Consider the following 56,651-nt stretch of genomic DNA (forward strand, 5'->3'; position numbering starts at 1 on the left):
TCAAAGATCCGGGGAAGTGGCCTCAGCGCCGTTCCCGTGTGCTGCGAAGCTTCCTTCGTAGCGAGCCGCCCATTATAGCCGGCTTTTCCGCTTCGTCAACACCTTTTTTCAAGGCCGTCTCACCGGAGTGGACGTTGTTGCCGATGCTGCTTCGTCGTTGGACCCGAAGGCCTTTCGTCGTTGCGAGCCGCCTATTATGCCGGACTTTCCGAGTCCGTCAACACCTTCGTTCGATCAACTCGTTCGCCGGTGATGGCGTTGCTGATCGCGTGCCGTTTCCGAGGAAGCGATGCGTTGCAGCAAGGGGGCGAATTCTAGAGATCCTGCAGATTTCGTCAAGGCTTTTTTTTATGGTGATGACAGAAGCGCCGCGACTTCAGGCATGACGTACGCTCGAAGATCACTGCGGCGTTGCCCGCGCGTTGCGCGGTCAACGCCGCAACGGCTATCAATGCACGGATGCAACAAGGAGAGACGGCAATGAACATGCAGGTGCGGCAAGCATGGTGGCGCGACCTTTCAGTGCCGGCCGTGGTCGCCGGCTTCATCACCGTGCTGGTCGGCTTCGCCAGTTCCGCAGTGATCGTGTTCCAGGCCGCCCAGGCTGTCGGTGCCGACCAGGCACAGATCGCCTCATGGATGTGGGCACTGGGACTGGGCATGGGTGTCACCTGCATCGGGCTGTCGCTGCGCTATCGCGTGCCGGTGGTGACCGCATGGTCGACACCGGGCGCGGCGATGCTGGTGGTCGGTGCTGGTGGCGACTCGCTCGCTGAAGCCACCGGCGCATTCCTGCTCGCTGCGGTGCTTGGCATGCTGGCAGGCTTCTCCGGGGTGTTCGCACGATTGATGCAGCGGGTGCCGATGGCGCTGGCCGCCGGCATGCTGGCCGGCGTGCTGCTGCGCTTCGGTCTGGACGTGTTCGTGGCCATGAATTCCCAACTGGTACTGGCACTGGCAATGTTCGCCACCTGGCTGGCGGGACGCCGCTTGTTCCCGCGCTATGCGGTCATCGCCACACTACTGGTCGGCATCGCGGTCGCAGCCAGCCGTGACCTGCTGCACGCACAGCAGGTGCAGCTGCAGCTGGCGGTGCCGCAATGGGTGACCCCGTCCCTGTCCTGGACTGCGGTAGCCGGCATCGCCCTGCCCCTGTTCGTGGTCACCATGGCCTCGCAGAACATCCCCGGTGTGGCAGTGATGCGTGCCTCCGGCTATGACGCGCCGGTGTCGCCGCTGATCGGCTGGATCGGCGTGGTCAATACATTGCTGGCGCCGTTCGGTGCCTACGCACTGAACCTGGCCGCGATCACGGCCGCGATCTGCATGGGCCGTGATGCGCACGAGGATCCGGCACGGCGCTACACCGCCGCCATGGCCGCTGGGGCTTTCTATATTGTCATCGGGCTGTTCGGTGCCACCGTGGCCGCCCTGTTCGCGGCTTTCCCAAAGGAGCTGGTGGCCTGCGTGGCCGGTATCGCGTTGTTCGGCACCATCGCCAACAGCCTGGCCAGTGCGCTGGCAGTAGAACAGGACCGCGAGGCGGCACTGGTCACCTTCCTGGTCACCGCCTCCGGCGTCTCACTGGCCGGCATCGGTTCGGCGTTCTGGGGCCTGGTGGCCGGTGCGCTGTGCCTGCTGGTGCTGCGGCCGCGTCAGGGCCGCTGACCTGTCCTACCCCGCCAGTGCGGCGCCGACGGTGCTCAACACCACCGAGATGACGATGGCGGCCAGTGTGGCGACCACGCTGGTGCCGCCGCGTGCGGTCAGCTCGCTGCGCAGCCGTGCGTCATCGCCGCCGCTGACGGCACGGGCTTGGGCGATCAGGCGTTGGCAGTGTGCCAGGTACCAGGTGTTGCCAAAGGTGCCGGTGGTGACGCTGAGCGCGATGGTGATGACCAGCGACACGCCTTCGGGCACATCCAGCAAGGTCTCCACCACGCTGATCAGCAGCAGCAGGCCGACCCACATTGCCGCCAGGCGGTACATCCTGCGGTACATCATCCAGATCGGGCCGAGCAGGAAGGCCGGCCAGTGCCAGGTTCCACTGGCGGTGGCAATGCCCTGATCCAGTCGCCAGCGCTGGCGATAGATCGGGAAGTTGCCGCCGACCACGCTGGCGTACAAGGCCATCTCGCCCTCCAGCCCCGCGGCGGCAGCCGTATCCGGTGCAGCGGCGGGGGCTCGATACGGATCGGACGGATCGCCGACACTTGGCGCAACGACCTCAACCGGTGGGGCTGTGTCGATATCCGGAGCCGGCGCCATCTCGATGGGCGTTGAATCCTGTTCCAGCTCCGCCAAGGGGCGCCACGCGGGCATGCCTTCGCGCCACAGCAGCGTGCGTGCCGTCACCGTGCCGTCCTGCTGCAGGCGACGCAGGGCGGCCAGGTCCACCGGTCCTTCGCTCTGCCTGCTGTTGGCGTACCACCACTGTGCGTCCTGCATGAAAACATCCTTGCTGCGTTGATTCGTTACCGGGTTACCGGTGTCCACGGTGCCGCGGACAATGTCTGTGACAGCACATGGCTGCCACCCGGCGGCAGGGTCACCACGTCGGGTCCGGCGTTGGCCGCTTCCAGGCAGACGTAGTCGCGCCAGCCCTCACCCACATCTGCCATCTTCGCTGCAGCCTCGGCACCGGGATTCCACGCCACCAGCGAGCGGCTTCCTTCCGTACGGATGTCGATGCGGCGTTTCAGCACCGGATCACGCAGGACATAGTGACCCTTGGCCTGCGTGTAGATGCGGTCGCTGCGCCCGGGATCACGGGGATCGCGCAACGTCCAGGCGCCCTGCTGCCGACGCGGCGTCGCATAGTTCTCGAACTTGTCCAGATAGTCCAGTCCGTCCACGCCGTCCACGTCCACCGCGCTGGCATCACCCACGCGGAAATAGTTGTGCAGCGCCTGGGTGATGCTGGCAGGGGAACTGCCGACGTTCTCGGTGATCAGTCGCTGGGTCAACTGGCGGCCTACGCGCACAGTCATCCTCAATCGCAGGTCCAGGCTCTGCAGCACCGGGGGTGCCAGCGTGAGCTCGATGCTGCCGTCGTCCAGGCGACGGGCCTGTTGCAGTTCCCACGGCACGGTACGGACGAAACCGTGGGCGGGCACGTCGTTGCCCTGGCCTTGGCGGCCGAAGTACGGCCAGCAGACGGGGCTGCCTCCGCGGATCGGCATGGGCAGTTCGGCGCGCCGGGGGGACAGCCACATCAGATCCGGCTGGCCCTTGGGCACGAAGGAAAGCAGCTGGCCGCCAAACACACTGATGGCCGCGCTGGCGTCGCCGGTTTCCACCAGCCAGGCATCGAGCCCCTGGTACTGCCCGCTGCGTACACCCTGGATCTGCTGCACGTGGGATCGACTCCGTATGGCCGGCGATTGCACGGCACTGTAGTTGCTGGGAAGCATGAAACGCGTGGGCACCGGTGCAGTGCGCGGCGCGTTCTGCAGAGTGCGAAGGATACGCTGTCCCGCGCGCCCATCTGCGTTGGCCCAGCCCAGGCGCTGCTGCTCGACCTGGATGGCGCGACGCGTGTCCGTACCGATCATGCCGTCGGCGCTTCCGATGTCGTGGCCGCGGGCCAGCAACAGGGTCTGCAGCTGGCGGCGCTCATCGCGGCCGATACCGGGATCATCGGTCGGCCAGGCCGTGGCCAGGCCCGTGCCGCCACGCAGCTGGTCGGCCAGCGTGGCGATCGCCAGCGCGTAGCTTTCGGCAGCGTTGTAGCTGTAGATCGCGTCGTAGTTGCGGAACACCAGCAACGCAGGGCCCTTGCCGCCCGCCGGCAGCAGCAGGGCCGCGCGCGCGTCGGCAGGCAGGTTGGCCGGGGCCAACGCGCTGCCATCCAATGCGGTCACACCTTGCGCACGCCAGTCGGCCAGCGCCCGACGCTGGGTGCGCCCGGCCTGGCTGGCGTCGAAACCGGGCGGGATACGCACTTCCATGCCCCACGGCTCTCCGCTGCGCCAGCCGGCGCGCTTGAGGTAATTGGCGGTGGAGGCCAGCGCATCGGGAATGCTGCCGACCAGATCGCGGCGGCCATCGCCATCACCGTCCACGGCGATGCGTGCATAGGTGCTGGGCATGAACTGCGTATGCCCGAAGGCGCCGGCCCAGGAACCGGTGAGCCCCTGTGCCTGCAGGTCGCCGCGGTCGATCAACTTGAGCAGGGCCAGCAGCTCACCACGGAAGAAGGGCTGGCGGCGGCCGGCACAGGACAGCGTGGCCAGCGACTGCAGCAGCGGGCGCTTGCCGAACACACGGCCGTAGTCGCTCTCCACGCCCCAGACCGCGACGATGGTGGCCGGATCGACGCCGTACTGGGCCGACACCCGATCAAGCAGGGCCCGATGCTGCTGCAGCAGGACGCGCCCATCGTCCACGCGCTGGCGATCGACCAGCGCGGCCAGGTAGTCCCAGATCGGCGTGGTGAATTCCGGCTGCGCGTCGAGCAGGCCGAGCACGCTGGGATCGGGGGTGAGCCCGGCGATAATCCCATTGAAGCGGTCGGCACTGATGCCCTGGCTGGCGGCTGTCGATTGCAGGACGGCCAGGCAGCGGCTGAAAGCGGCATCGCTGCTGGCCGCAGGCGCTGCTGTCGAAGCGGGTGCCGCGGCGAGCACGGCCGCCAGGCCGAGCGTGGTCAGAATGGGCATGGCGTCCTCCGTGTTGCCGTTGCAGGGCCATCTTAGGCGCAGCGTAGGCGAACCTGAAGCAGCGCGGGCTGGCGGCGGCTAAAGGGCGCGAAGCAGGCGCAGGCCATAGGCCGGGCTTTCAGCATCCCAGCGCCGCACGACCTGCAGGCCCGCTGGCAGCAGCAACGCTTCGAAGCTGTCGTCGGTGTACTTGTGGCTGTATTCGACGCGGATCGGCTCGTCGGCCTGGAAGTGGAAGGTGCGGCCATCCAGACGGACGTCCTGTGCGCGCTGGCTGACCAGATCGGTTTCGATGCGCAGCCGCGCGATGCTGTAGCGGGCGCGGTGGCGGAAGCCGTCCAGATCGAAGTCGCTGCCGATCTCGCGGTTCAGGCGCGCCAGCAGGTTGAGGGTGAATGCAGCAGTGATGCCCTGCACATCGTTGTAGGCGGCTTCGATCAATGCCGGGTCCTTGTGCAGATCGATGCCGACCAGGGCCAGGCCATCGCGGCCCATGGTCTGGCGCATCGCGCGCAGCAGTGCGACGGCATCCTCTTCGACGAAATTGCCCAACGTGGAGCCCGGGAAGAACAACAGGCGCCGCGCAGGCTCGCGTTCCGGTGCCGGGACGGCGACCGCGCGGGTGAAGTCGGCACAGACCGGCAGCATCTCGACGTCCGGCAGCGCCGGGGCCAGATGGTCGATGCTGGACAGCAGCGCGGCGCGCGAGATCTCGATGGGGGTGTAGGCCACGGGGTCCTGCAGTGCCGCCAGCAGCAGCGCGGTCTTGCGGCCACTGCCGCTGCCCAGCTCCACCACATGAGCATGAGGACCGACGCTGCGGGCGATGTCCGGCAGCACCCGCGCCAGCAGCGCCAGCTCGGTACGCGTGGGGTAGTACTCGCAGGTCTGCGTGATCTGCTCGAACAGGCGTGAGCCGCGTGCATCGTAGAAATACTTGGATGGCAGCTGGCGCGGTGTGCGCGACAACCCGGCCACCACGTCGGTGAGGATCTGCTGGCGGCCGGGGGTGAGGTCGGTCAACGCCTGCAGCGCGTCGTGCACGGTGCTCATGTGAGGTCCCTGGCCAGGCGCAGTCCGGAGAACTGCCAGCGCGCCGGCGGCATGAAGAAATTGCGATAGCTGGCGCGCACATGGCCCCGTGGCGTGACGCAGCTGCCGCCGCGCAGCACCCATTGGCCGCACATGAACTTGCCGTTGTACTCACCGAGGTTGCCCGCGAAAGGGCGGTAGCCGGGATAGGCGCCATACGCGCTGTGAGTCCACTCCCAGACATCACCGAACAGCTGGCGCAGGCCGCTGCCCTGCCCCGCCTGCGGGTGCAGGTGATCGTCATCGGCAAAGTGGCCCCGCACCGCCTGAGACGCGGCGGCGGCCTCCCACTCGAACTCGCTGGGCAGGCGTGCCCCGGCCCAGCGGGCACAGGCATCGGCCTCGAAGTAGCTGAGATGGCAGACCGGCGCGTGCGGATCCAGCTCGCGCCAACCGCCCAGGGTGTATTCGCGCTGCAGGGTGTCATCCCAGTACAGCGGGTGCTGCCAGTCCTCGGCTTCACGCAACGCCCAGCCTTCACTGAGCCACCAGCGCGGTTCGCGGTAGCCGCCGGCATCGATGAAAGCACGGTACTCGGCATTGCTGACGGGACGTTCGGCCAGAGCATGTGCCGGCAGCAGCACGCGGTGCGGCGGCGATTCGTTGTCGTAGGCAAACGCAGCGTGCTGCGGCCAGGCTGCAGCGCCGACGGTAACGATGCGCTCGGGTGATTCGATCCAGCCCTGTGCACTGGCAGCGCCAGGGGGGGTGGGCAGGTCCTCGCGGTAGGCCGGCTGCAGCGGATTGCACCAGAACGCGTGCTTGATGTCGGTCAACAACAACTCCTGATGCTGTTGTTCGTGCTGCAGGCCCAGCTGCAGGTTGTGCAGCGCGTGTGGGTCCAGGTCACCTGCCGATAGCCGCGACTGCACCTGTGCATCGACCTGCTGGCGATAGTCATGCACCTGCTGCAGCGAGGGCCGTGAGAGGAGGCCGCGCTGCGGCCGGGCATGGGCGGGGCCGATACTCTTGTAGTAGCTGTTGAACAGGTAGTCCCATGCAGGGTCATGTGCAGGCGCAGCCGGGAAGCCGGCCAGCACGAAGCGTTCGAAGAACCAGGTGGTGTGGGCCAGGTGCCACTTGCTGGGGCTGGCATCGGCCATGCTCTGCAGCATGGCGTCCTCGGCGCTGAGCGGGCCGGCCAGTTGCATGCTGCGCGCACGCACGCGTGCGAACTGGTGGGCGAGATCGTGCTGCGGGGCAGCGACGGCGGCGGGTACGCTGTCCATGCCGACAGCATCGGTGCCGGCGGGTGAGTGCGATGTCATGGTCCGGCGTCACTTCGTTCACATGGATGGGCCTGCCGCATTCAAGAAGCCGCCCCGAACGCCGCTAACGGCAATGCTGCGGCCGCGTCGTCACCGCGCTGGAATTCCTGATTGCCCCTGCATCCGCTCCGCCAGCCTGCGCACTACCTGTTCGTGCTGCCCGCCGTGCTGGTTGCCGTGGTGCTGTGGGCGGCGTTGGGCAACGAAGACGTGGCCAGTCCGGCCCAACGCGTTCTGCCCTGGCTGCTGGCCTGCCTCGGTGCCGGCCTGGCCCTTCTCTACCACCAGGTGCGTGCGCTCTGCCTGCTGTTGGTGGTGGCAGTCATGTTCGCGATGCTGCACCAGGATGTCGGCGGCTACCTGCGCAGCGGCCATGTCAGCGCGCTGACACCGCTGCGCTTCCATGCCATCTCGGCGTGGCTGCCGTTGCTGTTCGCCGGCCTGTCATTGTGGCCGGAGCGTGGGCGGCGCAGGCACGACCTGCTGTTGCGCTCCGTCGCCAGCAGTACGGCATTGCTGACCTTCCTGCTGCTGGCCGCGCAGCAGCCGCGCGGCATGCATGATCTGCTGTCGAACCGTCATTGGGCGTGGATCCCGGCCGACTGGAACGCGCTGGCGCAGCTGCCGGCGCTGCTGTTCCTGCTGGCCACGGCGGCGCTGGGTTGGCAGGCATGGCGGCATCCGCGGCCGCTGCACACGGCTATGCTGCTGGCGCTGCTGTGCCTGTGGTGGATGCTGCCGAGGGTCTTCCTGCAGCCGGTGCTGCTGCCTGCGCTGGCCAGTGCGGCCCTGCTGCTGATGCTGGGCGCGATGCTGCAGGAGTCGTTCCACATGGCGTTCCGCGACGAACTGACCGGCTTGCCGGGGCGCCGCGCCTTCAATGAGACCCTGCAACGGGCGCGCGGCACCTACAGCATCGCGATGGTGGACGTGGACCACTTCAAATCGTTCAACGACACCCACGGCCACGACACCGGCGACGACGTGCTGCGCCTGGTGGCCTCGCGGCTGGCGCGGGTCGGTGATGGTGGACGTGCGTTCCGCTACGGCGGCGAGGAGTTCGCGGTGGTGTTCCTGGGCCAGCCGGCCGACGCCTGCATGGATGCCGTGGAAGCCTTGCGGCAGAGCATCGAGGACACCCGCATGCAGCTGCGCGACCGCAGCACCCGCAGCCGCGACGATGACGCCGGGCGTCAGCAACGCGGGCGCGGCGGCAGCGGCCCGGTGGTGCAGGTGACGGTGAGCATCGGCCTGGCCGACAGCCTTGTGGACCTGCGCCCGGCAGCGGTGGTCAAGGCCGCCGACCGGGCGCTGTACGCAGCCAAGGACGGCGGCCGCAACCAGATCCGGGCGAACGCCGGACAGCGGGCTGAGGCTCAGACTGCGTCGAGGTAGTACCAGCGACCGTCGATGCGCAGGAAGCGGCTGTGTTCGGTCATCTTCACCGCGCTGCCGCCGCCTACCCGGTAGCGGGCGGTGAACCTCACCTCGGCGCTGTCAGCGCCGGTGACGGTGTGCTCATGGACGGTCAGGCCCAGCCAGTGCGTACGCTGCCCGGGCGCGTCATCCAGCGACAACTCGACCGGACACGTGTCCGGATGCCAGCTCTGGCGCAGGTAGCCTGCCAGGCCCCGCACGTACGCGCTGTAGCGCGAACGCATGAGGCGTTCGGCGTCGGGGACGGTGTCGCCGGCATGGAAACGGCCACAGCAGGCGGCGTACTCCGCGGGAAGCCCGCAGGGACAGGGATCGGCAGGTTTTCGGCTCATGCGCGCATTGTCGCGCGGGGCGCCGCCAGCATCCATCGGCGAAGGGCGTATGCTGTCGCGCCCCCACCTTGATTGATCGCCGTGCTGGAACTGGTTCCCCCCGAGTTGTGGTGGCTGGTGGTGATCGCCTTCATCGCCGGTCTTGTGGATGCCGCCGTCGGTGGCGGTGGCCTGGTGCAGCTGCCGGGACTGTTCACGGTGCTGCCGCAGCAGACACCGGCGATGCTGTTCGGCACCAACAAGTTCAGTTCGATGTTCGGTACCGGTGCGGCTGCCTGGCGTTACGCGCGCAACGTGCGTTTCCCGTGGAAGCCGGTACTGTTCGCGGCTGGTACCGCCTTCATCTTCTCCTTCGCCGGGGCCACTGCGGTAAGCCTGCTGCCCAAGGACGCGGTGCGCCCGCTGGTGCTGGTCCTGCTGATCGCGATGCTGGCCTACACGCTGTGGAAGAAGGACTTCGGCGCGTTGCACCGGCCACAGGAGATCGGCCGCCGCGAGCTGGTGATCGCACTGGCGATCGGTGCGGCGATCGGCTTCTACGATGGCTTCTTCGGGCCGGGCACCGGCAGCTTCCTGATCTTCCTGTTCGTTCGCTTTTTCGGCCTGGACTTCCTGCGTGCGTCGGCGGCGTCGAAGGTGGTGAACCTGGCCACCAACGTGGCGGCGATCTCGTTCTTCGTGCCGACAGGCAACATCCTGTGGCTGTTCGCGCTGCCGATGGCCGCAGCCAACATCATCGGTTCGGTGGTGGGCACGCGCCTGGCGTTGAAGGGCGGCACGCCGTTCATCCGCAAGCTGTTCGTGGGGCTGGTGGTGGTGCTGATCGCGCGGATGGCGTGGGACACGTTCCGCGGTTCGTGAATGCGGTTGCCGGCCAGCGGCCGGCACAGCCGGGTCGTGAACCCCGCCCATGGGTGGTGCCGGCCGCTGGCCGGCATTCCCCATTCGATCGGCCGGGTCAGGCCTCGGCTTCTTCCGGTTCGTTGGCCTGCTGGCGACTGCGCTCGGGCAGCTTCAGGCGCTTGCCTTCTTCGTCGTACTCGATCAGCAACACCCCGGAGTCGTGTCGGCCGCTGATTTCGACGAAGCAGGCGCCGCCGATGAACGGTTCAAGCGTCATCACCGACTTCAGCGGGGTGGCGACCACCATCTGGAAGCCGAAGTTGTCGAAGATGTTCATCGCCAGCGCGGTGAACTCGTTGTCGGCCTTGTCGAAGGCCTCGTCGAGCACGACCGCCGCGTAGCTGGGCAGCTGGCTGTCGGCGCCGCCGAGCTGGTAGCGCAGCGCTGCCGCCAGGCAGGTGGTGGCCAGTTTCTGGCGCTGGCCACCGGACTTGCCCGCGCCACTACGGTAGATCTCGACCTGCTGGCGCGTTTCCGCATCCAGCTCGACGCCGATGAACTCCACGTGCATGCGCACGTCCAGCACCAGCTCGCGCCAGCGCTTGTCCTCGCCTTCCTGCGAGCCCAGTCGGTTGACCAGCTGGCGCAGCACGGTGAACTGCGATTCGGCCAGTTCACGCTGCTCGGTCTGTTGCTGCGACAGCACCTCGCGCAGCTGCAGGTGGAACTCGGCGACTTCCGGCAGGCGGCGGTCGCTCAGTTCGATGGTCAGCAGCGTGCCACGGTTGAACGGCACCTGCTCCAGGCTGGCATTCACTTCATCCAGGCGCTGTCCGATCGACTTCCGGGCTTCGGCGCTGTGGCGCTGCAGGGCCAGCAGGTTGTTCTTGCTCTGGTTCTGCAGCAGATCGAAGAAGCGCTCTTCGTGCTGCGGCAGGCCATCGCGTTCCAGGCGTTCGAGGCGGGCGAGGAAGTCCTCGGCCGAGGCCACCGAGACGGTGAAGTCACCCGACTCCTCCGGCCACTGCTGGATGAAGCGGCGGAAGCAGCCGATCAGCTGGTTCTCGATGCGGTTGAGGTCCTGCTGCGAGGACGACAGCTGCTCGTTCAGCGCGTTGCTGACCTGGCGCATGTGCGCTTCGAGCGTTTCCAGGCTGAGCGGACCCTGCTCCTGCAGGCGCTCGGCAAGCCCGGCCTCCTGCTCCTGGGCCAGGCTCGGCAGCACCAGTGCACGGCTCTGCTGGCGGGCGCGATCGAGACGGTCGCGCTCCTTGACCAGCTGGCCGCGTTCGACGCGAACGTCCTCATAGGTGCGGCGTGCCTGTTCGATATCCGCACGCACGGCGTCGATCTGCTTGGCCAGCCTGGCGAGATCGGCGTTGCCTTCGCGCAGGTCGCGCAGGGTGGCTTCGATATCGCTCAGGCGCTGCTGCGGAGCGGCGATGTCGATCTCGTTCCAGCTGATGCTGACCAGCTCGTGGCAGGCCAGGCGGCGTTCGTTGTCGCGGTCACGTTGCCCGCGCAGGCGCGCGATGTCGGTCTCGCAGCTGGCGATGCGCTTGGCCAGTTCCTGGGCTTCGCGCTCGAAGGCACCGACCTTGTCGTGGTTGTTGAAGCCGAGGATCCAGCGGCGGCGGTCGCCCACTGCACTGCGGTCGTCCTTCTCGAAACGGTCACCTGGATGCTTGACCTGGCCTTCGCGGGTGATGCCGCGGTCGACGTTGCGCAGTTGCTTGGCATCCACGCATTCGTAGTCGAAGCGCTTGCCCAGCTCCCGGCGCAGCCAGCTTTCGAACACATGCTCGCGCAGTTCAAGCTTGTGCAGCAGCGATTTCGCCGAGGGTTCGCGCGCGAACGCATCATCGTTGCGGCGCACGCGGTAGTAGGTGAAGCGCATGCCCAGGTGAGTGCGGTTCACCCACTCGGCAACATCGTTGTAGTGCTTGTCGTCGACCAGCAGCGACAGCGCGAAACCGCCCAGCACGCGCTCGATGGCACCCTGCCAGCCCTGCTCTTCCGCGCGGACCTGGATCAGTTCACCTACGAACGGCAACGCTGCCTCGGCGATGCCGGTCTCTTCGGCCAGGCGCGCACGCAGCTTCTGCATCGGCGCCGGGATGTTGGACGGTGTGCGCTGCATCGCTTCGAGTTCGGCACGGACTTCGCCGAAACGGCGCTCGTCATCGCGCTTGCCGCCCAGGCGGTCACTGATCGCGTCGTCCAGTGCCGAGGAGGCACGCTGGCGGTCCTGCAGCTCGTTCTGTGCGCGCTCGACCAGTTCGGCGAAGCCATGGGCGTCGTCCGGCAGTTCGGCCCCCAGTTGCTGCGCCGCCTGGCGTGCCTGCTCGCGCTTGGCCTGGCGGCGGTCACGCTCAGCTTCGGCACGGCCCTGCTCGCGTTCCAGTTCCTCGATGCGCTCACCGCCCTGCTGGCGGCGCTGCAGCTCCAGTTCGGCCAGGCGCTCGGTGTGATTGTCCAGTGCGGCACGGCGCTGGGCTTCTTCGCCAAGCAGGCCGCGGTCACGCACGTCCATCTCGCGCAGGCGCGCTTCGATCAGCGCCTGGCGGCGGCTCTCGCGGAAGCTGTCGACGCCAAGTTTCAAGGCTTCGTCGTCACCGCGCCGGCGGTGCATTTCCTTCAGGTCGTTGTAGTAGGCGCGCGCCGGCAGCAGGGTTTCCACCTGGCGGCGGGCGGTGACCACCGCCTGGTGTGCGCCATCAAGCTCGGCGAAATCGCTGACCAGGCGCTCGGCGGCGTCGAAGGTCTTCGGCGTGTCGAGCATGAAGTCGCGCAGGAAGACGTTGAGGTCTCCCAGGTTCTTCGCCGACTGCGTCTTGTGCAGCAGGCGCAGCGCCATCTCGTTGTCGATGCCGAGCAGGTCGCGGAAGCGCTCGGCGTAGCCGGAGAAGGTGTCGAAGTGGTGCAGGTCGGACAGCTTCTGCTTGAGCTTGCGCAGGTCCAGGTCGAAGCCGCCGAGATCCTTGGCGATGTCGAACGGGCGCTCGGCGATCATGTAGTGCTTGCGCACATCGCCGGCCGAGGTGCCGTTGCCGGAGATCCAGAGCAGGCGCACCAGGCTGACCACGCGGCCATCGCCGGCGCGGTATTCCAGCACCAGTGCGGTCCAGGTGGCGCCTTTGCGCAGGTACTGGGTGGCGATTTCGCCGGTGCCGCTGTCCTGCTGGTCAGCCCACGCGCCACGCACGTAGGACACCAGGTTGCGGTCGCGGCCGCTGCGCTCGGCTTCACGCGCAGCGGCGTTGAAGTCGACGATGGCCGGCGGCGTCAGCAGCGCGGACATGGCATCGAGCAGGGTCGACTTGCCCGAGCCGGAGCGGCCGACAAACAGGAAGCCGCGCTCGGCGATCGGCACTTCGGTCAGGCCGTTGAAGGTGCCCCAGTTGTGCACCTGCAGGCGGCGCATGCGGAACTGCTGCAGGCGCGGGTCCGGCAGGCCTTCGTTGAACAGTGCGGGAGTGTGCTTGGAGATAGCCATGCGATGGTCGGGTCTCTCAGGCCTCGGCGGCCGGGGTTTCGCGCAGCTGGCGGTACACCGCCGAAAGCTGGGACACGTCTTCGGCGGAGAACAGCAGCTTCAGCGCCGGCGAGACTTCGTGGCGGTCATCCTGGCCGCTGAGGCGGGTCAGGATGTGGTTGTCCTTCATCTTCTGCACCGCCGAGGCAACGCGGCGGTTGAAGCCGGCGCGGTCGGTGGACAGGTTCTTTTCATAGATGGCCAGCGCTTCGGCCATCTCGGCGTCGGCGACCACCGCGCGGTTGCCGCGTGCATCGGCCTCGGCCAGCTGCTGGCGCAGGTACAGCAGCAGCACCGAGTCGATGAAGGTCAGGGGCGAGGTGCGCAGCAGCACCGGCGCATCAACGTCTTCGGTATCGGCCTGGCGGGTGAACGCCACGCCGCTGTCGCGGTCGAGCACCAGTTCCAGGAACAGGTCCGCCAGCGATGAGCGGATGGCCGCTTCGCTGCGGATCAGCGCGGGCCACAGCTTGGCGTGGCGCAGCTGGTCGATGCTGGGGCCGATCAGCAGCTGGCACAGCGCGCGGCGCGCATCCAGCGGCAGGCGCCCGGTGTCGCCGAGGTAGTACACGTCGTTGCCACGGCGGGGCTGCGCCATGGTCGCCGCCGGCTCGGCCTCGTAGGCGTCTTCCGCCACGTCGGCCTGCGGTGCTTCGATGGGATCTTCATGCCAGCTCATGGCGTCTCTCCTGGGTGAACCAAACCAGCGGGATGCGGGCGCGGCGGATCTGGCCGTCGCCACCGCGCCATTGCGCAAGCTCCTGCTCGCCGGCGACCACGTTGCCGAAACGCGTGCCCAGCGACAGGTAGCCGATGACGCTGCCGAGGCCCTGCGGCGCTTCGCGCTGCGACAGGGCCTGGGCGATGCTGAGCCGCGGCTGTGCATCGAGCAGGTCGTGCAGGTCGCGGCGCAGGGTGCGGAAGTCGATTTCGGACGAAGCGACCAGATCGCCGACGCTTTCCAGACTGATCGCGGCCGCGTCGTTGTACTCGACGTTGCCATCGACCTGGGCACTGCGCGGATCGTGCAGCTTCCATTGCGACCACGAACGCAGGCGGCTGGTGGTCAGCTGCAGGTCGCGGCCGATGCCGCGTTGTGCGGGGAACTCGTCACGCAGCGCCAGCGCTTCGGACTGCGCCTGCTTGAGCAGCTGGTTGAGGCGGCGCTGCTCCAGATAGCCACGGCTCTGTACGAAGCCGCGCAGGCTGCGCGCGAAGTGCTGCAGCACGTCGTGCACCTGGCCACCGCGCTCGAGCATGGTGCTGGTGAAGCCGCGCAGGAAGTTGCGCTCGTTGCGGTCCAGGCGCCGGGCAAAGCCACGCGCCAGCACCGCTTCCAGCGCGGCATCGAGCTGGGCGCTCTGCTCGGCGTCATTGAGCAGACGCCAGAAGGCCTGGAAGCTGCGCCCTGCATCACTCTCGCCGATCACGTCCACGCCTTCGAACAGCTGCGACAGCACGTCGCCGCGCTCGCCTTCATCGTCGATGATGCGTTCGCGGAACTCGCGGTTGAGCTGCTCGAAGTCATCGCGCACGCGCCGGAAATCCTCGGTCAGCTCGTCGGCCAGGCCGATGATCTGGCGCGCACGTTCCAGGGCGCGCTTGCCATCCAGCGCGGTGACGCGGCCGGCGCCGACGCGGGCGATCTCGGCGTCGATGCGGTCGCGCTCGTCGCGCAGCGCCGAGAGGCGGGCATCGGGGTCGGACTCGGTCTGCGCGGCCAGCTGCGAGAGCTGTTCGATGACCAGTGCCAGGCGGCTCTCGGTGGCGGCCACGCGAGCCTGCTCGAGGCCGTCGGCGAAGCGGATCGCCTGTAGCGCTGCGGTCGACAGCTCGTACTGTTCCTGGTCGGCGCCTTCGGGCAGGCGGCGCTCCAACCAGCCTTGGGCCAGCCAGTGCGCGATGTAGGCCTGCGCGGTCCGCGGCAGCTCGCGCGAGAGTTCATCGCCGGCCAGCTGGTCCAGCGCGCGCTGCAGGCGCTCGTTGAGCACCGACGAAGGCAACGTGCGCTCGCCGTCCATCAGCAGGCCCTGCAACAGGCCGATGATTTCCGGGGCATGGTCGGCGGCAAGCAGCTTCCACTGGGGCTGTTCGCGCAGGTGACGGTAACGGGCAATGCGTTCGCGATGCTTCATGCAGCGAAAAGAGTCATGAGGTCTGGTGGGGACAAGCAGCCACCCACGGCGGCTGCGTGGGCAGCCGTGGGCATGCCGGCCACCAGGGGCCGGCGCGGTGCGGGCAAGCGGCTCAGCGCTTGCCGCCCACTTCGATGAAGCGCAGGAACTCGGCGCGGGTGCGCGCGTCGTCGCGGAAGCTGCCCAGCATCTTGGAGGTGACCATGCTGACGCCGCGCTTGTGGATGCCACGGGTGGTCATGCATTCGTGGGCGCCTTCGACGACCACGCCGACGCCGATCGGCTGCAGCACGTCCTGGATGCACTGGGCGATCTGCGCGGTCATCTTCTCCTGCACCTGGAAACGGCGGGCGTAGGCTTCGACGACGCGGGCCAGCTTGCTGATGCCCACCACCTTGCCGGCCGGCAGGTAGCCGACATGCACGCGGCCGATGATCGGCGCCATGTGGTGTTCGCAGTGGCTTTCGTACTCGATGTCACGCAGGACGATCAGTTCGTCGTAGCCGGCCACTTCCTCGAAGGTCCGCTCCATGTAGGCGCGCGGGTCGTCGCGGTAACCGCTGAACCAGTCGCCATAGGCTTCGGCGACACGGCGGGGCGTATCCAGCAGGCCTTCACGGGACGGGTCCTCACCGGCCCAGCGCAGCAGGGTGCGCACGGCATCCTCGGCCTGGTCCTGGGTCACGTCGCCCTGCGGGGCGGCCTTTTCGTTGTTCTTGCTCATTGCGTACAGCGTCCCGAACGGGGGGCGAGCATCGTACCCGACCGGGGGGTGGGTCGTCCTGTTGGGACGGTTCATCGGGGGTCTTGTTGGTGCGTCGTTGCTATCGATTTGGAGTGGGAGAGGGGGATGCGCAGGACACGCCGTAAACCCGTCCATGGGGGCTCGATGGCGCCATCCATGGCGCCAACGGTCCTGCGCAGCCCCCTCTCCCCCTCCCTGACGGTTTCCTGCGGGCGCGGCCGGACCGCCCGAAAGCGGGGTCAAAAGCTTGGGTTCATGGCTTCGGAAACAGCGCGCCGCTGCTTTGGCCACTGCCCTGGTGGGTGCGGACCGTTGGTCCGCACTGCTTCTGCTCTTGCTTCTAAGAGCCAACCCACCGCGCTCGCGGGGTGATGGGAAGGCAGCGGGGGCCGGGCGGGGCAGGACCGTCCGCGGCATGGATGCCGCGGCCGAGCCCCCAAGGGTGAGGGCGCCTTGCTTGCGAGGCATGCCTCGCAAGCGCCCGAACGCACAGCCGCCAGCGGCTGGGCCGGACCCCGGAGGGGGTTCACGGCGTGTCCTGCACCGTCCGCCCCCCCTGCCCCACCCGACACCAGGCAGGCGCAACGCTTTCCTCACTACACCCCCCATTCAGAAAAACCTATTGATAGGAATGAAATTAGTAGTATCCTATCTATCTCTTATGGACCGACCTCTCGACGAGCGCACCGTGCTGCAGATGCAGCTCAGCTCCGGCCTGCTGTACGCAGGGCGGCAGTGGCAGCGCCTGGCCGACAGTCGGCTCGGCAGCTACGGCATCTCCACCGCCTGCACCATGCCCCTGCTGATGATCGGCCGCTCCGGCGGTGGCATCCGCCAAGTGGCGCTAGCCCAGCAGCTGGGCATGGAGGGTCCTTCCCTGGTGCGCCTGCTGGACAAGCTGTGCGCCAGCGACCTGGTCCGCCGCGAGAGCGACGCCAGCGACCGCCGCGCCAACCTGCTGTGGCTGACCGACGCGGGCCATGCGCTGGTCAGCGAGCTGGAAGACCAGTTGATCGGCCTGCGCCAGGACGTGTTCGGCGAGCTTTCCATGGATGAACTGCACGCCGTGCTGAAGGCATGGCGCCTGCTGGCCGAGGCCGCCGACCGCATCACGTAAGACCGCTGCCCCCGAACACCGCCGCTGCCGTGCACACGCCAGCGGCTTTTGCCCGTTGCCGTTGTTCTGTTGTCCCTCCCCTCCCCCACCTCGCCCCCGCCCCTTCCGATGCCCGGTGAATTCAGTCTCCATGGAGTGTTCGTCCCGACCCTGCTCGGGTTGATGTTGTTGGCCTACCTGGTCAACAGCGGCCTGCACGCGCTGCTGCAGCGTGCCGGCGCCTATCGCCATGTATGGCACCCGGCGCTGTTCAACCTGGCGCTGTACGGGATCGTGCTTGGCCTGCTGTTCCACCTCCTGCGTTGGATGCAATCGTGAACAAGATCGTGAAGAAGACCCTGCCCATACTGCTGACCAGCGCAGCCGTGATCGTCGCCCTGCTGGTGCTGCGCCAGCTGTGGGTCTATTACATGGATGAGCCGTGGACCCGCGACGCCCATGTCGGTGCCGACGTGGTGCAGGTGGCACCGGACGTGTCCGGGCTGGTGGAAACGGTGAACGTGGCCGACAACCAGGCGGTGAAGAAGGGCGACGTGCTGTTCGTGATCGACCGCGCGCGTTACCGCATCGCGCTGGAACAGGCCAAGGCCAGCTTGGCCGAGCGCCAGGCCTCGGTGGCGCAGCTGCGCCGCGAAATCGGCCGTGACCGCAGCCTGCAGGATCTGGTCGCCGCCGAGGACGCCGAAGTGCGCCGCGCCAAGCTGCAGGCTGCACAGGCTGCGCTGGGCACCGCACAGGCGGCGGTCGACCTGGCCGAGCTCAACCTGGGCCGCACCGAGGTGCGCGCACCGGCCGATGGCCGGGTCAACGACCGCACCATGCGCGTGGGCGACTACGTGGTGGCCGGCAAGCCGGTGCTGGCGCTGCTGGACACCGGCTCGTTCCGCATCGACGGCTACTTCGAGGAAACCCGGCTGCGCGGCGTGGCCCCGGGGCAGCGCGTGGACATCCGCCTGATGGGCGAATCGGCGCCGCTGCGCGGCCATGTCGAGAGCATCGCCGCCGGCATCGAGGATCGCTACCGCAGCAACGGCAGCACCCTGCTGCCGAACGTGACCCCGGCCTTCGACTGGGTGCGCCTGGCGCAGCGCATTCCGGTGCGCATCGCGATCGACGAAGTGCCAAAGGGCGTTGAGCTGATTGCCGGCCGTACCGCCACGGTGACCGTACAGACCAACAGCACGAAGCATGCAGACAAGGTCGGCACCGCGCCGACACAGGCGGGCCTGTGAACGCCACCCTGCCCCGTCTCGGCCTGATCGTCGCGCTGGCCAGCCTGGCCGCGTGCAGGACCGTCGGCCCGGACTACGCGCTGCCGGAAGGCTCGGCGTTCAAGCGCCCGGAGGCCAATGCGGCCTTCATCGATACGCAGAACCCGCAGGTGGCCGCCAACCAGGCGCTGCCCGACCGCTGGTGGTCGTTGTACAACGACCCGGTGCTGGACGGGCTGATCACCCAGGCGCTGCGTGACAACGTGGAACTGAAGGCCGCCGATGCGCACCTGCGCCGCGCCGCCGCCGTGTACGAACAGGCGCTGGACGCTGGCGGCTTCGAGTACGAGGCCGAGGCCGGCGTCAGCCGCGCGCAGCTGTCGGCCGAATCGTTCCTGCAGGAGCACGAGCTGCCGGTGATCAACCTGGCCGATGGCAAGTTCGCGGTCAGCTACCAGTTCGACCTGTTCGGCAAGCTCAAGCGCGGCGCCGAAGCGGCGCGTGCCGACGAGCAGTCGGTGGCGGCGGCACGCGATCTGGCCCAGGTCAGTGTGGTCGCCCAGGTGGCCGACAGCTACCTGGAAATCTGCCATGCCAACCACGAACTGCACGTGGCCGAGCATTCGCTGCAGCTGCAACAGCGCAGCCGCACCGTTACCGAGCGCCTGATCGCGGCTGGCCGTGGCACGCCGCCGGAGCTGGCCCGCGCCAATGCCCAGGTGGCGCTGCTGGAAGCTGCACTGCCGCCGCTGCATGCGCAGCGCTCGGCGGCCGCCTATTCGCTTGCCGCCCTGCTCGGGCAGACCCCGGGCCAGCTGCCGGCTGGCGTGATCGACTGTGCACACGCCCCCGGCCTGGCGCAGCCGCTGCCGGTCGGTGATGGCCGTGCGCTGCTGCAGCGCCGCCCGGACGTGCGCCAGGCCGAACGCAAGCTGGCCTCGGCCACCGCGCGCATTGGCGTGGCCACCGCCGAACTGTATCCGGACATCCGCCTGGGTGCCTCGGTGGGTGCCGCCGGCCTGCTGGAAGACTTCGGCACGCCGATGACCCAGCAATGGTCGATCGGCCCGCTGATTTCGTGGACGTTGCCGTCGTCGGGCACGCACGCGCGCATCCACGCTGCCGAAGCGGGCGCCGATGCGGCCCTGGCCGAGTTCGACCACACCGTTCTGCAAGCGCTGCGCGAGACCCAGACCGCGCTGGACCGCTATGCGCAGGACCTGCGCCGGCTGCAGTCGCTGCGCATCGCGCAGGAACAGGCCGCACTGGCTGCCGAGCAGAACCGCCGGCTGTACCAGGGTGGCCGCACGCCGTACCTGTCCAGCCTGGATGCCGACCGCAGCCTGGCCACCAGCGATGCCACCCTGGCCGCCGCCGAAGCGCAGGTCTCACGCGACCAGATCCATCTGTTCCTGGTGCTGGGCGGCGGCTGGCAAGCCAGCACCGCTGCGGCCGGCACCCCGACCGCAGCGAAGTAAGCCATGAACGCGCTGACCGACCGCCAGGCCTGGCTGTTCTCGATCAAGACCTACCTGGCCGCGGTGGCCGCGCTGTACATCGCCATGGCCGGCAACCTGTCGCGCCCGTACTGGGCGATGGGCACCGTGTACATCGTCAGCCAGCCGCTGCTGGGCCCCACCCGCGCCAAGGGCGTGTACCGCATCGTCGGCACCCTGGTGGCCGGCCTGGCCACCCTGCTGGTGCTGCCGGCACTGGTGGAAACTCCGCTGGTCCTGAGCGCGGCAATGTCGATCTGGCTGGCCGGCTGCCTGTTCATGGCCCTGCTCAACCGCGGCCCGCGCGGCTACGCGTTCCTGCTGGCCGGCTACACCACCGCCTTCATCGGCTTCCCCGCAGTGACCTCGCCGGAAACCATCTTCGACACGGTGGTGGCGCGCAGCGAGGAGATCATCCTCGGCACGGTGGTGGCGGTGCTGTTCGCCTCGCTGCTGTTCCCGGCCTCGGTGCGGCCGATGCTGCGCGCCCGCATCGGCAACTGGATGGAGGACGCCGCGCAGTGGTGCCGGCAGATCCTGGAACGTGGCCGTGCACACGCGCCACGCAACCGGTTGGCCGCCGATCTGGTGCAGTTCGAGGCGCTGATCGAATTCCTGCGCCGCGATGATCCACGCCATGCAGGGTCGGCGGTGTCGATGGAGCGCCTGCGCGAGCGCATGCTGCTGCTGTTGCCGGTGCTGTCCTCGATCGCCGACCGCCTGAGTGCGTTGCGCAGCGATGGCCAGGCGTTGCCGGAAGGCCTGCCGGAACTGATCGACGACATCCACGACTGGCTCGACGGGCCGACCAATGCCAGCGAGTACGCCCGCCTGCGCGCACGCATCAGTGCGCTGAAGCCGCAGGTGGACCGCGACCTGCAGCACCTGCAGCTGGCCAGCCTGCTGCTGCGCCTGGAAGAACTGGTGGACCTGTGGCAGGACTGCCGCACCCTGCAGCACGCCATCGACCACGGCACCGCGCCGCTGGACCGCGCGCACTACCGCATCCGCACCGAACGCGTGGCCGCCGACAAGCACGTCGACTACGGCATGGCGCTGTTCTCCGCGCTCAGTGCCGGCGCGGCGCTGATGAGCTACTGCGTGCTGTGGATCGCGCTGGGATGGGAAGGCGGCGGCAACGGCGCGATGATGGCCGCGGTGACCGCCGCGTTCTTCGCCGCACAGGACGATCCGGCACCGAGCATGGTGTCGTTCCTGGTGTGGGCGATGGTCGCCTCGGTGGTGGCCGGCGTGTACCTGTTCGGCGTGTTCCCGGCCGTGCACGACTTCGGCCTGCTGGCACTGGTGCTGGCGGTGGCGTTCCTGCCGCTGGGGCTGATGCTGCACCACCCCAAGAGCGCGCTGTTCGCGCTGCCGCTGACGGTGAACCTGGCCGCGCTGTTGAGCCTGCAGAACACCTACAGCGCCAACATCCAGACCTTCCTCAACTCGTCGATCGCGATGTTCATCGGCATTGGCTTTGCAGTGGTGATGACCCGCCTGTTCCGTTCGGTAGGTGCCGAGTGGACCGCACGCCGGCTGGTGCGGCAGGGCTGGACCACGCTGGCCGAAGCCGCCGAAGGACGCGGCCAGCAGGATCGGCAGCGCTTCGCCGCACGCATGCTCGACCTGCTGGGCCTGCTCGCCCCGCGCCTGGCGGCGACGCCCGAGGGCAGTGACATCGCTTCGGTGGACATGCTCAATGAGGCGCGCATCGGCCTGAACATCCTGCAGCTGCGCCGCGCGCGGCTGGAGCTGCCCGAGCGCAGCCGCGAGGCGGTCGAGCACATCCTGGAGGAAATCGCGGCGCACTACCGGCGGCAGATCGCCGCACGCAAGCCGATGGTGGCGGCCGAGGCGCTGCGCGAACGGCTGGATACCTCGCTGGGCCGGGTCGGCAGCGTGGGCGCCTGCAAGGCCCGCGACGAGGCGCTGATGGGCCTGATCGGCCTGCGCTTCGCGCTGTTCCCGGAGGCGAAGGCGTTGGCGCCGGGATGGGAAGGCGCCGAATCGCCGTCCGTGTAATGCGATCCGCCAGGCGCGGCCCGGCGCTACCATCGTGGTTCGGTAGCGCCGGGCCATGCCCGGCGGCCACTCGCGATCCCCACAGGACGGTTCAATGAGTTACGACATGATGGTGTTCGAGGCCAGCGCGGCCCCACGCGAGGCGGCGGCCTTCATCGCCTGGTTCGAGAAGCAGACGCAGTGGAACGAGCGCCACGAGTACGACGACCCGGCGGTCAGCAGCCCGGCGCTGCAGGCGTGGTTCGCGGAGATGGCGCAGGACTTCCCGCCGTTGAACGGCCCATCGAGCAATGGCGATGACGATCGTGCCGAAGTGACCGAGTACAGCATCGGCCGCGAGGTGATCTATGGCGCATTCGCCTATTCGGTGGCCGAGCGCGCGCACGGCCGCGTGCAGGACCTGGCCGAGAAGCACGGCGTGGGCTTCTTCGACGTGAGTGCCGATGAAGCGGCGATCGTGTTTCCGGATGGGCTGGTGTTGATCGCGGAGTGAGGGGGGCGGCAGGGCCTCACCCTGCACCTGCTCAATGCAACGTCAACGTCAAAAGCTGGCTATCCGTGGGATCGCGGGGCGGGTCCGATTGCGGGGGACGCTGCAAGTACGTCCCTGTAAGCTCGGTCGCCGCATCCATGCGGCTCACGCCCCCGCAACCGGACCCACCCCGCCTTCGACAGTTTCCCGCGATCTGTCGGAATGGCATGGCTTGCTTCTGGTGGGTGTCGACCTTGGTCGACACGGTAGATCCACGCCATGCGTGGATGAAGGTGCGCGTTGTGATTGGAGGAATTGGAAGGACTGAGGTCAGAACAGCTGGCCCTGCACCGTCGGTTCTTCGATCAGTGTCGATGGTGCTTCGATCACGTCTTCCGCACCCAAGCGCCAGGCCAGGCCACCCAATCGACTGGCGTGGCGTTTCAATGCGGCCTGCAGCACCTCTGCGCTGCCCGCCACATGCAGCTCCTGGCGAGCACGGGTCAGGCCGGTGTAGACCAGTTCGCGCGACAGCACGCGGCTGTCCTGGCGTGGCAGCTGCAACCACACTTCATCGAACTCCGAGCCCTGTGCCTTGTGTACGGTCGTCGCAAAGGCGCTTTCGTGCGCGGGCAGTGCTGCGGGGTGGAAGGCGCGCGGCTGCTCGACGGTGTCGCCGGGGAACCAGGCCACCATTGCGCCGCTGCTGTCGCGCAGGCAGATGCCGATATCGCCGTTGAACAGGCGGTGCCGGTAGCTGTTCTCGGTCACCAGCAGCAGGCGGCCCTGGAAGTAGCCCGGGGTGTTGCCCGCCAGCAGCTGCTCGATACGGCTGTTGAGGCCACGCGCGCCCTGCGGGCCTTCGCGCAGCGCGGTCAGCACGCGCAGTCGCCCGGCCTGCTGCAGGGCAAGCGCCGGATCGGCGGCGTCGGCCAACGCACGCCAATGGCCCAGCAGGTGCTCGCGCTGGCCGCGCAGCGGGTCGGCCTCACCTTCATGGAACTGCACGCCGGCCAGTTCACCGCCGCGCAGCAGCTGCAAGGCGGCGCCGGCGTCACCCTCGCGCACGGCATCTGCCAACGGGGCCAGCACCAGTGCATCGGTCTGCCGGTACCCACGTTGCAGCTGCACGCGGCGGCCGGCGAAGGCGCGCGGTTCGGCCTGGGGCTGCAGCGTGGACGGCGCCAGCAATCCACGCAGCGCCTGCGCGTCATCGGCGCGGGTGCCGATGCCATCACCGCTGGCACGCAGGATCGCGCTGAGTACGTCGCCGGCTTCCACCGACGGCAGCTGGTCCGGGTCGCCGAGCAGGATCAGCCGGGTGCCGCTGGCGATCGCGTCGACCAGCTTGGCCATCATCGGCAGATCGATCATCGACGCTTCGTCGACCACCACCACATCCACCGGCAGTGGATTATCAGCGTGGTGGCGGAAGCGCGGTGAATCGGGAATCACGCCGAGCAGGCGATGCAGGGTGGTGCCGGTACTGGGCAGTGCCGCGCACAGTGCCGGGTCCACACCGTCCTCCTGCAGGCGCTGCACGGCCAGCCGCAGGCTCTCGGCCATGCGTTCGGCAGCGCGCCCGGTGGGTGCGGCCAACGCCACCTCGGGCAGCGGCTGGCCGGCCTGCCGGGCCTGCGCTGCCAACAGCAGCAACAGGCGCGCGATGGTGGTGGTCTTGCCGGTGCCGGGGCCGCCGGTGACCAGTGCCAGCGGATGGCGCAGGGTCACGCCGGCTGCGCGTGCCTGGTGATCTTCACTGTTCAATGCCTGCGGGAACAGCTGCGCGAACAGCGGCGCCAACGCCGTTATGTCCGGCGCCGGCAGCGGATGCCGGCCGATGCGCTGCAGCCCAGCCGCCAACTGACGCTCGTACTCGCGATAACGGCGCAGGTAGAGCAGGCCGTTCTCCAGCACCAGTGGTGCATCCTCGGCGATGGCGTCGGACTGCTCGGGTATCGCCACCCACGGCGACGCACGCAACTGTGCCATCCAGTCGTGCGCGGCAGGCCACTCGGGCACGCCTTCCAGCAACCGCTGCGGTTGTGCCGGATCGAACGCGGCGTGGCCCTGCGATACCGCCAGCGAGGCCAGCGCCGCCGCCAGCGCCACACTCTCGGGCGTGTCGTCGCGCAGCCGCTGCAGGCTGGTCGCCAACGCGTGATCAAGAGTGCGCAGCTGGCCCTTCTGGTGCAGTTCCTTCAGCAGGCTCATGCGCTGGCCCCCCGCGCACGTGCGGCCAGTTCGGCCTGGGCCTGCTCGCCACCGGCGAACAACGCATCCAGCGCATCCACCAGCGCGAACGGGAAGCGGTCCACATGCACGCCGTTGCCGGCAGCATCCAGGCCGCGGCAGAACAGGTAGCGGATGCCCCCCATGTCGCGCTCGTAATCGTAGGCCGCGCCCAGACGGAAGCGCAGCCAGCGATGCAGGGCCACGGTGTAGATCAGCGCCTGCAGATCGTATTCGCTGTGGCGCATGGCAATGGCCAGCAGGTCCGGGCTGTAGCCGGGCAGGCGGTTGGACTTGTAGTCGAGCACATACCAGCGACCGTCGCGCACGTAGGTCAGGTCGATCATGCCGGTCATCAGCCCTTCCAGGCGGCGGCGCTGGCCGAAGCCTCGACGACCACTGGAAATGCCGTGCGCATGCAGCACCTGCAGCAGGGCCGGCACCGTGGTTGGTTCGATGGCGAAATGGAAGTCGATTTCGGCGCGGCGCTCGCCTTCTCCCAGGCTGTGCAGCGCGCCGCCTTCGGGCAGCGGCACGGTCAGGGTGTGGCCAACCAGCGGCACCAGCACCGCCACGCCGTCGTCCAGGTCGACGTCGGCATAGCCTTCGTCGTGCAGCGCCTTGCGCAGTACCTCGGCCTGCCCCTCGGGCGCTTCCAGGCCCGGCTGCCAGTCACCCCATGCGGCGAAGTCGACGTTCTCCATTGCCTCATGCAGCACGTTACCGAAGCGGCTGCCCATGAAACGCGGATCAAGCGGTGCACTGTCTTCGGCGGACGCGGTGGGTTCGGGCAGCGCCGGTTCCAGTGGCAGCTCCGGGCCGGCCGGTTCATCGGCCGCCGGTGCCGGCAGCTCGGTGGCGGCCGCTTCAATATCACTGCCAGCGCCCGCATCGGCATGCGCCAGCTGGGTGAAGCTGTACACCCACCAGTCGTGCGGCACGCGCCGGGTCAGTGCACGCACCGCCGGAAGGTCACCTTCCACTTCGGCCGCCAGCTGCGGCAGCGCGGCCGGTGCATCACTGTCATCGATGTGCACATCGGCGTGTGCGCGCAGCGCCTGCAGGTCGCCCAGCAGCGGCGCCAGACGCGTCTTGCCCAGCCCGGCCAGATCACCCACGGCGATCCACAGCGCATGCTCGGCGCGGGTCAGTCCCACATACAGCAGGCGTGCATCTTCGGCACGCTGCTCGCGTTCGCGCTGCGCCGTAGCTGCTTCCCAGGCCTCGTCCTTGTCCAGCTTCCAGTGCAGCTGGCGCTGGCCGCCCACATGCACCGTGCAGTGCGAGGCCGTGTTCGGTGCGCCGCCGTCGATGCCGACGAAGGGCAGGAACACCAGCGGATACTCCAGGCCCTTGCTCTTGTGCAGGGTGATGATCTGCACGCGGCGCGCATCCGATTCCAGGCGCAGCAGCTGCTGCTCGTCATCCTGGTCGGCGCTGGCCATCTGCCCCTGCAACCAGTCCAGCAGCCCGTGCATGCCCAGCGCCTGCGCGGAGGCTTCCTGCAGCAGTTCACCCAGCTGCAGGTAATTGGTGAGGCGGCGCTCGCCATCGATCAGCGCCAGCAGACGCTCGCCCTGCGCGGCACAGACATCGGCGATCACCGCGAACGGCCCGCCGCGCTGCCAGCGCTCTCGCCAGTGCAGCAGCTGCGCCTGGAACCCGCGTTGCAGGTCGCCGTCGCGTTCCATCGCCGCAATCGCACTTGCGCGCTGGCCGAGCAGTACCGTGGCCAGCGCTGCGCGCAGGCGGCCCTCGTCGGCCGGTTGCAGCAGTGCCAGCAGCAGCGCACGCAGATCACGCGCTTCAGGCGTGGAAAACAGGCTCTGTTTGCCGGCTGCCACTGCCGGAATGCCGACCGCGGCCAGTGCGCGCTGCACCAGGGTGGCCTCGCGATGCGAGCGCACCAGCACCGCGATGTCACCGGGCTGCACCGGGCGCCCACGCAACACGGCATTGCCCGCACGCGCCTCGACCAGGATCTGGTGAATCGCGGCCACGCAGGCCTGGGTCGCCGCATCGCGCGAGGCATCGGCGCTCATCGCCTTGTCACCGCCACTGCGCAGCACGCGCAGGGTGAGCGCCGCGGCGGCATGGCCGTCGCGCTGGTAGTCCGCATCGCTGCGCACGCCACCGGGCCGCACCGGCTCGAACTGGATGTCGCGTTCGAGGAAGGCGTCTTCGCCAGCGTTGTCGTACAGCGCCTGCAGCGCGCGCAGCACAGCGGGTCGCGAGCGGAAGTTCTGGTCCAGTACCGGCGCCTGCTGCGCCACCTGCTTGGCCTTCAGGTAAGTGTGGATATCACCGCCGCGGAAACCGTAGATCGCCTGCTTGGGGTCGCCGATCAGGAACAACGCCGGTGCCAGGCCCAGCTCGCGCACCTCCGGCGAATCACCGAACACGGTGTGGAAGATGCCCCACTGGCGATCGTCGGTATCCTGGAACTCATCAACCAGCGCGATGCGGTACTGCGCGCGCAGCTGCCTGACCAGCGTCAGTCGCTGCGGGCCTTCCAGGGCGAGCGCTACGCCATCGATCAGATCGTCGTAGGTCTGCACCCGGCGGACGCGCTTCAGTGCCTGCAGCCGCTGCGTGGCGTCGGCGCGAAGCGCGTGCAGGAAATTCAATGCGGTGGCACGCAACCAGGCATCGCGTTCGGCCAGCAGCACGACATAGCGCGCCAACGGTGCCTGCAATGGCGACGACGGCGTGCGCTCGGCGAATTTCTTGTTGGTCTTGGTGGCCAACGCCTCCGGCAGCAGCGCCGGCAGGCGTTCGCTGATCAGCAGCTCGCGCGGGTCGGCGCGCTCGGCCCAGGCCAACAGCTGCCGGCCCAGCGGATGCAGCCAGCCCAGCTTGTAGGACACGCCGTTGAGCCACTTGTTGTCGACCGCATCGCAGAGGTCGATGAAGAACTGCTCGCCGTGTTCGCGCACGCGTGCAGACAGCTCTTCCGCCGCTCCCTGCAGGGCCGTATGCGGATCGGGCAACGCCACCGGCTGCGGCAACGGATGCAGTGGCGGCGCGGCCAGCAGCGCGCGCAGATCGGCGGCCAGCGCGTCCGGGTTGGACCACAGCCAGGTCAGCGGCTCCAGCGTGGCCGGGTCATTGGCATGCACGCGCCATAGATCCGCTGCCAGTTCCTCCAGCAGCTCGCGGTCACTGGCCAGCAGTTCCGGCGGGTCGAAGGTATGGCCGCTTTCCAGCGCATGCTCGCGCAGCACGCGGGTGCAGAAGCCGTGGATGGTGAAGATGGACGCCAGGTCGATCTCGTCTGCGGCCACCTGCAGGCGGCGTTTCAATGCGCCGGCGCTTTCGGTGCCGCCCTGCAGATGGCGCTGCAGCACGTCGCGGGTCAATCGCACCTCCGGTGCTTCACCGTCGGCCGCTTCCAGGTCGACCAGGCGCGCGGCCAGCGCCAGGCGCTCGCGGATGCGCTTGCGCAGTTCCTGGGTGGCGGCATCGGTGAAGGTCACCGCCAGGATCTGGCCGATGCGCAGGCCCTGCTCCACCACCAGGCGGGTGAACAGCGTGGCCAGGGTGAAGGTCTTACCGGTGCCGGCGCTGGCTTCGATGAGGCGGATGCCGTCCAGCGGCAGGGCCAGGTAGGGATCACGGCTGAGGGATTCGATGCCGTCTTCGGCCATGGCGGTGTTCATGCGTTGCCCTCCTGGCGTGCTTCGGTGCCGAGAGCGCGACCTTCGCGCACCGCGCTGAAGACCACCTGGCTGTTGCGCAGCAGGTCGGCGTAGCCGGCATCGGTGGCGAACGGGTCGGCACCGCGCAGCAGCAGCTGCCACGCGTCACTTCTGGATTCCCCCCAGGTGCGGTCACTGCCGTGCCACTGCTTCCAGCCTTCGCTGCGCTGCTTTTCTGCCGGCGCGTTGTACAGCACCCAGCCGGTGTACGGAGCAAAGCGCAGCGGCTCGCGCAGGCCACGCTGGCGCAGCTGCAGCAGCGCACGCAGCGCAGCACGTGCAGCGGGAACGCTCAATGCCGGCAGCACGTGCGGACCGGGACCGGCATCGCCGCCGTCATGGAACTGCACAAGCGGCAGCGCATCGCCCGCAGCGTTCGCCAGCAGCCAGTCCAGGCCGTGGCGGATCACTGCATTGCCATTGAGTGTGCCGGCACGCAGGCGCACCAGCCCTTCGGGATGCCGATCGGCCACGCGGCCATGCAGGCGCACGCCATCGATGTCCACTTCGTAGCGACGGCTTTCCAGTGGTTCGCCCTGCATCCAGCCCAGCAGCGCACTGGCATACGGGCGTGTCTTCAACTGCTCCACCTCGAACTGGCGCTCGCCCAATGGACCCGACGGCAGCAAGCCACGCGCGCGCAACCGCGGGTACAACGGCTCGGCATCGCCGCTGAGCGTGGCGCGTACCACCGCCGCCTGCACGCTGCGCTTTTCCGGCCCGCGCGACGAAAGCACCAGCGGTTCCAGGTCATCGACCTCCTCGACATCGTCGGCCAGGCGCAGGCCCAGCGACTGTGCGAGGAACTGCCCGGCCGGGTCGCACAGGAAGCGGCGCAGGGTATCGAGCGCGACCTCCTCTTCCACCGCATCGTCGAGCGGCGGCGGCAACGGTGCATCGAACCACGGCTGCAGGCCACCGCGCTGGCCGGTCAGGCGACCGGCGGCCGGATGCCACTGGCGGCGATAGCTGAAGCGGCGTGGATCGCCATCACCGAACGCGGCTGGCGAGAACGGCTGCAAGGCGTGACGCACGGTGAAGTCGCGGACCGCCGCAGTCGGATCGAGGTGATATGCGGCGGCGGCGTCGATCAGTTCGCTGACCAGTACCGACGGCTCACGCACGCTGCCATCGCGCGGATCGGCGCCGAGATAGCTGAGATAGAACACCTCCTGCGCGGCCGCGAACAGCTGCAGGAACAGGAAGCGGTCATCCTCGCGGGTGGAGCGGTCGCCCGGACGGCGGCGCGGCGTATCCAGCTCGGCGGTGAGCTGGTTGAGACCGGCGGCCGGGTCACGGCGGGGGAAATCGCCATCATTGAGTCCGAGCACGCAGATCACCCGGAACGGCAGCAGCCGCATCGGCACCATGCGGCCGAAACTGATGCCACCGGTCAGCAGCGGTGCGCGCGTATCGGCCTCCCCCAGTACGCCGGCGAAGTGCGAACGCACCACCTCCGGCGGCACGCCGTCTTCGAAACCGGCCTTGGCGGCATCGTCGGCGAACTGGTTGAGCAGCTTGCGCAGGCGCTCCAGCGCGCGCTGGCTGTTGGGCGAGCTGGGCGCGGTGGGCAGCAGTGCGTCCAGCAGCGACAGCAGGCGCTGCCGCCACTGCGCCGGGGTCAGCAGCTCGCCGAGGCGACGCTGATAGATCGCCAGCACGCGCAACAGGCGCAGCAGCCGGTCCAGCGCGTCCAGCGCGCCGCCTTCCAGTTCGATCCACGGCGCCACACCGGCCAGGTCAGCCTCACTGCCGGTGGCATGGCCGAGTACCAGGCGATCCAGCGCGAACTGCCAGGTGTAGGCGTCGTCGGCCGGTGCCTTGTGCTGGTTGCGGTGTTTCGCATCCAGGCCCCAGCGTGCACCGGCCTGCTGCAGCCAGCCATGCAGGCGGTCGAAGTCCACCGCTTCCAGCCCGGCCGCTTCGGCCAGCGGGGCGCTGGCCAACAGGTCCAGCACTTCGTTCAGGCCAAAGCGCGAGACCGGCAGGCCCAGCAGATGCACGAACACATCGGCCAGCGGCTCGCCCGCCAGCGGGCTGCTGTCGGCCAGCGCATAAGGAATGTGTTCCTCCTCGCCGCCGCGACTGCCGAACACCGCTTCCAGGTACGGCACATAGGGATCGATGTCCGGCGCCAGCACCGCGATCTCACGTGCCTGCAGCGGCGGGTCGAAGCGCGGGTCCTGCAGCAGGCTGCGCAGCTGGTCGTGCAGTACCTGCAACTCACGCAGGCGGGTGTGGCAGGCGTGTACCTGCAGGCTGGGGTCGTCGCTGCGCAGGCCGTCGCGCAGTTCACCCGAGGGCAGCGCGCGACGGTGGAACAGGTCACGCTGCAGGCGATGCAGCAGGCTGTCGGACAGGCCACCTTCGTCCAGGCTTGGCCCGGTGTCCTCCTCCGGATCGGAATAGGCGGCGATTTCGCCGGCCGGATGCACCACCTCGTAACTGCCCAGCACCGCCATGAAGTCGCGCCCGGCCGCACCCCACGCTTCCAGCAGCCGGTTCTCGCCGGCTGCTTCACCGAAGGGATCCGGTGCGCCACTGCGCAGGCGCTCGGCCAGCGTCTGCAGATCTCCCCAGTACGACTGCACCGGGGTGGGCATATAGAAGTGCAGCTCGCCTACCCGGGCCTGGGTGGCCATCACCCGCAGCACGTCAGGCGAGATGTTGAGCGTTGCGAACGCGGACATGCGCGGCGGCAGGCCCTGCGGCAGGGGCTGGCCGGCGCCTTCGAAGCGGTCCAGGTACTCCTGGATGCGGCGGGCGCGGTAGTCGTGACCGCGGGTGATGGTGCGCCACAGGATCGCCTGCGGGTCGGCCGGATCGGCACCGGCTGCCCAGCGCAGCAGCCAGTCGCGGCGCCAGGCCTGGTACTTCTCGAACACCGAGGCCAGCTCGCCGGCCAGCGCCCACGGTTTCAATGCGTCATCGCCGGAAAGATAGGACTGCAGCGCGCGCATCGGCGGCTGCGCCAGCAGCGCCGGGTCGCGCAGTGCCTGATACAGCTTCCAGTGCAGGCCGGCCGCGTCCAGATCGTCCTGCTCGCCGCTGACGTTGGCCTTCAGCGCCCGCGCCACGAACTCGCCGGGGGTCAGGAACTGGAGGTTGGCGGCGACGCCGAATTCCGCGGCCAGTGTCGCCTGCAGCCAGCGCCGCATCGCCACCTGCGGGATCAGCACCACTTCCGGCGCCAGCAGCGGCTGGCCCTGCACCGGCGCACGCACGTTGCGCGCCAGCAGCGCGGCCAGCACGTCCAGGGAATTGGAATGGTAGAGGCGGAAATCGCTGCCCGGGTCACTCATCATGCACAGTGTGCAGCACGGCAGGCAGTATTCAATGGTTGGCCCGCCAGCGGTACGGATTGTTCCGGCCCGCCGGCCGATTGTCCCGGCCTACGCGAGGCCTTGCCGTGCAACAATACTGGACCGTCCAGTCTGCTTATGTTCAGCCGACGGGCCCGATCCTTCGATGTCTAAAAAACGTTAATGGTGCCCATGTCGGCTTCCACCTCCAGTCTGGTGCAGTTATCCAACGTCCGCATCGACCGGAGCGGGCGCACGATCCTGCGCGACGTGTCGCTGCAGGTGCCTAAGGGCAGCATCACTGCCGTGCTCGGTCCGTCCGGCAGCGGCAAGTCGACCCTGCTGGCGGCACTGACCGGCGAACTGCGCCCGGTGGCTGGCGAGGTCACCCTGTTCGGCAAGCCGATCCCGCATGACAGCGGCGCACTGCTGGAAATGCGCAAGAGCGTGGGCGTGCTGCTGCAGGGCAACGGCCTTCTGACCGACCTGACCGTGGCCGAAAACGTCGCCCTGCCGCTGCGCACGCACACCCGCCTGCCGACCGCCGTGCTGCGCCGCCTGGTGGAAATGAAGCTGCATGCGGTGGGCCTGCTGGCCGCCGCCGATGCCTGGCCGCGCGAGCTGTCCGGCGGCATGGCGCGCCGTGTGGCGCTGGCCCGTGCGCTGGCGCTGGACCCGCCGCTGATGATCTACGACGAGCCGCTGACCGGGCTGGATCCGATCGCCTCCGGGGTGATCATGAGCCTGATCCAGCGTCTCAACCACAGCCTGGGCCTGACCAGCATCATCGTCAGCCACCACGTGCACGAGACCCTGCCGATCTGCGACCAGGTGATCGCGATTGCCAATGGCGGCATCGTGTTCCAGGGCACGCCCGAGGCGCTGCAGTCCAGCCAGGACCCGCTGCTGCGGCAGTTCCTGCATGGCCAGCCCGATGGCCCCATCCCGTTCGATGCCGCGCCGCGCGCGAGGGTCGCCTGATGCCGTTCGTCCAAGCCACCCGTTCGCTTGGCCGCGCCGGCCTTTTCTCGCTGACCGTTTTGCGCGGTTCGCTGCCCACGCGTGATTTCCTTGCCGAGCTGACCCGCGAGATCTACAAGATCGGCGCGCGCTCGCTGCCCATCATCGCCGTCGGCGGTGCCTTTGTCGGCCTGGTGCTGACGCTGCAGGGCTACCGCACGCTGACCACCTTCGGTGCGGCCGACGCGCTGTCGACCCTGCTCGGCCTGTCGCTGTACCGCGAGCTGGCACCGGTGCTGACCGCGCTGCTGTTCATCGGCCGCGCCGGCAGCTCGATCGCTGCCGAACTGGGCCTGATGCGTGCCACCGACCAGATCAAGGCGCTGGAGCTGATGGCGATCGACCCGGTGGCCAAGGCGGTAGCGCCGCGCTTCTGGGCGGCGGTGCTGACCGTGCCGTTGCTGACCGGCATCTTCTGTTCGCTGGCGATCAGCGCCAGCTACTTCGAAGCCGTGCACGTGCTGGGCCTGGACAACGGCGTGTTCTGGTCGGCGCTGCGCAACAGCGTGGATTTCTGGGACGACTTCGGCGTGGCGATGCTGAAGTCGGCGATCTTCGGCGGCACTGCCGCGCTGGTGGCCGCCTATGTTGGTTTCCACGCCGAGCCGACCATTGAAGGCACGTCGGTGGCGACCACCCGTGCGGTGGTCAACGCCTCGCTGCTGGTGCTGATGTTCAACTTCGTGCTGTCGGCAATGTTGTTCACCTAACCCCTCCACCGGCGGTGCGCAGGCGCGCGCGGCCACCACGACTCGATCAGGTAATCCACATGGCCATCCGCGGTCCCAGACTTGAATTCTCTGTCGGCGCCTTCCTGCTGCTGGCTCTGGCCTCGTTGCTGGTGCTGGCCGTGGCCTCGACCAACCAGCGCTGGAGCTGGGGCAGTGAGGGCTATGACCTGAAGGCGCGCTTCTCCCAGGTCGGCCAGCTGCGCAAGCAGGCGCCGGTGAAGATCGGCGGCGTGACCGTCGGCCAGGTCGCTTCGATCGACCTGGACCCGGTGAAGTTCGAATCCATCGTGACGCTGCGCATGGACAGCAAGGTCAAGGACCTGCCGGCGGACACCTCGGCCGGCATCTTCACCAGTGGTTTGCTCGGCGAGAGCTATATCGGTCTGCAGCCGGGCGGTGACCCGGACGTGCTGAAGGCCGGCGACGAGATCGTCTTCACCCAGCCGGCCGTGGACCTGATCCAGCTGGTCGGCAAGTACATGTTCAGTGGCGGCGCCGGTGGCGGCACTGCTCAGAAGCCCAACGATGGCGCGCAGGCGCCTGCAACGGAACCGCAACCATGAAAATGAAACTGATCCCGGCCCTGCTCGCCTCGGCGCTGCTGGCAGCCACCCCGTTCCTGGCCCAGGCCCAGGCCGCCGCACCTGCCACTGCCGCAACGCAGAGCCAGGCCGGCAAGGTGGTGATCGATGCCAGCAGCCGCATCCTGTCCACGCTGCAGCAGCGAAAGAGCGAGTTCACCAGCAACCCGGCCAGCCTGCGCAGCTACATCGACAGCGAACTGACCCGCACCTTCGACCGCGACTACGCCGCGCGTCTGGTGCTGGGCCCGCACGCCCGCGGCGCTTCCGACGCCGACATCAAGCTGTTTGCCGATGCGATGGCGGACAGCCTGATGCAGCGCTACGGCTCGACCCTGCTCAACATCCAAGGCAAGCCAAGCTTCCGCCTGAAGGGTGAAAGCCCGCTGCCGGGCAATCGTGGCGTGCGTGTCAGCACCGAACTGGTGCGCGCCGGCAACGAGCCGACTCCGGTCGAGTACTGGATGCGCAACGTGAACGGCCAGTGGAAGATCTTCGACGTCAACATTGAAGGTATTTCCTACGTGCAGACCTTCCGCAACCAGTTCGATACCCCGCTGCGCCAGAAGGGCATCAAGCAGGTGGCCAGCGAACTGCACAGCGGCAGCATGCAGGCCGGGCCCGCGGGCAATGGCAAGTAACGCACTGGCACTGCTGGAAGGCGACACCCTGCGCCTGCGCGGGGTGCTCGACCGTGCCGCGGTGATCTCGCTGTGGCCGCAGCTGCAGGCCCTGCCGGCAACGCTGTCACGGCTGGAGCTGGGCGAGGTGGACCGCGTGGACAGCGCCGGCCTGGCGCTGCTGGCCGAGCTGGCCGCACGCGCGCGCAGGAGCGGTCACCCACTGGTCGTCTCCGGCGCGCCGGCCGGCTACAACGAGCTGAGCGCAGCCTACCGGCTGTCGCCCGATCTGGATTTCAACGCTACTTCTGCTGCGAGCTGACATGAACGTCGTACGCACTCTCCCCTTGATCGTCCTGGCCGCCGCGCTGACCGCCTGCGCCGGCAAGCCCGCACGCAGCGATGCACCGGCAGCCAGTACCGTGGTCCCGGCCAGCACCGTCGCCGAGGCCTCCGCCCCCACCGCCGATACCGCTACGATTGATGCCGCGCCGGCCGCAGCCGTGGTTGCCGCCCCTGCACCGGCCACGCCACCCTCCGTACCGGCCCGCGGCGCCGACACCGATGCGGCCAGGGCCGCAGCGGCGACCGCCCCCGGTGGTGATGACGACTTCGATGCCCTCTATGGCGGCAGCGGCAACACCGGCAGTGCGGCAGCCTACGACCCATGGGAACCGTTCAACCGCAAGGTGCACAAGTTCAACAACGCGGTCGACCGCGGCATTGCCCGTCCGCTGGCCACCGCCTACACCCACGTGGTGCCGCGCTTCGCCCGCACCGGCGTCAGCAACTTCTTCAGCAACCTGCGCGCACCGGTGACCATCACCAACCAGCTGCTGCAGGGCCGCGGTGCCGATGCCTGGGACAGCCTCGGCCGCTTCCTGATGAACAGCACGCTGGGTATCGGCGGCCTGTTCGATCCGGCCAGCAAGGCGATGGTGCCGCGTCGCAATGAGGACTTCGGCCAGACCCTGGGTGCCTGGGGCTGGCGGCGTTCGCGCTACGTGGAACTGCCGTTCTTCGGCCCGCGCACCGTACGCGATGTATTCGGCCTGGCCGGTGACATTCCGCTGTCGCCGATCCGCCGCATCGAGGAGGACAAGGTCCGCATCGGCCTGCAGGGCCTGCAGCTGGTCGATACCCGCGCGCAGCTGCTGGCGGTCGACAACCTGCGTGACACCGCTGTGGACGAGTACTCGCTGGTACGCGATGCGTGGATGCAGCGCCGCAACTACCAGATCGAGAACGATCTGCGCAGCAAGCGCGACCGTGGCCACGACGATGCCAATTCGCCGATCCCGGTCGATGCCATGCCGATGCCGAACTGGAGCAACTGATCGCTGCAGCCCGTGCATGAAAAAACCCCGCCTCGGCGGGGTTTTTCTTTTCCGGTAGGCGCCAACCCTGGTTGGCACGCTTTCCTCAGGCCGCCAGCGCGGCCTCGATGGCTTCGCGCAGGCGCGCGTCATCGGCAGCCACGTCCGGGGCGAAGCGCGCGATGACCTTGCCGTCGCGGCCAACCAGGAACTTCTCGAAGTTCCACAGCACCGCCGGTGCTGCGTGGATCGGAATCTCCTTGCTCGCCAGGCGCTCACGCAGCGGGCCTTCGCCGATCGACTGCGGCTGGGCGGCGGTCAGCTGCTGGTACAGCGGGTGGGTGTCATCACCGGCCACGCTGATCTTGGAGAACATCGGGAAACTGACGTCGTAGGTGAGCTGGCAGAACTGCTGGATCTCCGCCTCGCTGCCCGGCTCCTGGCCGAGGAAGTTGTTGGCGGGGAAGCCCAGCACTTCCAGGCCCTGCGCGTGCTTTTCCGCATACAGCGCCTGCAGGCCTTCGTACTGCGGAGTGAGGCCGCACTTGGAGGCGACGTTGACCAGCAGCAGCACCTTGCCCTGGTAGTCGGCAAGCGAGGACGGCTGGCCGTCGATGGTGGTGAGGGAAATGTCCTGGATCGGGGTGCTCACGTGGGGCTCCGGCAACAGCGGGAAATGGCCCACCAGCATAGCGCTGTGCGCGCGGTTGTAGAGCCGAGCCTACGCTCGGCTGCTGTGGCATCAGCCGAGCGTGGGCTCGGCTCTACAGGCAGGATTCAATCCACGCAGATCGTGCCCTGCGCCTTGCCGTCATCAATGCGCTGGCGGCAACCGAAGTTCTGGCGCACGTCGCGCTGGCAGGTACCGGTGACGGCACTGCCGGCGGCCACGTCGCCCGTGGCCAGGCACTGGCCGCTGCAGTCGCTCTTGCGGCTGCAGGCCTTGCCGGCGTCGGCATAGGGAATCACGCACTGCTCGCGCTGCAGCCGGCCGAGCCGCTGCAGGGTGCCACCGGCGGCCTGGCAGTCCACGTCGCGCGCTTCGCGGTACGCCTCGTCCGCTTCGGGGGTGCTGGAGGCGGCCTGCGTGGTCGTGTCCACGGTCGTTGGCGTGCTGCTGCAGGCGGCGAGCAGCGCGGTCAGGACAAGGCTGGTGAAGCGGGGCAGGCGCATGGCGGTACCTGGTCGAAGCGGACAGGCCGCCAGCATACCCATCGGCGATGCAGGCGGCGTGTCAGTGTGGCTCAGGCCTCGTCGCCCTCGCCGTCACTGCCTTCCTCCTCGGCCACCGCATCACCCTCGGCCAGGTCGCCGAGCAGCGACTGCGCCTGTTCGGACGCCAGCGACTCCACGCCACGCAGGCGGCGTTCGATGGTACGGGTCTTGCGGCTGGCCTCCCCGATGCTGCGGCCAACGGTAGTGATCTGCTTCTCGGCCTTTTCCAGGATGCCGGCGAACTTCCCGAACTCGCTCTTGACCGCACCCAGCAGGCCCCACACTTCGCTGGATCGCTTTTCAATGGCCAGGGTGCGGAAGCCCATCTGCAGGCTGTTGAGCAACGCGGTGACCGTGGTCGGTCCGGCCACCACCACACGGTGCTCGCGCTGCAGCAGGTCGACCAGGCCCGGGCGCCGGATCACCTCGGCATACAGGCCTTCGGTGGGCAGGAACATCACCGCGAAGTCCGTGGTGTGCGGTGGCACGATGTACTTGTCGCAGATCGACTTGGCCTGCACGCGCACCGCGCGCTCCAGCTGGATGCCCTGCAGGCGCACGCCCTCGGCATCGCCCTGTTCCTGTGCGTCCAGCAGGCGCTCGTAATCCTCGCGCGGGAACTTGGAGTCGATCGGCAGCCACACCGGCGTGTCGTCGCTGCTGCGGCCCGGCAGGCGCACGGCGATATCGACCATCTCGCCACTATCCGGGCGCACCCTCACCGCACGCGCGTACTGCTCCTGGGTGAGTGTCTGCTCGAGGATGTTCTCCAGCTGCACTTCGCCCCAGCTGCCGCGGTTCTTGACGTTGGTCAGCACGCGCTTGAGGTCGCCCACGCCGGTGGCCAGCTGCTGCATCTCGCCGAGGCCACGCTGCACCTGTTCCAGGCGCTCGGAGACCAGCTTGAAGGAGTTGCCCAGCCGCGTTTCCAGCGTCGACTGCAGCTTCTCGTCCACGGTGTGGCGCATCTGCTCCAGCTTCTGGGCGTTGTCGTTCTGCAGCGCGCGCAGCTGTTCCTCCAGCGTGGCACGCATCTCGGCGATGCGCTGCTCGTTGCGCTGGGTCAGTTCCTGCAGGCGCAGGCCCAGACTGTCGGTCAGGCGCTGCTGCGACTGCGCGCCCTCCTCGCGGCCCTTGCGTGCATCGTCCACCAGGGTCTGGCGCAGTGCCCCGAGCTGGGTATCGGTGCGCGCAGTGAGCTCCTGCAGCTGCTGGCCAAACGCATGGATGCGTGCCTCCTGCTGCTGGCCGAAGGTCTCCAGCTGGCCGCGCAGTTCCTGCAGCCGCTGCCCCATCAACGCTGCGCCGCGCTGCTGGCTGTCGGCCACTTCAGCGCGGGCTTTGCGGGCATCTTCGCCCAGCGCTTCGCGCAGCAGGTCCAGGCGCTGGTCGGTGCGGGTGGACAGATCGGTCAGCGCGCGGGCGAAGCCATCGAGCTGTTCGCGCAGTTCGCTGCGCCCGGCGCGGGCCTCCTCGCGCACGGCCTGTTCCAGGCGGTCATGCGGCGGACGGCGCAGCAGGGCGACCAGTTGCAGGATGAGCACGGCCAATAGAAGGCCGGCAATGAGCAGGTATTCGGTTTGCATGGGGCAAGTGTAGGCTGGCCGAGTCTCAGCTGCTGCGTCAGGACCATGCTCGCTCTGTACGGAAAGCCCACCTCCATCAATGTGCGCAAGGTGCTATGGCTGTGCGCCGGTCTGGACTTGCCCCTGCACCACGAACCGGCCCCCCCGCCGGACCTGCTGGCCACGCTGAACCCCAACCGGCAGGTGCCGGTGCTGCGCGATGGCGACTTCGTACTGTGGGAATCCAACAGCATCTGCCGCTACCTTGCCGCGCGCGCCGGACGCGAGGATCTGCTGCCACGTGCGGCGCAGGCCCGTGCGCGGGTGGAGCAGTGGATGGACTGGCAGGCCAGCGATCTCAACAGTGCCTGGCGCCACGTGTTCATGGCGCGCGTGCGCCAGCATCCGGACTATCCGGACGATGCCCGCGCCGAGGCCAGCCTGGCGCAGTGGAACCGGCTGATGGGTGTGCTTGAAGCCCAGCTGGCCGCCACCGATGCCTATGTGGCGGGCAGCACCTTCACCCTTGCAGATATCGTGCTGGGGCTGTCGACCCAACGCTGGCGCAGCACGCCGGGCAGCAAGCCCGCGCTGCCCCACCTCGTCGCATGGTTCGAGCGCCTGCGAGAGCAGCCCGGTTTCGCCGAACACGTCGACAACGGCGTGGCGTGAGCGGTGGCTCCCGCAGCTGTTGGTAGGTGTCGACCCTGGTCGACACGGCTGATCCACGCCATGTGTGGATGAAGCTCCGTAGAGCCGAGCCTATGCTCGGCTGACGCCCACGCGCGAACGGCAGCCGAGCGTGGGCTCGGCTCTACAGGAGCCTTACCAGCCTTCCAGCACGATCTTGCCCTTGGCGCGATGGCTCTCCAGCAGCGCATGGGCACGGCGCAGGTTGGCCGCGTCGATGCGCCCGAAGTGCTCGCCCAGCGTGGTCTGCAGCACGCCGGCATCGATCAGCTCGGCCACCCGGTTCAACAGGTCGTGCTGGCGCTGCATGTCCACCGTCCGGTACAGCGGGCGGGTGAACATCGATTCCCAGTGCAGTGACAACGCCTTGCGCTTGAGCGCCATCACATCCACCTGGCCCGGGTCATCGATCAGGCCGAACTGCCCTTGCGGCGCCAGCAGCTCCACGATCTGCGCGTAGTGCTGGTCGGAATGGGTCAGGCTGGCCACGTGCTGCACCTCGCTGATGCCCAGCCGCGCCAGGCCCTCGGCCAGTGGCAGGCAGTGGTCGATCACATGGTGGGCGCCCATCGCATACACCCAGTCCTGGGTCTCCGGGCGCGAGGCGGTGCCGATCACGGTCAGCCTGGTGAGCTTCCGCGCCAACTGCACCAGGATCGAGCCGACACCACCGGCAGCGCCGATCACCAGCAGGGTCTGGCCTTCGCCCCCGTCCTCGGGAATGCGCAGGCGGTCGAACAGCAGCTCCCAGGCGGTGATCGCGGTCAGCGGCAGTGCGGCGGCAGCGGCGTCATCGAGGCTGGCCGGCTTGCGGCCGACGCTGCGTTCGTCCACCAACTGGTACTGGGCATTGCTGCCCGGGCGATCGATGACGCCAGCGTAGTAGACCGCATCGCCGGGCTGGAACAGGCTCACCTCGCTGCCCACCGCATCGACGATGCCGACCGCATCCCAACCCAGCACGCGCGGGCCGTCGGTGGCCACGCCTCGGCGGACCTTGGTGTCGACGGGGTTCACCGCCACTGCGCGCACCGCCACGCGCAGGTCGCGCGGGCCGGGCTGCGGCAACTCCAGTTCGAGGTCGATCAGGGCCTGGGGATCATCGATCGGCAGGCCGGCTTGGGTGTAGGCAATGGCGCGCATGGCAGCGGTCCAGTGGGGGAGGAGGCGACAGGTTGCGCCGCGCGCGGTCCCTCGGAAAGGCGCAGAATCGGGCAGCACTTTCACTCTGGCGATGAAGATGATCCGTTTCGACGATCTGCAGCTGTTCGTCCGCACTGCTGCGCTGGGCAGCTTTTCGCAAGCGGCCCGCGAGGCCGACCTGCTGCCGGGGCAGGTCGCTGCGGCAGTGGCGCGGCTGGAACGCGAGCTGGACCTGCGCCTGTTCGTGCGCACCACCCGCAGCCTGCGCCTGACCGGCGAGGGCGCGCTGTACCTGCCCTACGCACAGGACGTGCTGGCCACCCTGCGCGAGGGCCAGGCGCGCGTGCAGGCCGAGGACGCCGAACTGCACGGCACCCTGCAGCTGTCGGCGCCGTCGGACTTGGGCCGCAACCTGCTGCTGCCCTGGCTGAGCGCGTTCCGCGCGGCGCATCCCCGGCTGCGCCTGCACCTGCGCCTGTCCGATGAAGTGGCCGATGTGTTCCGCGACCCGGTCGACGTGGCCATCCGCATCGGCCACTTCGACGACGCCAACTACGTCGCCCTGCCCCTGCTGGAAGGCAACCGCCGCGTGTTGGCCGCCTCGCCCGATTACCTGCAGCGGCGTGGCACGCCCACGCGCCTGGAAGATCTGCGTGAGCACGATTGCCTGGTCTACCAGCTCAGCGGTCGTGCCTACGATCGCTGGTCTTTCGACGTCGATGGGCGTCGTACCGTGGTTGCCGTGCGCGGCCCCCTGGTCTGCGACGACGCCGATGTTGTAAGGCGCTGGGCCGTGGCCGGCGAAGGCATCACCTACAAGTCCTGGCTGGACCTTCGCGAGGACGTTCTGGCCGGGCGCCTGCAGCTGCTGCTGGGCGGTGTTGGCAGCGACATCCCGTTGCAGCTGGTGTGCCCGCACCGCAAGCAGTTCTCACCCGCGGTGCGGCAGCTGCACGCGCAGCTGCGCCAGCACCTGCAACCGCTGCTGTCTGGCATGCCGGTTGGCCCCACCGGCCCCCTGTCCTCCGCCGTGGTGCTGGCCGACAATGGCGGCCCCGCGTAAGAGAGAACACCGCCATGCCGTGGATGGGCATCCAGGACCTGTGGACGTTTCTGGTCGCCGTGCTGGTGTTTCTCGCCCTGCCCGGCCCCGGCACCTTCACCCTGCTGACCGCCACTGGCCGTGGCGGCGTGCGTGGCGGCTACACCGCATTGGCCGGCCTGCTGGTCGGCGACCAGATCCTGATGTGGCTGGCGCTGGCCGGCGTGGCCGCACTGCTCAAGGCGAACCCGCTGGTGTTCCACGCCGTGCAGTACCTGGGTGCGGCCTACCTGGTGTGGGTGGGCATCAGCCTGCTGCGCACGCCCAAGCACGAGGGTGGCGACGCCAGCCCGATCCGCATGCAGCCCGGCCGCTATTTCCAGCAGGCGATCCTGGTCAGCCTGCTCAATCCGAAGGCGATCCTGTTCTACATGGCCTTCCTGCCGTTGTTCATCGATCCGAAGGCACAGCAGGGCATCGCCACCTTCGCCGCGCTGGCCGGCATCATCCTGGTGCTCAGTATCGCCTACTGCTCGATGCTGATCGGCGTGGGCAACCTGGCCCGTCGCCGGTTGATCCAGCACCCGCGGATCAGCGATGCGCTGCGCCGCGTGGCCGGCCTGTTCCTGGTGGGGTTCGGCATCCGGCTGGGGTTGAACGGATGAACGGGCGGCTGCCGCTGCTCGGCCTGGCCCTGCTGTTCGCCGGCACCGCCTCTGGCGCCCCGGCCTGCTTTATGCCGATTCCGGCAGTCTGGTCGCGGTGCAGCGCGCGCGCCGGCAATCATGACCCCCGTCAGTGGTAATGCTGCGCTGCGTTCGGTCACACTCGGGAACTTGTCGTTCTAAGTCACCCCTTCCGAGGCCTGCATGTCCCTGTTCCGGCGCAAGTCCCTAGATTCCGTCACCGTCCACGAAGCCGGCAGGCGCCTGATCCCGACGCTCAGCTGGCCGCACCTGATCGCGCTGGGCATCGGCGCCATCGTCGGTACCGGCATCTACACGCTGATCGGCGTCGGTGCCAACCTGGCTGGCCCGGCCGTGCTGATCTCCTTCGCCATCGCCGGTGCGGTCTGTGCCTGCGCGGCGCTGTCCTACGCCGAGCTGTCGACGATGATGCCCGCCGCCGGCAGTGCCTACACCTACAGCTACAGTGCGCTGGGCGAGGTGTTCGCCTGGGTGGTGGGCTGGAGCCTGATCCTGGAGTACTCGCTGGTGGTGAGTACGGTGGCGGTGGGCTGGTCCGGCTACTTCGTCGGCTTCCTCGAATGGGTCCACACCCAGTTCGGCTGGAACGTGCACCTGCCGGCCTGGCTGGCGGCCGGCCCGCACGTGGAAGGCGGCATGATCAACCTGCCGGCGATCATCATCACCTGGCTGGTGGCCGGCATGCTGATGGCCGGCACCAAGGAAAGCGCCACACTCAACGCGATCCTGGTGGTGTTCAAGCTGATCGCGCTGGCCATCTTCGTGGCCGTGGCCCTGCCCGCGTTCGACAGCGCCAACCTGCAGCCGTTCATGCCGTACGGCTTCGCCAAGTCGATGGGCCCCGATGGCGTCGAGCACGGCGTGATGGCGGCAGCGGCGATCATCTTCTTCGCCTTCTACGGCTTCGATGCGATCTCCACCGCCGCCGAGGAAACCAAGAACCCGGGCCGCGACCTGTCGATCGGCATCATCGGTTCGATGATCGGCTGCACCATCGTCTACGTGCTGGTGGCGCTGGCCGCCGTGGGTGCGATGAGCTACGCGGTGTTCGGCCACAGCGCCGAGCCGCTGGCCCTGATCATGCGCCAGCTGGGCCATCCGACCGCGGCGATGGTGATCGGCGTGATCGCGATCATCGCCCTGCCGACCGTGCTGTTGGCCTTCCTGTACGGCCAGAGCCGCATCTTCTTCGTGATGAGCCGCGACGGCCTGCTGCCGCGTCGCCTGTCCAAGGTGAACGCACGTACCGGCACGCCGGTGGCAACCACGCTGTTCACTGCGGTCGTGGTTTCCGCGCTGGCCGGCGTGGCGCGCCTGGACGAGATTGCCGCACTGGCCAACGCCGGTACCCTGGCCGCGTTCACTGCGGTAGGCATCTGCCTGGTGGTGCTGCGGCTGCGCGAGCCGGACCGCGCGCGCACGTTCCGGACGCCGCTGGCCTTCGTGGTTGGCCCGCTGGCCGCGCTGGGTTGCATCTACCTGTTCATCAGCCTGCCGCACACCACCCAGCTGTACTTCCTGTTGTGGAACGTGGCCGGCCTGGTGCTGTACCTGCTGTACAGCCGACGCCATGCGCTGATCGCGAAATAGACCGATCACCGGTAGTGCCGGCCGCTGGCCGGCACCACCGCAGGGCGTTTCAACCGCCCTGCTTTGCGGCGTAGTCCTGCGCCTGGCGCATCACCCGCAGCAGGTTGCCGCCCCAGATGCCGGCGATCTGCTTGTCGGTATAGCCCTTGCGCAGCAGCCACGCGGTGATCTTCGGCAGCTGGCTGACATCGGGCAGGTCACTCAGTCCGCCACCACCATCCCAGTCCAGGCCGATGCCCGCGTGCTCAGGGCCGACCACCGTGAGGATGTGGTCGAAGTGGGCGAAGAAGTCGTCCAGGCTGGCGTGCCGCACCGGGTGCTCGTGGTCCAGTGCCTGTTCGGCCTTCAGCAGGGCAACGCCTTGTTCGATGCCCATGCCTTCCCAGCCGCCCAGCTGCTTGCTCAGCGCTTCCTCGGCCTGTTTGCGCTCGGGCGTCTTCGCGGTGTCGATCAGGTAGCCGCCATAGGCGTTCACCTGGATCACGCCGCCGGCTTTGGCCAGCTTGCGCAGGCGCGCGTCGTCAAGATTGCGCGGGTGGTCGTAGACCGCCTTGGCCGAGCTGTGCGACAGCACGAATGGTACCGGCATCATTGCCAGCAGATCGTCGAACACCGCATCCGATGCATGTGACTGGTCGATCACGATGCCCAGCTTCACCGCCTGCCGCACCAGCTCCTTGCCGGCCGGGCTAAGTCCTTTCCATTCCGCACCCTTGGGATCGGTGGCCGAATCGGCGAACTCGTTGTTGGCAAAGTGCACGGTGCTGAGCAGGCGCAGGCCGGCGCGGTGGTAGAACGAGAGCAGGCTGGGATCGGCCACCAGCGGGCTGGCGTTTTCCATGCTGATGTAGACCACACGCTTGCCGGCCGCCTTGATCCGCGCCGCGTCATCGGCGGTCAGTGCCAGCGCGAACCGCTCGGGGTTGGCGGCCAGCATCTCGCGTATTTCCAGCAACCGCTGCAACCCGTGGTCACGTTCGGCCAGGTGAGCGGCGGGGCTGCGGTCGCCCTGGTCGGTGTAGATCGCCCAGAACCCGCCGTCCAGCGCGCCTTCGACCATGCGCGGGTAGTCCACCTGCGAGAGTGCGTTGCGGTCGTGGCGCTGTTCGATGTCGAAGCCGGTGCGGCCGAAATTGGCCGGCGTATCCAGATGGCTGTCGAGGGTGACCAGGCGCTGCTGCAGGGCCTTGGCGCGGGCCAGCTCCTGCGTGCTGAACTCGATGGCGTGGGCGGACAGTGGCGCGCACAGCGCCACGGCAAGCACGAAGGACAGGTGGCGCAACGATGGCATGGGCTCTCACCGGTGTTGGGAAGAGCCCGACCATAGCGCTGTGGCCCGCCGTTTTGTAGCGCCGGGCATGGGCTCGGCTGCCAGACAGATCAGCCGAGCGTGGGCTCGGCTCTACAGAGATCGGCAGTCACGCGGTCAATCCACCACGCGGCAGAACACGGCCTTGAGGTAACGCGATTCCTGCACGTGGGCCATGAACGGATGGTCCGGGCCGGCGCCGGCGACCTTCAGGATCTGGATCGTGCGGCCGGAGAAATAGGCCGCGCGGCGCAGCATGTCGAGGAACTGGTCCTCGGCCACCAGGCCGGTGCAGGAAAACGTGGCGAACAGGCCGCCCGGCTTCACCACGCCAAGCGCCAGCTTGTTCATGTCCAGGTACTTCTTCAGTGCGGTGATGACCTGGTCGCGGTCGCGGGTCATCTTCGCCGGGTCCAGGATCACCACGTCGTACTGCTCCCCGCGGTTGGCGGCGTCGCGCAGCCACGGGAAGATATCGGACTGGATGAACTTCGGGCGCACGTTGTTCAGGCGCGAATTGCCCTTGGCGATCTGGATGACGTCCTCATCAATGTCGATGCCGACCACTTCCGAGGCGCCACGCGCTGCTGCGTACACGGCGAAGCCACCGGTGTTGCAGCACAGGTCCAGAACGCTCTTGCCTTCCACCTGCTGGCTCAGCCACTCGCGGTTCTCGCGCTGGTCGGCGAAGAAGCCGGTCTTGTGTGCACCGGCCGGGTCGGCGCGGAACTTGATGCCGTACTCGGTGATCACCGCCGCTTCGGTGGTGGTGTTGCCGTGGAAGTCGAAGCTCTCCTGCTTCTGCACGTGTTCGTCGGCGAAGCTGTGGAAACGGCAGCCCGGGAACTGCTCGCGCAGGGCGTCGTAGATCCATTCGCGGTGGCGGAACATGCCGGCGGCGAAGAACTCGACCACCACCAGGTCGCCGTAGCGATCCACCACCAGGCCGGACAGGCCGTCGCCTTCGCTGTGCACCACGCGCCAGGCGTCGGAGACCGCGTCGAGCTTCAGCACCTCACGGCGCAGCGACACCGCCTGGGCGATCTTGCGCGAGAACCAGCCGGCATCGACCGGCACGTTCTGGTCGGTCTCAAGGATGCGCACGGCAATGCGCGAGTGCCCGTTGTAGAACCCGCGGCCAATGAACTCGCCATCGATGCCGACCACGTCGACGATGGAACCGGGCTTGGGCCGGACGGTCGGCTTCTCGACCAGTTTCTGGAAGATCCACGGGTGGCTGGAACGCCACGCATTCTTGAGGCGGACAATCGGAAGGGGGGTATTCATCCGGTCATTGTAGCCGGGGGGCACCGGGGGCCGGAAATCCAGGGCCCGGCGCGGCATTTGACGGCGGCCCGGCCAGGCCGCAGAATCGGCAGCAGAAGGGGAGTAGCTCCCAGACGTTGTCGCCGTCATTTCGAGCCCGCAGGCTCCGGTGCAACGGCAGTTCCAGCCGACTGGAACTGCGAGCGAGACCTTCGCCGTACTGGCGAAGCTCTGTCCCTGGATCCCCCTCCCGATCCTCCGTTGCAGATCCTCGCCGTCCGGCTTGGCATTCATCTTTCCAACGGACATTCCCAATGCAGACGATCGGTAACGTGTGGTTGTGGGGCGGCTTCGCAGCGGTGGTGGTCATCGCCCTGCTGGTCGACCTCGTGTTGATGCGCCATGGTGGACCGCACAAGGTCACCTTCAAGGAGGCCCTGTGGTGGTCCATCGGCTGGGTCGCGCTGGCCCTGCTGTTCAATGCCGGCCTCTGGTACTACCTGAATGAGACCGCCGGCCAGGTGGTAGCGAACAAGGTCGGCCTCGAATTCCTGACCGGCTACTTGGTCGAGAAGGCGCTCGCGGTCGACAACATCTTCGTGTTCCTGATGATCATGAGCTACTTCGCGGTGCCGGATGAGCAGCGCCAGAAGGTGCTGATCATCGGCATCCTGGGTGCGATCGTGCTGCGTACGATCATGATCTTCGCCGGCAGCGTGCTGATCAGCCAGTTCCATTGGCTGCTCTACGTATTCGGTGCTTTCCTGCTCTTCACCGGTTGGAAGATGTGGTTTGCCGCCGGCCAGGAGCCGGACCTGGAGACCAACCCGGCCCTGCGCTGGATGCGCAAGCACCTGCGCCTGCTGCCCGACTACGCCGGCAACGCGCTGAGCGTGAAGCGCGACGGCGTGCGCTGGTTCACCCCGCTGTTCGCGGTGCTGATCCTGATCGCGGTCACCGACGTGATCTTCGCGGTGGACAGCATCCCGGCGATCTTCGCGATCACCACCGACCCGTTCATCGTGCTCACCTCCAACGTGTTCGCGGTGCTGGGCCTGCGCGCGATGTTCTTCCTGCTGGCCGGCATGGCCGACCGCTTCCACCTGCTGCCGTATGGCCTGGCGCTGGTGCTGGGCTTCATCGGCATCAAGATGATGATCATCGACCTGTTCAAGATCCCGACCCCGGTGTCGCTGGGCGTGGTCGCGGTCATCATCGCCGCCACCGTGGTACTGAGCCTGAAGTACCCGCCGAAGGAAGGCTCCGGCCACGCCTGATCATGGCCGGCCGGCGGGATTGTCCCGCCGGCCGCACCCACTCTCCCGCAGCGGTGGCCTTGGTTTCGCGCCAGTCACCGCCATTGCTGAGGTATGGACAACAACGCGCCCCTGCCCGCCGGCGACGTGCCGGCCCCTCGCGATGACCGCTCGCGCATCCTGCGGGCGTTCAATCTCAGCCTTGCCGCTGTGCTGGTGCTGGTGGCCGTGTTCGCCCTGCAGGGCACCTTCGACTGGCGGCCGTGGGCGGTCGCACCGCTGGAAGCCAAGGGCCTGCTTGGCCTGATCGGTGGGCCGATGCTGCATGCCTCGGTCGAGCATATCGCCGCCAACAGCATCGCGCTCCTGATCCTGGGCACGCTGGCTGGAAGTGTCTACCCGAAAGCAACCGTACGCGCCCTGCCCCTGCTGTGGCTGGGCTCGGGCATCGGCGCGTGGATGCTGGGCAATCCGGGCAGCGTGCACCTGGGCGCCAGCGGCGTGACCCACGGCCTGATGTTCCTGCTGGCCAGCCTGGGCCTGCTGCGCCGCGACCGCACGGCCATCGCCACCGGCCTGATCGGCATGCTGTTCTACGGCGGCATGCTGATGACCATCCTGCCACACGCCGATGGCGTGTCCTGGCAGTCGCACATGGGCGGCGCCTTCGCCGGCATCATCGCCGCGCTGCTGTTCCGCAACGCCGACCCGCTGCCGCCGCGCCCGCGCTACAGCTGGGAAGACGAAGAAGACGAGGCAGAACCGCTGGCCGACGACGAGCTGGAGCCGCCGTCGCCACAGCGCGTGCCGGTGCTGTGGCAGCCGCGCGAGGGCCAGGACTACGTGGTGATTCCTTTCCGCCGGCCGGACGAACCGCGCGGTTGAAGCGAGGGGCCGCCGGGCATGGCCCGGCGCTACCGTGAGTGGGCGTCCGGGGTAGCGCCGGGCCATGCCCGGCGACGCGTTGCAGCGTCAGTTCCCGGCCGCACCCATGCCATCCACCGCCTGCCGGCCCAGCGCCGGATCATCGGTGAAGAACGCATCGATGCCGGTCGCCAGATAGGCGTGCATCTCGGCAATCGAACCTTCGGGATTGCGCGCGGTGTCGGCGCCCTTGCGCAGGTTGCTGGCCTGGAAGTGGTTCTCCGGACGGAAGGTGTACGGAATCACCATCAGCCCCACTGCATGTGCGTCCTGTACCAGCGTGGTCGGAGTGCTCAGCGCGCCCTTGGCATCCAGCGGAATGATCGAGCGCAGTTCCGGGCCGATGCCGTCGGCGTAGCTGGCGATGTCCTTCAGTCCGGCCGGGGTCATCATCTGCGCGTAGGTGAGCGTGCCACCGGCCTTGGCGATGTCGGCCGGCTGGGTGCCGCCCTTCCACAGCAGTTGCAGCAGGCGGATGTTGCTGCCGCGCGGGATCTTGCCGCGCAGGTAGCGCAGGTTGGCGGTCTCGAACGACTGGATGGTGACCGGGCCGACGTTGGTATAGGCATTGCCACGCAGCGCGGTCAGGAGCTTGTCTTCCATCGGCAGGCCGATCGACTGGAAGTAGGTCGGGTGCTTGATCTCCGGCACCAGGCCGATGCCACGGTTGGCACGCCCGGCCTGCTGGACAAGGAATGCGAGGATCTCGTCCAGGCTGGCGATGCGGAACTGGCCGTCATAGGCGGTGCTGCGCAGTTCCGGCAGGCGCTCGCGCGCGTACAGGGTCTTCAGCTCGGCCAGGGTGAAGTCTTCGGTGAACCAGCCGTCGACCTTCTGCCCGTCGATGACCTTGCTGGTGCGGCGGCTGGCGAACTCCGGATGCGAGGCCACATCAGTGGTGCCGCTGATCTCGTTCTCGTGGCGGGCCACCATCATTCCGTCCCTGGTCATCACCAGGTCCGGCTCGATGTAGTCGGCGCCATCGGCGATCGCCTGCGCATAGGCGGCCAGGGTGTGCTCGGGCAGCAACGCGCTCGCCCCGCGATGGCCATAGACCGACACCTTGGGCGTGGCCGGGGTGGAGGATTCAGCACTCATGGCCACCGATGGTGCCACGGCCAGCGACAACAGCAACGCACAACCCCACGACTTCACTGCGACTTCCCCAAGCGGTATGTGATGGGCGCCAGTATGCGGCGGCAATGTGACAGGTGGGGGAAGCCCGCACCTGTAGAGCCGAGCCCATGCTCGGCTGACGGGTAGAGCAGCCGAGCATGGGCTCGGCTCTACAGTTACTTGCCGATGCAGAAACTGGAGAAGATCCTTCCCAGCAGATCATCCGCACTCATCTGCCCGGTGATATCGCCCAGCGCGTCATGCGCCAGCCGCAGCTCTTCGGCGGCCAGTTCCAGGTGCTCCTGCGCCAGCTCGCCATCGGCGCGCTGCGCGTGCTCCTGCGCACGCTCGATTGCATCCACATGCCGCGCGCGCGCGGAGAACTCGCCATCCGCCTGCTCCCCTGCCCCGGCCGAAGCGATCAAACGCAGGCGCGCGTGCAGATCCTCCAGGCCGGCACCGGTCGCAGCCGAGACGAACACACGGTCCGGGTCGTCCAGCATCGGCAGCGCATCCAGCAGGTCCGACTTGTTGTGGATGTAGACCTTGTGTGGCACCGCTGCCACGGCCTCGCCCAGCGCCGCTTCACCCGCCGCCGGATCGCGCGCGTCCAAGACGATCAGGGCCAGGTCGGTTCGCTCGATCTCCACATGGGCGCGGCGCATGCCTTCGCGTTCGATGGCGTCGCCGCCGTCGCGCAGGCCAGCGGTATCGACCAGGGTCAGTTCCAGCCCGTCCAGGCGGATGGTCTCGCGAAGCGTGTCGCGGGTGGTGCCGGCGATGTCGGTGACGATGGCGCGTTCACTGCCGGCCAGCGCATTGAGCAATGAGCTCTTTCCGGCATTGGGCGGACCGATCAGCACCGCGTGCAGGCCATCGCGCAGGCGGCGACCGCGTTCGGCATCGCGGCGCAGCAGGGCCAAGTCGCTGCGCGCCTGTTCCAGCCCGCGCCGCACCTGTGCGCCACCGAGCGTATCCAGCGGTTCGTCGGCGAAGTCGATGGCCGCTTCCACGTGGATGCGCAGCGTGACCAGCTGCTCGACCACGGCCTCGATGCGGCGCGAGAACACGCCATCCAGCGAGCGTCGTGCAGCGCGTGCGGCACGGTTGTCGCCGGCGGCGATCAGGTCAGCGATGGCCTCAGCCTGGGCCAGGTCGAGCTTGCCGTTGAGGAACGCGCGTTCGCTGAACTCACCCGGCCGCGCCTGGCGCGCACCGAGCGCGATGCAGCGCGCGACCAGCTGCTGCAGCAGCACCGGGCTGCCATGGCCCTGCAGTTCCACCACCTCTTCGCCGGTGAAGCTGTTCGGTGCCGGGAACCACAGCACGATGCCATCGTCGATGACCTCGCCGTCGGCATCACGCAGGCGCGCGTAGTGCGCGTGGCGCGGCTGCAGCGCGGGCGCCCCCAGCGCATTGGCAATCGCCGCAGCGCGCGGACCGGACAGGCGCAACAGGCCGACACCGCCGGCGCCGGGGGCACTGGCGATGGCCACAATGGTGTCGGTGCGGATCGCGTCGTTCATGGCTCAGAGCTTCTCCAGCTGCGTGCGTGCCTGCGCGGCACCGCTGCCCTGCGGCTGCAGCGCCAGGTAGGTGGTGTAGGCCTGCTTCGCCTTGGCCTTGTCGCCGGCGTTGAAGTAGGCATCACCCAGGTTGAGATAGGCCACGGCGCGCGATGGGTCGATCTTCAGCGTGTTCTCCAGCCAGCGCGCCGCTTCGGCATAGCGCTGCTGGCGGTAGTAGACGAAACCGAGGTTGTTGGCGGCCTGGGCAAAGTCCGGACGCAGCTTCAGTGCTTCGGTGAACTGCGCGACTGCCTCGTCGTACTGCTTCTCGCGGTACAGCTGCAGGCCACGGTCGTTGGCCTGCTGCGCGCGCTGGCGGTCGGACGCCGGGCCGGCGGAGGGCACTACCAGCTTGGCCTTGCCGCCCTGCAGGTCAGCCACCGTCACCGGCGCCTGGCTGCCCTTGGCCTCGCTGGCGGCATCCACCTTGTTGTTCAGTGCGATTGCATCGGCGGTCAGCTGGCGCGTATCGGCATTGAGGAATTCCTGGCTGTCCGGCACCTGGAACACGAACTCGCCGCCCTGCGAACCGGGCAGGCTGCCGAAGGCCGGCGTCTGGTGCGAAACGGCCGAGACGGCCGGCGCCACGTAGGCGGCCAGTTCAGTACCGGTGATCAGGCCGTCGCCGTTGAGGTCACCCTTGCCGGCCAGCGCCTGCAGCAGCACCCAGGTAAACACCGAGTGACCGTTCGGGCCGGCGTCGGCCACCTGCTGGTCGGCGCCGCCGGCGGTCAGCATCTGCCGCGCGCTGCGGCGGGCATTCTCGCGCAGGAACGACGACGACGACGGGCCACCACGGGTCAGGCCCAGGCCGCTGTAGCAGGCATCCATCACGAACATCACGTGCTTGGCCTGCATGCTCTCGGCGATGTTCTGGATATCGGTCATCGCGATGGCATCGGTAGCGAATTCCCTCGGGTCCGAATCAACCGGGATGATGTAGCCGAGGTCGCGCCCTGAGGCGAGCTGGCGGGTCGCGCCGTGGCCGGCGAAGAACACGAACACGCGGTCGTTCCTGCCAGTGCGGTCATCGGCCAGGCGGTCGTGGAAGGCGGCCAGGATGTTGTTGCGGGTGGCCTGCTCGTTCTTCAGCACGATCACCTGCGAGGACGGGAAGCCGAACTGCCCGGTCAGGGTACCGGCCACCGCCTGCGCGTCGTGGCTGGCGTATTCCAGCTTCGGCCACTTGGCGTAGTTGTCGATGCCGACCACGATCGCCCACGACTTCTCGTAGCCGGTGGTGACGGTCGCGGCACCGGTATCGCCCTTGCGCGCACGGGCGACGGTGAAGTCGCGGCCGTTCCAGCCGGCGAACTGGTAGCCATCGGCGATCAGCCGGTCGAGGATCTGCGGCAGTGCCTTCACTGCACGATCGTGGATGTCGTGGAACAGGATGATGCCGCGCTGTTCCTTGTTCACCTGGTCCAGCACGCGCTGCACGATCGATTCCGGCACCGGGTCGGCCCAGTCCATCGAATCGATGTTCCACATGATCGACTTCAGTCCGGCCTCGTTGAGCAGCTGCAGGCCTTCGGCGTTGCGCGCGCCGTACGGGAAGCGGAACAGCGGCGCGCGCTTGCTGTCGACATCCTTCAGCAGCGTGTCGGTGTCGAGCACCTGCTGGCGCAGCGCGTCACCGGTGGTGCGCGACAGTTGGGCGTGGGTCAGGCTGTGGTTGCCGACCGCATAGCCTTCTTCCATCAGGTTGCGGCTGATCTTCGCCATCGGGCCGAGGCTGACCTTGCCGTCGGCCTCGACCTTGCCCAGGTTGCGGCCCACTTCGAAGAAGACACCCGGCACGTCATAGCGCTTGAGGATGGCCACCACTTCATCGGTATAGGCCTTGTGCGGACCGTCGTCGAAAGTCAGCACCACGGTCTTGGCCGGCAGGTCGCGGCCGAAGATCTCGCGGTCGCTGTCCTTCATCGACATCGGGTACGGCTCGATCACGCCGTAGTCGCGCAGGATCGCTTCGCGGCTGTAGTCCTTGTGCAGGTGGGCGATGTAGTCCTCCCACTTCTCGCGCTTCAGCTCGATGGCGCGGGTGCGCTCGAAGCGGCTGAAGATGCGGGTCAGTTCCTGGTTGTAGTTGCGCTCGATCTCATCGAGCGCTTCCAGATCCTCACCGATGCGCTGGTGCAGCTTCACCGCCGGCAGCGACGAATCGGTGCCGACGCGCTCATGCAGATCACGCAGTACTTCGCGGAAGGCCAGGCGGTCGGCGTCGAACAGTTCCGGCGCCGACTCGATGTAGTCCAGCACGGTGCCGAGGGTGGCGAAGCGCTGCGGGCTGGAGCCGCGCAGCAGGGTGTCGAACTGCGCGGCGATCGCCGTGCGCTGTTCCAGGCCATCGTGGAACAGCTGCTGGCCCACGCGCGTGGAGGTACCGCGGTCGGCGGCCGACTGATGTTCCTCGTCGGCCAGCAGCACGATGATCCGGCGGTAGCCGTCGAGCTGTTTCTGCAGGGCCGCCAACAACGGTGCGGCCGCGGGATCGGCGGCGGCCGCGGCCTGCGCGCTCGCCTGGGTGACGGTGGTCGCCGGCGCCTTCGCGTCCTTGTCGCCGCAGCCGGCAACAACCAGGGTCAACAACAGCGAGGGCAGGAACAGGCGGAACGACGACGCACGCGGCATGGCGGACTCGAAGGTGGGAGGAACGGTGTGCCGGCGATTCTAACGCCGCATGCGAAAAGCCCGCCTTGCGGCGGGCTTTTGCTGGGGTCAGCCGGCCAGCGGCCGGCTCTACCGATTACTTCTTCTTGACCGGGGCCGGAGCGGTGGTGGCCGGGACCGGCTCGCCGCCATGGCGCTTGGTCATCCACCACTGCTGCAGCAGGCCCAGGCCGCCGTTGACCACCCAGTACAGGACCAGGCCGGACGGCATGAAGGCCATCATGACGCCGAACACCAGCGGCATGAACTGCATCATCTTCTGCTGCATCGGGTCCATGCCCGGTGCCGGGGTCAGCTTCTGGGTGAACCACATCACTGCCACGTTGATGACCGGCAGGATGAAGTACGGGTCGCGTGCGGTCAGGTCCTGGATCCAGCCGAACCAGGGCGCCTGGCGCAGTTCGACCGATTCCACCAGCACCCAGTACAGGGCGAAGAAGATCGGCATCTGGATGAGGATCGGCAGGCAGCCGCCCATCGGATTGATCTTTTCCTTCTTGTACAGCTCCATCATCGCGGTCTGGAACTTCTGGCGGTCATCGCCATAGCGTTCCTTCAGCTGCGCGATGCGCGGCTGGAAGCGGCGCATCTTGGCGCCGCTCTTGTACTGGGTTGCCGACAGCGGGTACAGCACCAGCTTCAGCAGCACCACCAGCCCGACGATCGCCCAGCCCCAGTTGCCGACCAGCTTGTGCACCTGGTTCAACACCCAGAACAGGCCCTGGCCGATCACCGCCATCATCGAGAAGCGGCTGTAGTCGACCACGCGGTCCAGGCCCGGCACATCTTCCTTGGCGATCAGGTTGACCAGCTTCGGGCCGACCCACAGGCGGGCTTCGGTGCTGGTCGACTGGCCCGGCGCCACGGTGAAGGCCGGGCCACGCGCTTCGATCAGGTCACGACCGGCCACCTGCGACAGCACGTAGTGTGCGGTCTGGTCCTTCTGCGGGATCCAGGCGGTGAAGAAGTGGTGCTGCAGCATCGCCAGCCAGCCGCCGGTGATGTTCTGGTTCAGCGTGCCGTCTTCCAGGTAGTCCTTGAACGCACGACGCTGGTACTTCTTGTCATTGTCGTACCAGGTGGCACCGTTGAAGCTGAAGGAATCCGGGTTGGTCATGCTCCGCGACAGAATGGTCGGGGTGCGGTCCAGGGTGCGGTAGACGTAGCCGTTCCACGGCGCGGTGCCGGCGTTGCTGACTTCGTCCTTGAAGCGCACGGCGTACTCGTTGCGCGAGACGGTCAGGGTGCGCTTGATGGTCACGCCGTTGTCGGCGGTCCACACGAACGGGATCTGCAGCTCGTTCTGGCCCTTGGCCAGCACGAAGTCGGTGGTGTCACCCACCAGCTTGAAGCCGTCGGCGCCGGGAACCGGGGTGTTCTTGTCTTCGCTGGCCCAGCCACTGATCGCGCTGTACGGGTGGGCGGGGTCTTCGGTCAGCAGGCGGACCGGCGGACTGCCTTCGTCCTTGGTCTGCGGGAACTGCAGCAGCTCGGCGTCGAGCACGCGGCCGCCGTCGAGCACCAGGCGCAGCACGTCGGTGGTGACCGTCACGCGCTGGCTGGCCGGGGTAGCGCTGGCCTGGGCCTGTGCGGCGGCCTGGCCGGGGGCGCCCGGCACCTGGGCGCTGGGGATGGCGCCGGGGTTCGCGCCCGGAACACTCTGTGCGGCGGCCGGGGCCGACGTGGTGGTTGGTGCCGGGGTCGGAGCAGCGTTTTCACGGCTCCACTCCATCCACAGCAGCACGGCCACCATCAGCCAGGCAAAAATGAGGAATACGCGGGTCTGGTTCATCAGCGGACAGGCTCGGCGGGGCCGGGACGCGATGCCGGCTCGGTCAAAGAAGGAGTTGCGATGCCATCAGGCGGCGGCATTGTGCCGTCCACGCCCGGCGTGGGCAATGCACGCAGGCGACGCAGCAGGCGCAGGAAGGCCTGGCGGATCTCGTCGTTGCTGGCGGAACGCGCAGCACTACGAGCCACGACGACAAAGTCGCCTGGCTGGATGTCGGTACGTGTCTGACGCAGGATGTCGCGCAGGACGCGCTTGATCCGGTTACGCCCGACGGCGTTCGGATCGACCTTGCGGGAAACCGCCAGACCCAGCCTGGCCGGCCGGTCAGCCGGCAGCCAGTGCAGGGTCATCAGCGGATCGGACACACGGCGGGCGCCGTTGAAGACCGTTGAATATTCGGCACGCGTGCGAACCCGCGCAGAGCGAGGGAATCGCTTGCGCGGGTCTGCAGTATTCACTGTCGAAGGGATTGCGTCTGCCGCGATGTGCGGCATGGCAATCAGGCGCTCAGGACTTTGCGGCCCTTGGCGCGGCGACGCGACAGGATCTTGCGGCCGTCAGCGGTCTTCATACGGGCACGGAAGCCGTGGTCGCGCTTACGCTTGAGGTTGCTGGGCTGGTAGGTGCGCTTCGTGGCCATTGGGGGCCTCTCGTATGAATGGGACGGAAAGAACCGGAAATTCTAGAGAGGCCCCCCCCCTCACGTCAACCCCTGGGGACTACGCGAATTCACCGGGCTGTGCAATAGCTGTGGATGTTTTTGTGAATAAGTAGGGGACAAGCATTCCGAAGGCGGGCGCTCGGTGGTAGTCTGAGCCATCCATTTCCCCCCTTTCCGGCCTGTGTCTGGGCGCCTTGTCGCGTCCATGCACCGGCCACCGGACGATTATTGCTGATGGATGCCTGGTCCCGTAGTCTCGAGCGCC

46 protein-coding genes (1 of these 46 running past the window's edge) are annotated in these 56,651 nt (G+C 68.0%); 22 read left to right on the forward strand and 24 right to left on the reverse strand.

What is annotated here, in order from left to right; genetic code table 11:
- Positions 1-480: 480 nt before the first annotated feature.
- On the forward strand, positions 481-1,668 hold the full coding sequence (locus AC5P8C_RS15760; RefSeq protein WP_049412904.1) for a benzoate/H(+) symporter BenE family transporter: 1,188 nt from the start codon (positions 481-483) through the stop codon (positions 1,666-1,668).
- A gap of 6 nt (positions 1,669-1,674) precedes the next feature.
- On the opposite strand, the gene AC5P8C_RS15765 is transcribed toward AC5P8C_RS15760, so the two are convergent.
- From AC5P8C_RS15765 to egtB, 4 genes are all read right to left on the reverse strand, one after another.
- Positions 1,675-2,448 (reverse strand): DUF2628 domain-containing protein, encoded by a 774-nt coding sequence (locus tag AC5P8C_RS15765; RefSeq protein ID WP_021202050.1) that lies wholly within the window; start codon positions 2,446-2,448, stop codon positions 1,675-1,677.
- Between the two features lie 26 nt (positions 2,449-2,474).
- Positions 2,475-4,661: a lytic murein transglycosylase gene (locus AC5P8C_RS15770; RefSeq protein ID WP_495219070.1), complete on the reverse strand. Its 2,187-nt coding sequence runs from the start codon at positions 4,659-4,661 to the stop codon at positions 2,475-2,477.
- 78 nt (positions 4,662-4,739) lie between these two features.
- Entirely contained in the window at positions 4,740-5,714 is a 975-nt protein-coding gene (gene egtD, locus AC5P8C_RS15775; RefSeq protein ID WP_019658760.1) for an L-histidine N(alpha)-methyltransferase, read from the reverse strand.
- Positions 5,711-6,982 carry an ergothioneine biosynthesis protein EgtB gene (gene egtB, locus AC5P8C_RS15780; protein WP_019658761.1) on the reverse strand — a complete coding sequence of 424 codons (1,272 nt, stop codon included), beginning with the start codon at positions 6,980-6,982 and terminating at the stop codon, positions 5,711-5,713. Before egtB ends, egtD begins: the two co-directional genes overlap by 4 nt.
- A gap of 150 nt (positions 6,983-7,132) precedes the next feature.
- On the opposite strand from egtB, the gene AC5P8C_RS15785 reads away from it, so the two are divergent.
- On the forward strand, positions 7,133-8,416 hold the full coding sequence (locus tag AC5P8C_RS15785; RefSeq protein WP_495219071.1) for a GGDEF domain-containing protein: 1,284 nt from the start codon (positions 7,133-7,135) through the stop codon (positions 8,414-8,416).
- Here the strand turns inward: AC5P8C_RS15785 and AC5P8C_RS15790 are convergent.
- Positions 8,398-8,790, reverse strand: coding sequence for a YchJ family protein (locus AC5P8C_RS15790; RefSeq protein WP_233653334.1), 393 nt, complete (start codon positions 8,788-8,790; stop codon positions 8,398-8,400). The two genes, AC5P8C_RS15785 and AC5P8C_RS15790, sit on opposite strands and share 19 nt — an antisense overlap.
- A gap of 81 nt (positions 8,791-8,871) precedes the next feature.
- Between AC5P8C_RS15790 and AC5P8C_RS15795 the strand changes: the two genes are divergently transcribed.
- Complete coding sequence (locus AC5P8C_RS15795; RefSeq protein ID WP_019658763.1) at positions 8,872-9,651, forward strand: sulfite exporter TauE/SafE family protein; 780 nt, start codon at positions 8,872-8,874, stop codon at positions 9,649-9,651.
- A gap of 97 nt (positions 9,652-9,748) precedes the next feature.
- On the opposite strand, the gene AC5P8C_RS15800 is transcribed toward AC5P8C_RS15795, so the two are convergent.
- The 4 genes from AC5P8C_RS15800 to folE form a co-directional block, all read right to left on the reverse strand.
- Positions 9,749-13,129 (reverse strand): ATP-binding protein, encoded by a 3,381-nt coding sequence (locus AC5P8C_RS15800; RefSeq protein ID WP_019658764.1) that lies wholly within the window; start codon positions 13,127-13,129, stop codon positions 9,749-9,751.
- 16 nt (positions 13,130-13,145) lie between these two features.
- Complete coding sequence (locus AC5P8C_RS15805; protein ID WP_019658765.1) at positions 13,146-13,847, reverse strand: DUF4194 domain-containing protein; 702 nt, start codon at positions 13,845-13,847, stop codon at positions 13,146-13,148.
- Positions 13,834-15,303 (reverse strand): DUF3375 domain-containing protein, encoded by a 1,470-nt coding sequence (locus AC5P8C_RS15810; RefSeq protein ID WP_019658766.1) that lies wholly within the window; start codon positions 15,301-15,303, stop codon positions 13,834-13,836. Before AC5P8C_RS15810 ends, AC5P8C_RS15805 begins: the two co-directional genes overlap by 14 nt.
- A gap of 112 nt (positions 15,304-15,415) precedes the next feature.
- Positions 15,416-16,027 (reverse strand): GTP cyclohydrolase I FolE, encoded by a 612-nt coding sequence (gene folE, locus AC5P8C_RS15815; protein ID WP_004141296.1) that lies wholly within the window; start codon positions 16,025-16,027, stop codon positions 15,416-15,418.
- A 682-nt stretch (positions 16,028-16,709) separates the two neighbouring features.
- Between folE and AC5P8C_RS15820 the strand changes: the two genes are divergently transcribed.
- The 6 genes from AC5P8C_RS15820 to AC5P8C_RS15845 all read left to right on the forward strand — a co-directional run bounded on the left by AC5P8C_RS15820 (position 16,710) and on the right by AC5P8C_RS15845 (position 22,390).
- Positions 16,710-17,165, forward strand: coding sequence for a MarR family winged helix-turn-helix transcriptional regulator (locus tag AC5P8C_RS15820; protein ID WP_012481667.1), 456 nt, complete (start codon positions 16,710-16,712; stop codon positions 17,163-17,165).
- Positions 17,166-17,273: 108 nt separating this feature from the next.
- Entirely contained in the window at positions 17,274-17,483 is a 210-nt protein-coding gene (locus tag AC5P8C_RS15825) for a DUF1656 domain-containing protein (protein WP_010487502.1), read from the forward strand.
- The gene (locus AC5P8C_RS15830) at positions 17,480-18,397 is read left to right on the forward strand and encodes an efflux RND transporter periplasmic adaptor subunit (RefSeq protein WP_043403026.1); all 918 of its coding nucleotides are present in this window, start codon (positions 17,480-17,482) and stop codon (positions 18,395-18,397) included. The genes AC5P8C_RS15825 and AC5P8C_RS15830 overlap by 4 nt, the downstream gene beginning before the upstream one ends.
- A complete protein-coding gene (locus AC5P8C_RS15835; RefSeq protein ID WP_010487499.1) occupies positions 18,394-19,854 on the forward strand; it encodes an efflux transporter outer membrane subunit in 1,461 nt (486 codons plus the stop codon). The genes AC5P8C_RS15830 and AC5P8C_RS15835 overlap by 4 nt, the downstream gene beginning before the upstream one ends.
- 3 nt (positions 19,855-19,857) lie before the next feature.
- Entirely contained in the window at positions 19,858-21,897 is a 2,040-nt protein-coding gene (locus AC5P8C_RS15840; RefSeq protein WP_495219072.1) for an FUSC family protein, read from the forward strand.
- A 94-nt stretch (positions 21,898-21,991) separates the two neighbouring features.
- Positions 21,992-22,390, forward strand: coding sequence for a hypothetical protein (locus tag AC5P8C_RS15845; RefSeq protein WP_233653339.1), 399 nt, complete (start codon positions 21,992-21,994; stop codon positions 22,388-22,390).
- Positions 22,391-22,699: 309 nt separating this feature from the next.
- Here the strand turns inward: AC5P8C_RS15845 and recD are convergent, their stop codons facing one another.
- From recD to recC, 3 genes are read right to left on the reverse strand one after another with little or no spacing between them, the layout of a single operon-like run.
- Positions 22,700-24,583: an exodeoxyribonuclease V subunit alpha gene (gene recD, locus AC5P8C_RS15850; RefSeq protein ID WP_495219073.1), complete on the reverse strand. Its 1,884-nt coding sequence runs from the start codon at positions 24,581-24,583 to the stop codon at positions 22,700-22,702.
- Positions 24,580-28,260, reverse strand: coding sequence for an exodeoxyribonuclease V subunit beta (recB, locus tag AC5P8C_RS15855; RefSeq protein WP_495219074.1), 3,681 nt, complete (start codon positions 28,258-28,260; stop codon positions 24,580-24,582). Before recB ends, recD begins: the two co-directional genes overlap by 4 nt.
- The gene (gene recC, locus AC5P8C_RS15860; protein ID WP_495219075.1) at positions 28,257-31,604 is read right to left on the reverse strand and encodes an exodeoxyribonuclease V subunit gamma; all 3,348 of its coding nucleotides are present in this window, start codon (positions 31,602-31,604) and stop codon (positions 28,257-28,259) included. Before recC ends, recB begins: the two co-directional genes overlap by 4 nt.
- A 189-nt stretch (positions 31,605-31,793) precedes the next feature.
- Here recC and AC5P8C_RS15865 point away from each other — a divergent pair, with 189 nt between their 5' ends.
- The 6 genes from AC5P8C_RS15865 to AC5P8C_RS15890 are packed head-to-tail and all read left to right on the forward strand — an operon-like array spanning position 31,794 to position 35,890.
- Positions 31,794-32,582, forward strand: coding sequence for an ABC transporter ATP-binding protein (locus AC5P8C_RS15865; RefSeq protein ID WP_014039019.1), 789 nt, complete (start codon positions 31,794-31,796; stop codon positions 32,580-32,582).
- A complete protein-coding gene (locus AC5P8C_RS15870) occupies positions 32,582-33,331 on the forward strand; it encodes an MlaE family lipid ABC transporter permease subunit (protein ID WP_005414955.1) in 750 nt (249 codons plus the stop codon). The genes AC5P8C_RS15865 and AC5P8C_RS15870 overlap by 1 nt, the downstream gene beginning before the upstream one ends.
- 59 nt (positions 33,332-33,390) lie before the next feature.
- The gene (gene mlaD / locus AC5P8C_RS15875; protein WP_021203289.1) at positions 33,391-33,915 is read left to right on the forward strand and encodes an outer membrane lipid asymmetry maintenance protein MlaD; all 525 of its coding nucleotides are present in this window, start codon (positions 33,391-33,393) and stop codon (positions 33,913-33,915) included.
- Positions 33,912-34,574, forward strand: coding sequence for an MlaC/ttg2D family ABC transporter substrate-binding protein (locus AC5P8C_RS15880; protein WP_019658776.1), 663 nt, complete (start codon positions 33,912-33,914; stop codon positions 34,572-34,574). Before mlaD ends, AC5P8C_RS15880 begins: the two co-directional genes overlap by 4 nt.
- Complete coding sequence (locus AC5P8C_RS15885; protein WP_019658777.1) at positions 34,564-34,875, forward strand: STAS domain-containing protein; 312 nt, start codon at positions 34,564-34,566, stop codon at positions 34,873-34,875. Before AC5P8C_RS15880 ends, AC5P8C_RS15885 begins: the two co-directional genes overlap by 11 nt.
- A 1-nt stretch (position 34,876) precedes the next feature.
- Positions 34,877-35,890: an MlaA family lipoprotein gene (locus tag AC5P8C_RS15890; protein WP_019658778.1), complete on the forward strand. Its 1,014-nt coding sequence runs from the start codon at positions 34,877-34,879 to the stop codon at positions 35,888-35,890.
- A gap of 85 nt (positions 35,891-35,975) precedes the next feature.
- Here the strand turns inward: AC5P8C_RS15890 and AC5P8C_RS15895 are convergent, their stop codons facing one another.
- The 3 genes from AC5P8C_RS15895 to AC5P8C_RS15905 all read right to left on the reverse strand — a co-directional run bounded on the left by AC5P8C_RS15895 (position 35,976) and on the right by AC5P8C_RS15905 (position 38,670).
- On the reverse strand, positions 35,976-36,521 hold the full coding sequence (locus AC5P8C_RS15895; protein ID WP_010487473.1) for a glutathione peroxidase: 546 nt from the start codon (positions 36,519-36,521) through the stop codon (positions 35,976-35,978).
- A 125-nt stretch (positions 36,522-36,646) separates the two neighbouring features.
- Positions 36,647-37,042 carry a hypothetical protein gene (locus AC5P8C_RS15900; RefSeq protein ID WP_019658780.1) on the reverse strand — a complete coding sequence of 132 codons (396 nt, stop codon included), beginning with the start codon at positions 37,040-37,042 and terminating at the stop codon, positions 36,647-36,649.
- Between the two features lie 71 nt (positions 37,043-37,113).
- Entirely contained in the window at positions 37,114-38,670 is a 1,557-nt protein-coding gene (locus AC5P8C_RS15905) for a DNA recombination protein RmuC (RefSeq protein WP_019658781.1), read from the reverse strand.
- A 45-nt stretch (positions 38,671-38,715) separates the two neighbouring features.
- Here AC5P8C_RS15905 and AC5P8C_RS15910 point away from each other — a divergent pair, with 45 nt between their 5' ends.
- On the forward strand, positions 38,716-39,321 hold the full coding sequence (locus AC5P8C_RS15910; protein WP_111099194.1) for a glutathione S-transferase family protein: 606 nt from the start codon (positions 38,716-38,718) through the stop codon (positions 39,319-39,321).
- A gap of 153 nt (positions 39,322-39,474) precedes the next feature.
- On the opposite strand, the gene AC5P8C_RS15915 is transcribed toward AC5P8C_RS15910, so the two are convergent.
- On the reverse strand, positions 39,475-40,482 hold the full coding sequence (locus AC5P8C_RS15915; RefSeq protein WP_495219076.1) for a zinc-binding alcohol dehydrogenase family protein: 1,008 nt from the start codon (positions 40,480-40,482) through the stop codon (positions 39,475-39,477).
- A gap of 91 nt (positions 40,483-40,573) precedes the next feature.
- Between AC5P8C_RS15915 and AC5P8C_RS15920 the strand changes: the two genes are divergently transcribed.
- The 3 genes from AC5P8C_RS15920 to AC5P8C_RS15930 all read left to right on the forward strand — a co-directional run bounded on the left by AC5P8C_RS15920 (position 40,574) and on the right by AC5P8C_RS15930 (position 43,821).
- On the forward strand, positions 40,574-41,545 hold the full coding sequence (locus AC5P8C_RS15920; RefSeq protein WP_019658784.1) for a LysR family transcriptional regulator: 972 nt from the start codon (positions 40,574-40,576) through the stop codon (positions 41,543-41,545).
- A gap of 14 nt (positions 41,546-41,559) precedes the next feature.
- The gene (leuE, locus tag AC5P8C_RS15925; RefSeq protein WP_495219078.1) at positions 41,560-42,189 is read left to right on the forward strand and encodes a leucine efflux protein LeuE; all 630 of its coding nucleotides are present in this window, start codon (positions 41,560-41,562) and stop codon (positions 42,187-42,189) included.
- Positions 42,190-42,393: 204 nt separating this feature from the next.
- Positions 42,394-43,821: an amino acid permease gene (locus AC5P8C_RS15930; protein ID WP_019658787.1), complete on the forward strand. Its 1,428-nt coding sequence runs from the start codon at positions 42,394-42,396 to the stop codon at positions 43,819-43,821.
- A gap of 49 nt (positions 43,822-43,870) precedes the next feature.
- Here AC5P8C_RS15930 and AC5P8C_RS15935 read toward each other — a convergent pair whose 3' ends face one another.
- Positions 43,871-45,112, reverse strand: coding sequence for a dipeptidase (locus AC5P8C_RS15935; protein ID WP_495219079.1), 1,242 nt, complete (start codon positions 45,110-45,112; stop codon positions 43,871-43,873).
- A gap of 135 nt (positions 45,113-45,247) precedes the next feature.
- Positions 45,248-46,417 (reverse strand): class I SAM-dependent rRNA methyltransferase, encoded by a 1,170-nt coding sequence (locus AC5P8C_RS15940; protein WP_019658789.1) that lies wholly within the window; start codon positions 46,415-46,417, stop codon positions 45,248-45,250.
- A gap of 293 nt (positions 46,418-46,710) precedes the next feature.
- On the opposite strand from AC5P8C_RS15940, the gene AC5P8C_RS15945 reads away from it, so the two are divergent.
- Both AC5P8C_RS15945 and AC5P8C_RS15950 read left to right on the forward strand, forming a co-directional pair.
- Complete coding sequence (locus tag AC5P8C_RS15945; protein ID WP_019658790.1) at positions 46,711-47,673, forward strand: TerC family protein; 963 nt, start codon at positions 46,711-46,713, stop codon at positions 47,671-47,673.
- 93 nt (positions 47,674-47,766) lie between these two features.
- Complete coding sequence (locus AC5P8C_RS15950; RefSeq protein ID WP_019658791.1) at positions 47,767-48,537, forward strand: rhomboid family intramembrane serine protease; 771 nt, start codon at positions 47,767-47,769, stop codon at positions 48,535-48,537.
- 87 nt (positions 48,538-48,624) lie between these two features.
- Here the strand turns inward: AC5P8C_RS15950 and AC5P8C_RS15955 are convergent, their stop codons facing one another.
- From AC5P8C_RS15955 to rpmH, 6 genes are all read right to left on the reverse strand, one after another.
- Entirely contained in the window at positions 48,625-49,731 is a 1,107-nt protein-coding gene (locus AC5P8C_RS15955) for a glycerophosphodiester phosphodiesterase (RefSeq protein ID WP_019658792.1), read from the reverse strand.
- A gap of 137 nt (positions 49,732-49,868) precedes the next feature.
- Entirely contained in the window at positions 49,869-51,218 is a 1,350-nt protein-coding gene (gene mnmE / locus AC5P8C_RS15960; protein WP_495219080.1) for a tRNA uridine-5-carboxymethylaminomethyl(34) synthesis GTPase MnmE, read from the reverse strand.
- A gap of 3 nt (positions 51,219-51,221) precedes the next feature.
- Complete coding sequence (locus AC5P8C_RS15965) at positions 51,222-53,894, reverse strand: polysaccharide deacetylase family protein (RefSeq protein WP_495219082.1); 2,673 nt, start codon at positions 53,892-53,894, stop codon at positions 51,222-51,224.
- Between the two features lie 115 nt (positions 53,895-54,009).
- The gene (gene yidC, locus AC5P8C_RS15970) at positions 54,010-55,725 is read right to left on the reverse strand and encodes a membrane protein insertase YidC (RefSeq protein WP_019658795.1); all 1,716 of its coding nucleotides are present in this window, start codon (positions 55,723-55,725) and stop codon (positions 54,010-54,012) included.
- Entirely contained in the window at positions 55,725-56,219 is a 495-nt protein-coding gene (rnpA, locus tag AC5P8C_RS15975) for a ribonuclease P protein component (protein WP_021203275.1), read from the reverse strand. Before rnpA ends, yidC begins: the two co-directional genes overlap by 1 nt.
- Positions 56,220-56,224: 5 nt before the next feature.
- Complete coding sequence (rpmH, locus tag AC5P8C_RS15980; RefSeq protein WP_005411729.1) at positions 56,225-56,365, reverse strand: 50S ribosomal protein L34; 141 nt, start codon at positions 56,363-56,365, stop codon at positions 56,225-56,227.
- 255 nt (positions 56,366-56,620) lie between these two features.
- Here rpmH and dnaA point away from each other — a divergent pair, with 255 nt between their 5' ends.
- Positions 56,621-56,651: the 5' portion of a chromosomal replication initiator protein DnaA gene (gene dnaA, locus AC5P8C_RS15985; RefSeq protein WP_019658797.1), read on the forward strand. It continues 1,301 nt past the right edge of the window; 31 of the gene's 1,332 nt are visible here — the first part of the coding sequence; its start codon is at positions 56,621-56,623; its stop codon lies beyond the right edge, outside the window.

The sequence above is a fragment of the Stenotrophomonas sp. YJH_SMC_46 genome, from assembly GCF_059370315.1.

What these genes read in the sequence shown, in the direction of transcription:
- recD (WP_495219073.1), bottom strand. Translation starts at nt 24,583, where the DNA reads ATGAGCCTGCTGAAGGAACTGCACCAGAAGGGCCAGCTGCGCACTCTT.
- AC5P8C_RS15890 (WP_019658778.1), top strand. Translation starts at nt 34,877, where the DNA reads ATGAACGTCGTACGCACTCTCCCCTTGATCGTCCTGGCCGCCGCGCTG.
- AC5P8C_RS15900 (WP_019658780.1), bottom strand. Translation starts at nt 37,042, where the DNA reads ATGCGCCTGCCCCGCTTCACCAGCCTTGTCCTGACCGCGCTGCTCGCC.
- AC5P8C_RS15845 (WP_233653339.1), top strand. Translation starts at nt 21,992, where the DNA reads ATGAGTTACGACATGATGGTGTTCGAGGCCAGCGCGGCCCCACGCGAG.
- AC5P8C_RS15950 (WP_019658791.1), top strand. Translation starts at nt 47,767, where the DNA reads ATGGACAACAACGCGCCCCTGCCCGCCGGCGACGTGCCGGCCCCTCGC.
- AC5P8C_RS15930 (WP_019658787.1), top strand. Translation starts at nt 42,394, where the DNA reads ATGTCCCTGTTCCGGCGCAAGTCCCTAGATTCCGTCACCGTCCACGAA.
- AC5P8C_RS15820 (WP_012481667.1), top strand. Translation starts at nt 16,710, where the DNA reads ATGGACCGACCTCTCGACGAGCGCACCGTGCTGCAGATGCAGCTCAGC.
- AC5P8C_RS15760 (WP_049412904.1), top strand. Translation starts at nt 481, where the DNA reads ATGAACATGCAGGTGCGGCAAGCATGGTGGCGCGACCTTTCAGTGCCG.
- yidC (WP_019658795.1), bottom strand. Translation starts at nt 55,725, where the DNA reads ATGAACCAGACCCGCGTATTCCTCATTTTTGCCTGGCTGATGGTGGCC.
- AC5P8C_RS15920 (WP_019658784.1), top strand. Translation starts at nt 40,574, where the DNA reads ATGAAGATGATCCGTTTCGACGATCTGCAGCTGTTCGTCCGCACTGCT.
- AC5P8C_RS15870 (WP_005414955.1), top strand. Translation starts at nt 32,582, where the DNA reads ATGCCGTTCGTCCAAGCCACCCGTTCGCTTGGCCGCGCCGGCCTTTTC.
- AC5P8C_RS15915 (WP_495219076.1), bottom strand. Translation starts at nt 40,482, where the DNA reads ATGCGCGCCATTGCCTACACCCAAGCCGGCCTGCCGATCGATGATCCC.
- AC5P8C_RS15945 (WP_019658790.1), top strand. Translation starts at nt 46,711, where the DNA reads ATGCAGACGATCGGTAACGTGTGGTTGTGGGGCGGCTTCGCAGCGGTG.
- recC (WP_495219075.1), bottom strand. Translation starts at nt 31,604, where the DNA reads ATGATGAGTGACCCGGGCAGCGATTTCCGCCTCTACCATTCCAATTCC.
- rpmH (WP_005411729.1), bottom strand. Translation starts at nt 56,365, where the DNA reads ATGGCCACGAAGCGCACCTACCAGCCCAGCAACCTCAAGCGTAAGCGC.
- AC5P8C_RS15885 (WP_019658777.1), top strand. Translation starts at nt 34,564, where the DNA reads ATGGCAAGTAACGCACTGGCACTGCTGGAAGGCGACACCCTGCGCCTG.
- egtB (WP_019658761.1), bottom strand. Translation starts at nt 6,982, where the DNA reads ATGGACAGCGTACCCGCCGCCGTCGCTGCCCCGCAGCACGATCTCGCC.
- AC5P8C_RS15805 (WP_019658765.1), bottom strand. Translation starts at nt 13,847, where the DNA reads ATGAGCTGGCATGAAGATCCCATCGAAGCACCGCAGGCCGACGTGGCG.
- AC5P8C_RS15910 (WP_111099194.1), top strand. Translation starts at nt 38,716, where the DNA reads ATGCTCGCTCTGTACGGAAAGCCCACCTCCATCAATGTGCGCAAGGTG.
- leuE (WP_495219078.1), top strand. Translation starts at nt 41,560, where the DNA reads ATGCCGTGGATGGGCATCCAGGACCTGTGGACGTTTCTGGTCGCCGTG.
- AC5P8C_RS15965 (WP_495219082.1), bottom strand. Translation starts at nt 53,894, where the DNA reads ATGCCGCGTGCGTCGTCGTTCCGCCTGTTCCTGCCCTCGCTGTTGTTG.
- folE (WP_004141296.1), bottom strand. Translation starts at nt 16,027, where the DNA reads ATGAGCAAGAACAACGAAAAGGCCGCCCCGCAGGGCGACGTGACCCAG.
- rnpA (WP_021203275.1), bottom strand. Translation starts at nt 56,219, where the DNA reads ATGCCGCACATCGCGGCAGACGCAATCCCTTCGACAGTGAATACTGCA.
- AC5P8C_RS15825 (WP_010487502.1), top strand. Translation starts at nt 17,274, where the DNA reads ATGCCCGGTGAATTCAGTCTCCATGGAGTGTTCGTCCCGACCCTGCTC.
- recB (WP_495219074.1), bottom strand. Translation starts at nt 28,260, where the DNA reads ATGAACACCGCCATGGCCGAAGACGGCATCGAATCCCTCAGCCGTGAT.
- AC5P8C_RS15935 (WP_495219079.1), bottom strand. Translation starts at nt 45,112, where the DNA reads ATGCCATCGTTGCGCCACCTGTCCTTCGTGCTTGCCGTGGCGCTGTGC.
- AC5P8C_RS15800 (WP_019658764.1), bottom strand. Translation starts at nt 13,129, where the DNA reads ATGGCTATCTCCAAGCACACTCCCGCACTGTTCAACGAAGGCCTGCCG.
- AC5P8C_RS15880 (WP_019658776.1), top strand. Translation starts at nt 33,912, where the DNA reads ATGAAAATGAAACTGATCCCGGCCCTGCTCGCCTCGGCGCTGCTGGCA.
- mlaD (WP_021203289.1), top strand. Translation starts at nt 33,391, where the DNA reads ATGGCCATCCGCGGTCCCAGACTTGAATTCTCTGTCGGCGCCTTCCTG.
- AC5P8C_RS15810 (WP_019658766.1), bottom strand. Translation starts at nt 15,303, where the DNA reads ATGAAGCATCGCGAACGCATTGCCCGTTACCGTCACCTGCGCGAACAG.
- AC5P8C_RS15905 (WP_019658781.1), bottom strand. Translation starts at nt 38,670, where the DNA reads ATGCAAACCGAATACCTGCTCATTGCCGGCCTTCTATTGGCCGTGCTC.
- AC5P8C_RS15770 (WP_495219070.1), bottom strand. Translation starts at nt 4,661, where the DNA reads ATGCCCATTCTGACCACGCTCGGCCTGGCGGCCGTGCTCGCCGCGGCA.
- egtD (WP_019658760.1), bottom strand. Translation starts at nt 5,714, where the DNA reads ATGAGCACCGTGCACGACGCGCTGCAGGCGTTGACCGACCTCACCCCC.
- AC5P8C_RS15840 (WP_495219072.1), top strand. Translation starts at nt 19,858, where the DNA reads ATGAACGCGCTGACCGACCGCCAGGCCTGGCTGTTCTCGATCAAGACC.
- AC5P8C_RS15790 (WP_233653334.1), bottom strand. Translation starts at nt 8,790, where the DNA reads ATGAGCCGAAAACCTGCCGATCCCTGTCCCTGCGGGCTTCCCGCGGAG.
- AC5P8C_RS15940 (WP_019658789.1), bottom strand. Translation starts at nt 46,417, where the DNA reads ATGAATACCCCCCTTCCGATTGTCCGCCTCAAGAATGCGTGGCGTTCC.
- AC5P8C_RS15765 (WP_021202050.1), bottom strand. Translation starts at nt 2,448, where the DNA reads ATGCAGGACGCACAGTGGTGGTACGCCAACAGCAGGCAGAGCGAAGGA.
- AC5P8C_RS15865 (WP_014039019.1), top strand. Translation starts at nt 31,794, where the DNA reads ATGTCGGCTTCCACCTCCAGTCTGGTGCAGTTATCCAACGTCCGCATC.
- mnmE (WP_495219080.1), bottom strand. Translation starts at nt 51,218, where the DNA reads ATGAACGACGCGATCCGCACCGACACCATTGTGGCCATCGCCAGTGCC.